Origin of the sequence: Actinacidiphila acidipaludis (assembly GCF_019890725.1) — a bacterium.
Lineage (GTDB): Bacteria > Actinomycetota > Actinomycetes > Streptomycetales > Streptomycetaceae > Actinacidiphila > Actinacidiphila acidipaludis.
Window position 1 is genome coordinate 1 of the sequence record NZ_JAINZZ010000064.1, and the last position, 46,289, is coordinate 46,289.

The window sequence follows — 46,289 nt, forward strand, 5'->3', positions numbered from 1 at the left end:
CAGGGCCGGGGACATCCAGGGCCGGGGACTGAACGCGTCTGCGCATGCTGGGCGCCTGGCGGCTCGGTGGGCCAGGGCAAGGAACGTGACCGGGCGGGCGGTCCATTCGATCGCGGTTGTGGCGTGGTGGGCCGTGTAGGTGCAGGGCTTGCCGGCCTGGAGGAGTTGGGTGGCGTCCAGTTGGCCAGTGGTGAGCCAGGCCCAGGCGTCGTGAGAGGCGGCACGGTCCAGGGCCGGCGTGATCGTGCGCAGAGCGATGCGGATCCAGCGGATCGCGTCGACGGCCGTCGCTACGTCAATGGATGCCACCAAGGCAGGAGCTTCGCCTGTCGCGGGACTCTTGGCCCAGCACTCGCACCAGTAGCCGGGGCGCATCAGGGACCTGGGGTTGTTCATCGGGAGCTCCCGCGCGGGTGGATCGTCAGCCGGTAGCGGCAGGCATCGTCGGTGAACGTGACGCTGTAGGGGCTGCCTTGCGCGAGGACGGCCATGGCGCGTTCGTGCTCGGCCATGTCCGTCTGCCAGTGGCGGCCTGGTCGGGCGTAAGGCTCGTCGAGTTGGTCGGTCACGTCCTGGGCGCGGCCGGTGAGCCAGCGCAGCGCCAGGCGTCGGTTTCGTGTGGCGGATGCTCCCAGCGAGATGATTTGCTCGCTGGCCCCGTGGGCGGTGACCTCGCACCGGTACCCGAACCCAACCGCGGCCCCCTGCGCGGGACTCAGCGCGGTAAGCATGCGATCCCATCCACACCTGTGGACGAGAACAGATACGCCGTGACCGTGCGGCCGTCCTCGCCTCCCTGCGTCTCCACGCGCTGAGCCAGCGCCGCCACCATTCCCAGCCCGCGGCCGTGGGTTTCCTCGTCGTCCGGGTGCTCGACCATCGGCACGGTCTTCGCGCCGCCGGCATCCGTCACCGACACGCACACCACGTGCTCGGACAGCGCCAGGCTGACGTGGAAGGACCCGGCCGGATCGCCGCTGACCGTGTGCAGGAGCGCGTTCGCGCCCAGTTCGGTGACGATCAAGGCTGCGTCGTCGGCGTGCGGCGAATCGCCCAGTACCTCGCGGGCCCAGCGCCGTGCGCGGCTAACTTCTTCCAGCGAACCCGGGCAAGTGAGTCCCCAGATCCGCACTCTACTCATATACTCGTCCATACAAGTTCCTTTGTGCTGGTAGGCGGCCATGGGTAGAGGGTTCGAGCTAGACGAGTTTCACGCCGTCGTGCGCACGCACGGCCGGCGGGGACGCCGCATCCAAAGCGTCCAGGACACGGATGGCATACGCCTCGTCCGCAAGGTCGGTGACTTCTTCCCGGGTGGCCCAGCGCAGCGCGCTGGTCTCACTGCCGATGGTTGGCTTCCCGTCGACCGCCTCACACCGGAACACCAGCGAGACGATCAAGCCGGTCATGTTCTTGTAGATGCCGGTGAGGGTCGCGGGCACCGCGATCTTGACGCCGGTCTCCTCCAGGACCTCGCGCTGCAAGGCGTCGGGGATGGTCTCGCCCGCCTCCAGCACTCCGCCCGGCGGTTCCCAATGCCCGTTGTCCCGGCGCCTGATGAGCAGCGCGCGACCCTCGTCGTCGACGATGACTCCGGCGACGCTCACCGAGTGCGGGCGCTCGATCGGCACGTACCTGATCCCTTCGGGTGGCTAGGCTCTCCACCGTAGCAACAAGGGTCGGCCGCTCGTCTAGATATCCAAAGGAGTACGCATGCCCGCTATCCCCTCCGGTGCGCTCGGCGCGCTGGACCCGACGAGTGATCGGGCGGTCTTCCGCCAGATCGCCGACCAACTGCGCGACGCCATCGACAAGGGACGCTTCTCCGAGGGCGACAAGCTGCCGTCCGAGACGGAGTTGGTGGAGCACTACGGCGTCTCGCGGATGACCGTCCGCAACTCCCTGTCCGTCCTCCAAGGCGAGGGCCTCGTGTTCTCCGAGCACGGTAAGGGCGTCTTCGTCCGCCCCCGCCCCCCGGTGCGCCGCCTGGCCTCCGACCGGTTCGCCCGCCGCCACCGCGAGCAGGGCAAGTCCGCGTTCACCGTCGAGGCCGACGCCGCCGGCAGTCACCCCACCGTGGACAGCCTGGAGATCAAGGAAGAACGGCCGACGCAGGACATCGCCACCCGCCTCGGCGGCCCCCGCCGCGTGCTGGCCCGGCACCGCCGCTACCTCCTCGACGGCCGTCCGGTGGAGTTCGCCACCTCCTACCTCCCGCTGGACATCGCCCGCGGCACCCAGATCGCCGAACCCAACCCGGGCCCTGGCGGCATCTACGCCCGACTGGAAGAACTCGGCCACCGCCTCGACCACTTCGAGGAAGAGATCCGCGCCCGCATGCCCGCACCCCATGAGGTCCGGTCCCTGCGCCTGGCCGCCGGCGTCCCCGTCATCCACCTCATCCGCACCGCCTACGACACTGAAGGCCGCGCCGTCGAGGTCTGTGACACCGTGATGGCCGCCGATGCGTACGTGTTGGCCTACCAGCTCCCTGCCACGTGACCAGGGCAGATGGCGTGACGGGTGTTCAACTCCCGCTACTCGTAAGCCTCCAGAGGCAAACTCGTATAGACGAGTAGGTGGGATGTGTGGCACAGTGGTTCTCGTGCCCGGGTCTTCGGGTACGACGAATGGCACTTGTCTAGACGACTAGCTGTCACACTGTGAGGAGACTCGACCTTGCGTTCCATCCGTGTGGAGACCTCGGCGGCGACCATCCTGCTGACCGAGGCTCCGGAGACGAAGATCAAGGACCGGCAGACCGGAGAGGTCGCCACCGACGCGACGACCGGCGAGGCGCTGATGACCGTCGGCGTCGTCTACATCGAGGACGGGGAGTCCTCGCTGGTCAAGGTGACCATCCCGCAGAGCGGTGTGGGTGAGGGGCTGGCGCTCGGTGCTCCGGTCGCACTGCCGGGGCTCATCGCCCGGCCGTGGGAGAGCACGTTCAACGGTCAGCAGCGGCACGGCATCGCGTTCCGCGCCGCCGCCGTCACCCCGTCCGCCTTCCCGGCTCAGGTCGGGGCCTGAGCGGCATGTCCGACCTGACGACGATGCTGGAGGTGGGTGGCTCCCTCGCCGCTGTCGGCGGTGGCGCTGCCTACCTCCGGGCCGAGCAACCGGCCGCGTACTGGTCCATGGTCGGCCTGCCGCTCTCGGCGGCTCGCCTCATGGGCTCGTACGGGTCCGTGATGGATGCCTGCGGGCTGACCGTGGCCCCGTCCCGCTTACGCACCCTGGCGGTACGGGCCACGACCCGGCGAGAGGTGCGGCCGGTCCCTCCGCGACGGGGGATCATTCGCCCGACCACGACCGGCATGCGGCTTCGGCTGCGGCTCGCCCCCGGCCAGGAGCCGGCGGACGTCGCTGCCTCGGCCGAACGGCTCCGGCACGCGTGGGGCGTGCACGCCGTGTACGTGTCCGTGGTCAAGCCCGGTGTGGTTGAACTGCGGCTCGTCGGCTTCGACGTGCTGCGCAAGGTCCGCATGCCGCGCAGGGCTGGCGGCGACTTCCTCAAGGTGCCCGTGGCGCTGCGCGAGGATGCGACGGCCTTCGTTCGGGACTACCGGGCGATACCCCACCAACTGACCCTCGGCGCAACGCTGGCGGGCAAGTCGATGTACCTCCGCCACCTCATAGCGGGGCTCGCCCCGCAGTCCGTCGCCCTGGTGGGGATCGACTGCAAGCGGGGCGTGGAACTGGCCCCGTTCGCCGCTCGGTTGTCGGCCCTGGCGACCGACCCCGAGCAGGCAGCCGACTTGTTGCCCGCGCTCGTCCGACTGATGGAAGACCGGTACGACCTGATCAAGGCCCGGCAGGGCATCGCCTCCTCGACGCCGAACGAGGAGATCACGTCCGACGTGTGGGGCCTGCCCGAATCCGAACGGCCCGTGCCCGTCGTGCTGTTCGTCGACGAGGTGGCGGAACTCTTCCTCGTCGCCTCCCGCAAGGACGAGGAACGGCGCGACGAGATGGTCACCCAGCTCATCCGGCTCGCCCAGCTCGGCCGCGCCGCCGGCATCTACCTGGAAGTGTGCGGGCAGCGCTTCGGCGCCGAACTCGGCAAGGGCGCGACCATGCTCCGCGCCCAGCTCACCGGACGCGTCTGCCACCGTGTGAACGACGAAGCCTCCGCCAAGATGGCACTCGGCGACATCGCCCCCGAAGCGGTCATGGCCGCATGCGCCATCGCCCCCGAACGGCCGGGCCTCGCCGTCGCCGGAGACACTTCCGGCGGCTGGTCCCGCATCCGCACCCCGTACCTGTCCCTCGGGGACGCCGCCGACATCTGCGACGCGTCCGCCGAACTCGTACCGGACCTGCCCGCACTGGACCCCTTCCGGCCCGCAGTCCCGCCGCGTCCGGTCGGCTCGCCCGACCCACTGGCCAAGCCCCGTCCCGTCACGGGCTGACTCAAGCCCTCTCCTCGTACAGCGCCACGTCCCTACCCCGTCATGCCATGAACCGAGAGAGGAGGTCCCGCGCGTGCGCGCTCGCCTGGCCCGTATCGACGCCGTGCTCGTCCAAGCCGTCATCGCCGCCGCGCTGTCCTTCGCCCACCTGCACGACATCGCGGGCGCCGCCGGACAGCACGGATGGAAGGCATGGGCCTACCCGATCTCCGTGGACCTGCTGCTGGTCGCGGCTTGGAAACGGCTTCGCAGCGGGACGAGCAAGGGCGCCGCCTGGTGCTGGTTCGTCATCGCACTGTCCGCGTCGCTCGGCGCCAACATCGCCACCGCCGGCCTCCTGGACGCGCACGCCGTGCCCGCCTGGCTGCGGATCCTCGTCGCCGGGTGGCCCGCGGTCGCCTTCCTCGGCGGAACACTCCTCGCGCACGGCGCTACCCGGCCGGAACCGGTGGCCTCGCCGGAACCCGTCACCGTCGAAGCCAGCTCGGCGCCGCCGCCCGCTCGTCCCGCTCCTGCGATCCCGGCTGCCCTGGTCGCCCACGCCCGCAAGGTCGCCGCCGACCACCTCACCAGAACCGGCAACGCCATCGACACACCGACCCTGCGCGCCCGTCTCGGCGTCCCGGCACCGCTCGCCGAAGCCATCGCCGCCCAGCTCTGAGAGGAGAGATCACATAAGCGGGGGTGGTGCCGAACGCCTCTTCAGCCGGCGTCGCCGCACCTCCGAATAGGACCCGACCGCGACCACCAGAAGAGGAATGAGGATCACCCGACCCCAGGATTGGTGGTCCCACACGCGGGCGACTGCCACTCCGATGCCAGCCCACGCGCACCAGAAGACGACAGTCACCAACAGGCGTACTCGCTCGCTCACTTGGCCCCCCAGCCCCCGCACCCCTGCCCGACGGGGTCGCTCCCCGGCCGGTGACAGGCGTCGCACCTGTTTACCGCCCCCCTTCCCGCCAGGCAACCAAGTCCCAGGAAGAGAGAGTGCCATGGCCGCCAAGCGCCGCTTTCGCAACGTCGTCCGCATCGGACCCGTTCAGGTCGGCACCGCCTACGACCAGCGGGGCCAGGAGAAGCACACCGCCGCCTGCACTGCCCCGCGTTGCGGCTTCTCCACCGAGTACGACAGCCGCTCCGCCGCCGAACTGGCCGCCCGCACCCACCGCTGCCCCGCCCGCTGAAAGGACCGCCCCACCCGTGACCGTCAGCCTGCCCCTGGTCGTCGTCCTCGGCATCGTCGCCTGGACCGCGATCAAGTTCCTCGGCGTACGCCTCTGGGTCGCCGTCGTGATCGCCCTGTTCGGCTTCTACCTAGCCCACACCTTCCTGGCTCCCGCCATCGACGACAGCACGCGCAACGGCGTCCGCGTCGTCAACGGCACACACACCTAGACGAGTAGTTGAGAGAGGGTTCCGCCGTGCTCCTCAGCCCCAAGTACCCGCAGACCCCCACCCCCTCGGCCCACATCACCACTGCGCCCGTGTCCGTCCAGCACCCGCACCACTCGACCGTCTGCGCCTGCCAGGCGACCGCTCTGCCCGCTGCTTCTCCTCGACGGGTCGCGCCGACTGCAGGAGTCGTCGTCGGGGCCGTGGCCGCAGTCATCACGGTCGGCGTCGTCCTCACCGCGCTCCTGGTCGCCGTCGCCGTCGCGGCCGTCTCGGTCGCCGTCGTCGCCCTGGTCCTGCGCTCGCTTCTGGCGCCCCAGCGCCAGCGCTGACCCAACGAACTGCCGGGGCGGCACTGACGCCGCACATCCGCCGCCCCGGCCCCCTCTCTACGCACCGAAGCCCGTGAAGGGAGCTCCGTCATCACCCGCGCAACACCGCCCCCGCTGCCCGAACTCGGCGCCCTGGCCGCGCTCGGCACCATGCCCGCACTCCTCCGACAACTCTCCGGACTCGGCGGCTGCACCCACCCCATCCGACTCGACGGCCACCGCACCGAACACGAACTCAACCCCGAGACAGGGGAGATCGGCCCGGCCATACACCGCCTGCTCTCCGACCAACTGGCCGCCGGCCACCTCCTCGTGCGCTGCAACAACCGCCGCACAACCCGATGCGCCGCCTGTGCCGAGACCTACCGCCGCGACACCTTCCACCTGATCACCGCCGGACTGCGGGGCGGCAAGGGCACGCCAGAAGAGGTCACGGACCACCCTCGCGTCTTCGCCACCTTCACCGCCCCCGGCTTCGGCCCCGTCCACAACCGACCCGACTCCGGCACCTGCCGCTGCGGCACCGCACACCCCGCCGACGCACCCGAACTCGGCACCCCACTCAACCCCGACACCTACGACTACGAAGCCGCAGTCCTGTGGAACGCCCACGCCGGGGCCCTGTGGCGCCGGTTCTCCATCTACCTGCGCCGCGAGATCGCCAAGCGCGCCGGACTCAGTCAACGTGCCTTCCGCGACCACGCCCGCGTCTCCTTCGCCAAGGTCGCCGAGTACCAGAAACGCGGCGCCGTCCACTTCCACGCCGTCATCCGCCTCGACGGCCCCGAAGGAGGCAGCACCCCACCGCCCGCCTGGGCCACGGCCGACCTGCTCACGGACGCCATCCGCGCAGCAGCCTCCGCCGCCCGAGTCACCGGCCCAACCATCGACGGCCGCGCGCACACCTTCGCCTTCGGCCGCCAACTCGATGTCCGCACCATCCGCGGCGCCGACTTCGCCGGCTCGACCGCACTGACCGATCGTGCCGTGGCCGCGTACATCGCCAAGTACGCGACCAAGGGCGCCGAGACAGCGACGGGCACGCTCGACCGCCCGATCCGCTTCCTCGCGGAGCTCCAGCACTTCGCCATCTCCGACCACGCGCGGCGGATGATCCGCACGGCGTGGAACCTCGGGGCCCGCAAGGAGCTGGAGGTACTGAGACTGCGGGCCTGGGCCCACATGCTCGGCTTCCGCGGTCACTTCTCGACGAAGACCCGGCGCTACTCCACGACCCTCGGAGCCCTACGCAACGCCCGCGCCGAGTACCGCCGCGCCCAAAACGGCCAGGCGCGACCCGAGGAGACCACGTACGTCCTCTCCCACTGGGTCTTCGCCGGCACCGGCCTGACCCCTGGCGAAGCCTGGCTCGCCGCGACTCTCGAACCCGCCCCCGGAACGGAAGGAGAACCTACCCATGGCTGAGCGCTATCTGTCCGTGGCCCAGGTCGCCGAACGGCTCGGGACCACCGAGCGGTTTCCCCGTCGGCTGATCGCTGAGCGACGCATCACCTTCGTCAAGGTGGGGCGTCACGTGCGCATCGCGGAAAGTGCGCTGTCGGCGTACATAGACGCCAACACCGTGCAGCCCCGGCGTCACCGGTCCGGACTCCGGAGGGCCGCCTGATGGCCGCCAAGAAGCGGGCGTTCGGCCGCATCCGCAAGTTGCCGTCCGGGCGGTTCCAGGCCCGGTACCTGGGGCCTGATGGCCTCGACCGTCCGGCGCCGCACACGTTCGCGACGAAGAAGGACGCTGACGACTGGCTGGCGGAACGGCAGAGTGAGGTTCGGGCCGGGCGTTGGCGTGACCCGGACGCCGGGGCCGTGAACTTCGGTGAGTACGCGGTTCGCTGGATCGAGGAACGGGGCTTGGCGCCCACCACGGCTGAGCTGTATCGCCGGCTCCTGCGTATCCATCTCCTGCCGACCTTCGAGGCGGTCAACCTGGACGAGATCACCCCTCCGTCCGTGCGAACCTGGCGGGCGGAGCGGCTGGCCGCCACCGGAGCGACCACAGTCGCCAAGGCGTACCGGCTGCTCAAGGCGATCTTGCAGACGGCGGCGGATGATGAGCTGATCCACCGGAACCCGTGCCGCATCCGTGGGGCGGGCAAGGAATCGGCCCCGGAACGTCCCATTGCCACCGTGGCCCAGGTCGACGCCCTGGCGGACGCCATGGGGCCGCGCTGGCGGCTGATGGTCTACCTGGCAGCGTTCGGACCGGCCCGGCCGGAAGAGCAAGCCGCCCTGCGTCGGCTGGACGTCGACACCGAGGACGTCGGCGTGTGGATCCGTTCCGCCGAACCGGAGCTGGCGACGGGACGCCGCGTCCCTGGCGACACCAAGTCCGACGCCGGTCGTCGCTTTCTGGCGCTGCCGGAATTCATGCGCAAAGACCTCGTGCGGCACCTTGCCTGGTACGCGGAGAAGAAACCGAACGGATTGCTGTTCGTGGGGGAGAAGGGTGCGCCTTTCCGCCGATCGACGTTCGGGCGGAAATGGCGGCGGGCCCGCGCGAAAGTGGGGCTGCCTGACGACTTCCGCTTCTACGACCTGCGGCACACCGGGCACACCCTGTCGACGCGGAGCGGCGCGACCCTCAAGGACACCATGGTGCGGGCGGGCCAGTCCTCGGAGCGTGCGGCACTGATCTATCAACACTCGGACCGGGAGCGGCAGAAGGAGGTGGCCGCCGGCATCGACGCCCGGGTGCAGAACGAGCGGCGGAGGGCCGCAGAGAAAGCCGCCGCCGAGGAATCGGGCACGCAACGGGCACGGCACAACTGAATTGGTCTAGGCAACACAAAAGGCCCGGGTCTTCGACCTGGGCCTTTTCGTATGGAGCGGATGACGGGAATCGAACCCGCGCTCTGAGCTTGGGAAGCTCATGTTCTACCATTAAACTACATCCGCGAGAAACGGCCCCAAGGGGGCTGCTCCAGGGACACTGTACCCCATGGCGGGGGGTGCGTGAGGGAGGGAACGGGGGGCATCGCGGGGGCGGGTGGGGGTAGGTTGAGGGGGCGGTGTGGTGGTCCCGGGCCGGAGTTGGGGCATCCCCTAATGTGTGGGTTTGTCGGCCACGCGGAGTTGGGGAAGGGACTTCATGGAGCGCACCGTTGTTCGTTGTGCGGAGGGGCACGTGTTCAGCACGGCTTCGTTTCCGATGCAGCACCTGGGGGCTGATCGCCTCGGGCCTGGACGCCTGTTGAGGTGTCCCAAGTGTGCCCGCCTGCGGCATGCCGTCCCGGTTGCCGCAGCCGAGAGCAAGTAGGCCGGGGTGCCCCGGGCTGCCGGCGCGGCCCGGGGCGTTAGTCTCGGGGGCGTGCTTCTCTCAGACAAGGACATCCGGACCGAGATCGACAACGGGCGCGTGCGCGTCGACCCGTTCGAGCCGGCCATGGTGCAGCCGTCCAGCATCGACGTGCGCCTGGACCGGTTCTTCAGGGTGTTCGAGAACCACCGCTACCCCCACATCGACCCGGCGGTCGAACAGCCGGACCTGACGCGCCTGGTGGAGCCCGAGGGCGACGACGCGTTCATCCTGCACCCGGGCGAGTTCGTGCTGGCCTCGACGTACGAGGTCATCAGCCTCCCCGACGACATCGCCTCCCGCCTGGAGGGCAAGTCCAGCCTCGGCCGGCTCGGCCTGCTCACCCACTCCACCGCGGGCTTCATCGACCCGGGCTTCTCCGGGCACGTCACGCTGGAGCTGTCCAACGTGGCCACCCTCCCGATCAAGCTGTGGCCCGGCATGAAGATCGGCCAGCTCTGCCTGTTCCGGCTCAGCTCGCCCGCCGAGTTCCCGTACGGCTCGCAGCAGTACGGCTCCCGGTACCAGGGCCAGCGCGGCCCGACGCCCTCCCGCTCCTACCTGAACTTCCACCGCACCCAGGTCTGAGCCGGCAGAGCGCCCAGCGGCCCGCACCGCCCAGGCCCCACCCCCGGGCCCGCGCACCGTTCCGCACGCGCCCCGGGCCCGCGCACCGTTCCGCACGCGCCCCGGGCCCGCGCACCGCTCACGGATGCATCCGCGCCCCCTTGAACACCTTGTCGACCGCGTTGCGCGGCCCGTAGACCGCAAGCCCGACCAGATCGAGCCCGGTCCGCGGCACCGCACGCACGGCCGCCCGGTTGTCCCGGTCGTTCCCGGTGGTGAACAGGTCCGCGGTGAACAGCGCCCGCGGCAGGGCTCGCGTCAGCGCCCGGTCCAAGGCCTTGTCCAGCAGCTCCTTGCCGCCCTCGAAGACCAGCACGGGCTGCCGGAACATCGCCAGGTACGCCGTCCCGTCGGCGTCCGCGTACGGCTCGCCGACCACCTCGGGCACCGCCGAGCCGAGGCCGCTGACCAGGAACGCCGTCGCGTTCAGCCGCTGCCACAGCGCGAGGTCGTCCCGCAGCAGGACGGCGATCTTGGTCTCGAAGCGCACCGGCGCGGGCTCCTGCCCGGGGACGGCGCCGGTGTCGGACGGGGTGTGCTGCTCGTGCGGGGCGGGTCCCCCTCGCTCCACCCGCTGAACCTGCTGGATCTGCCGCACATGCTCGCCGTTCTCGCCGTTCTCGCCGTTCCCGACGGGCTCGCCGTGCTCGCCGTGCTCAATCTGTTCGGTGCTCATGCCACGAATCTCGCTGTCCCGCCCGGACCGCGTCTTGTACGTTCCTGGCGTGACGCTCTCCCTCGCGCACCTCAGTGACCCCCACCTCACGACCGGCGTTCTCGGCGGCGCGCCCGCACTCGCCCTGCGCCGCGCCCTGGGCCGGGTGATGATGCTCGACCCGCGCCCGGACTGCGTCGTCATCACCGGCGACCTCACCGATCACGGGCGGCCGGACGAATACGAGGCCCTGCGCGAGGTGCTGGGGCACTTCCCGCTGCCGCTGCACCTGATCGCCGGCAACCACGACGACCCCGCCGCCCTGCGGGCCGCCTTCGCCGGCACCCCGTTCCTGGACGGCGACGCGTCACGACGCCGGGACCGGGACCGGGACGGCGACGCGGCCGCGCCCGACTGCCAGTACGTGGTCGAGCACCCGGCCCTCACCGTCGTCGTGCTGCAGTCCACGGTCCCCGGCGCGCCCGGCGGCCTGCTCGGCGCGGACCGGCTGGCCTGGCTGGACCAGGCGCTGGCGGCGCGGCCCGGCTTCCCGGCCGTGGTGTGCCTGCACCACCCGCCGCTCCCGATCGGCATCCCGCTGCTGGACGGGATGCGGCTCGCGGACGGGCCCGGGCTCGCCGAGGTCGTGGCCCGGCATCCGCATGTCGTGAGGGTGCTGGCCGGGCATGTGCACCGGCCGGTCGTCGCGCCGTTCGCGGGGACGGTGCTGGCGACGGCGCCGAGCACGTACCTGCAGAGCGGTCTCCGGTTCGACGAGGGCGCGCCGGGCTATCTGCCCGAGCCGACGTCGTTCCTGCTGCACCTGCTGCCGGACGGCTCAACGACGTGGGTGACGCACGCGGTCGCCGTCAGCCACGCGGCCGCGCCCGTGTTCTGAGACGGGACGCGGGATCAGATCAGCGGCAGCTTGAACAGCATCAGCAGGGCGAGGAGTTGGAGCGACGACGCGCCGAGTGCCTTGTGCCAGGGCAGGTCGTGGGACTTGGCCACCATCGACGTCATCAGTGCCCCGCAGGCGAACCAGGTGATCCAGCCCAGCAGTTGGACGAAACCGTTGCCGCCGCCGAGGAAGAGGGCGAAGAGCAGGCGCGGGGCGTCCGTCAGCGTGGTGATCAGCATCGCCAGGCCTATGGTGGGCGCCCACGCGCCGTCGCCGCCGAGCTGACGGGCCAGCGTGTTGGTCACCGCGCCGAGCGTGATGCCGCAGAGCACCACCGCTATGCCCGTGGTCAGCACCCACGGGATGCTCGTGGTCAGCGTGGTGTTCAGGATGTCGCTGCGGGCGGCGTCGAAGCCGAAGACGGCGAGCAGCCCGTAGAGGAAGGTCACGATGAGGGCGGGGGCCCACACGGTGTGGTCGCGCATCTGCCAGAAGGTGCGGCCGGGGTGCAGCACGATGCCGCGCAGCAGGTCCTTCCAGTGCAGCCGCGGGCCGGCCGGGGGAGCGGCGGACTGGCCCGCCCGGTAGGTGGCCACGTTGCCGTAGGGGTCGTACGCGTCGTACGTGCCGCCCTGGGCGTAGCCGTCCTGACCGCCCTGCGCGTGACCGTCCTGACCGGGGTATCCCGCGGCGCCGGCCAGCGGCGTCGGCTCGCCGAGGGTGAACGCCCGGGTGTGGCCGGGGGCGTCGTCATGACCGGAAGCCGGCCCGCCGGCTCCGGAGGGGCCGCCACCGGGGCCGGGACCGTAGTACTCGGGGTACCCGGAGTACCCCTGCTGCGGTCCGGACTGCGGGGCGTGTCCGGGATAACCGGCAGGTCCGGGGCGTCCGGGCTGCGGCGCCTGTGCGCCCGCCCGGGGGTGCCCGCCACGCCTGCCCTGTCGATTCGAGAATCCAGCCACCTTTCGAACGTACCCGCTGACGCGGGGTGCCGTACCGGCGGCTGTGGACCGGGGCTCCTTTGCTGCCAACCTGTGACACGCGGTCAGGGCGGGCGGCGTGGCCCGCGTCACGCGTCACGCGTCACGCGTCCCGCCCGGGTTCCCACGGCCCGGTACATAGGCGGGAAGGACCTGGCACATCCGCACGACCCAGCGACACAGCCCTGAGGCGCCGCTCAGCCCTGAGGCGCCGCACACGCGCGAGGGGCGGCACACCCCTGCGCGGGTGTGCCGCCCCTCGACCTGAGTGCGGGCGAACCGTCACGCCGTCCCGGCGTGCTCCTCCTCGCCGAGCTCCACGTCCTCCGCGGGCGTCCGCACGGAGTCCAGCAGGAGCTGGGCGACGTCCACGACCTGGAGGCTCTCCTTCGCGGTGCCGTCGTTCTTCTTGCCGTTCACGGAGTCGGAGAGCATCACCAGGCAGAACGGGCAGGCGGTGGAGACGATGTCCGGGTTGAGGGACAGGGCCTCGTCGACGCGCTCGTTGTTGATGCGCTTGCCGATCCGCTCCTCCATCCACATCCGGGCGCCGCCGGCGCCGCAGCAGAAGCCGCGCTCCTTGTGGCGGTGCATCTCCTCGTTCCGCAGGCCCGGCACCTTGGCGATGATCTCGCGCGGCGGCGTGTAGACCTTGTTGTGCCGGCCCAGGTAGCAGGGGTCGTGGTAGGTGATCAGGCCCTCGACCGGGGTGACCGGGACCAGCTTGCCCTCGTCCACCAGGTGCTGGAGGAGCTGGGTGTGGTGGATGACCTCGTACTCGCCGCCGAGCTGCGGGTACTCGTTGGAGATCGTGTTGAAGCAGTGCGGGCAGGTCGCGACGATCTTCTTCGACGCCTTGGGCTTGCGGCTCGCCGGGACGACCTTGCCGTCGTCGTCCAGTTCCTCGCCGAACGCCATGTTGAGCATCGCGACGTTCTCGGCGCCGAGCTGCTGGAAGAGGAACTCGTTGCCCAGGCGGCGGGCGGAGTCACCGGTGCAGTTCTCCTCGCCGCCCATGATCGCGAACTTCACGCCCGCGATGTGCAGCAGCTCGGCGAAGGCCTTGGTGGTCTTCTTGGCGCGGTCCTCCAGGGACCCGGCGCAACCGACCCAGTAGAGGTACTCCACCTCGGTGAGGTCCTCGATGTCCTCGCCGACGACCGGCACCTCGAAGTCGACTTCCTTGACCCAGGCGAGCCGCTGCTTCTTCGGCAGACCCCAGGGGTTGCCCTTCTTCTCCAGGTTCTTGAGCATCGTCCCGGCCTCGGACGGGAACGCGCTCTCGATCATCACCTGGTAGCGGCGCATGTCGACGATGTGGTCGACGTGCTCGATGTCGACCGGGCACTGCTCGACGCAGGCGCCGCAGGTGGTGCAGGACCACAGGACGTCCGGGTCGATGACGCCGTTCTCCTCGGCGGTGCCGATGAGCGGGCGCTCGGCCTCGGCGAGGGCGGCCGCGGGCACGGCCGCGAGCTGCTCCTCGGTGCCCTTCTCCTCGCCCTCGGCGTTCTTGCCGCCGCCGGCCAGCAGGTACGGGGCCTTGGCGTGCGCGTGGTCGCGCAGCGACATGATGAGCAGCTTGGGGGAGAGCGGCTTGCCGGTGTTCCAGGCCGGGCACTGCGACTGGCAGCGGCCGCACTCGGTGCAGGTGGAGAAGTCGAGGATGCCCTTCCAGGAGAAGTGCTCGATCTGGGAGACGCCGAAGACGGGCTCCTCGCCCCCCTCTTGATCGAACACAGTCTCGAAGTCGATCGGGACGCCCGCGCTGGTCATGGGCTGCAGGGCGCCGAGGGAGACCTCGCCGGTCGCGTTCCGCTTGAACCAGATGTTGGGGAACGCCAGGAAGCGGTGCCAGGCCACGCTCATGGTCGTGTTCAGACCCAGCACGATCGCCCAGATCATGGTCACCGAGAGTTTGATCATCGCGGTGAGGTAGACCAGGGTCTGCAAGGAGTGGGTGCTCAGCCCGCGCAGGCCGGCGACCAGCGGGTACGAGGCGAAGTAGCCGGCCTCGTAGTGGTCGACGCCGTGCAGCGCGCCCTCCAGGCCGCGGAGCATCATGATCGCCAGGCCGATGACCAGCACCACGTACTCCACGAAGTACGCCTGCCAGGCGGTGGAGCCGGCGAAGCGGGACTTGCGGCCCGGCCGGGACGGCAGGTTGAGCAGCCGGATCACGATGAGCGTGATGATGCCCAGCGTGGTGAGCGTCGCGATGAACTCGGTGTAGACCTCGTAGGGCAGCCAGTTCCCGAGCACCGGCAGGATCCAGTCGGCCTTGAAGAGCTGGCCGTAGGCGTTGACGATGGTCAGGCCCAGGGTCAGGAAGCCGACCGCCACGAACCAGTGGGCGACGCCGATGACGCCCCACTTGTTCATCCGGGTGTGGGCGACGAACTCGCGGGTCAGCGTCAGGGTGCGTCCGCGCGGGTCGTTCGTGCGGCTGCCCGCTGGCACCGGCTGGCCGACCCGGATGGTCCGGTAGATCTGCAGGACGGCGAGGCTGATGAGCGCGACGCCGACCGCGGTGAGGACCAGCGACACGATGATCGCGGCGAGTTGCATGGGGGCTCCTCGGGCCTGCGCGACTGGGGACGGACGAATCGGGGAGGGGGCGGAACGCGGAACGTACTAAGCGGTAACTTACTCCGGTCTCGGCTGAGGTTACCCGGGATTCCCGGCCCCATAAAGCCGCACTGCTGGTGATCTGTGTCGCGCGCCTCCCGAGCACGCCGGCCGTGCGTCCGAGCCGCGATTGAACCTGCTCTCATCGTGACAAACATGGAGGCAGCGGACAACGGTCCGCGACCGTCGCGGGAGGTGGCCGGAGGATGCGGGCGGTGCTGCGCTGGACGGCGATCGGCGCCGGGCTGGTGCTGGTCGTGGCGGCCGGCCTGGGATGGGCCGCGTACCGCAAGTTCAGCGGCAACATCAGGACCGACCGTGCGGCCGAACAGGTGCTCAGTCGCTATGCCGCCGAGCGGCCGCGCTCACTGGTGCCGCAGGCCAGCAACATCCTGGTGATGGGCGCGGACGGTCCGGACGCCGAAGACGCGGCCGCCGGCGCCGACGGCAGGCCGTCCGCCCATGGGTTCCGGGGCTTCGAGGGTCCGGGCAGCCCCGGCGGCGGCCCCGCGGACACCGCCGTCCTGCTGCACCTGTCGGCCGACCACCAGCGGGCGGCGGCCATCGGGGTGCCGGGCGACCTGCGGGTGACGGTCCCGGAGTGCGGTCCGCACGCCGGGCGCGGCGCGGCGGCGGAGGAGACGTTCGGCGAGACCCTGGGCGAGGCCTTCCAGGGCGGGGGCGCCGCCTGCACGATCCGCGCCTTCGAGCGGCTGAGCGGCATCCGGGTGGACCACCACCTGGTGGTGGACATGAACGGCCTCGCGCGGATCAGGGCGGCCGTCGGCGGCCCGGCCGCCGGCCGGCGGGCCGCACTGCTGCGGGCGCTGGCCGCCGAGGCGCACCGGGGGCCGCGCACCCTGGTCCACCCGGCCAGGCTCTACGGCTTCCTGGACACCGCCACCTCGTCGATCACCGCGGACCCGGGTCTCAGCTCGCTGCCCGCGCTGTACGAACTGGCCGGCCACCTGCGGGGGCTGCCGGCGGACGGCCTGGTGGTGCGCTCGGTGCCGGTCGGCGGGCACGGCGCGGTGCGCGAGCCGGAGGCGGGCCGATTGTTCGCCGCGGTGCGTGAGGACCGGCCGGTGGGAAAGACGACGCAAGTCTCCTGAAACATCCTGAACGTCCCCTTCGTTGTCCGCAGAGGGGGTTGCCCGAGGGTGCGCCTCAGCCTCAGGTGTTCCGAAGGGGTGCGCCGAGGGGGCTCAAGTCAGAGTGCGCGCAGGTCGCGCGGCAAAGTTGAGTGGGCTCGACTCATGTCTGTTGACACGTGATCTCCCATGAGGCACCCTTGAGCCAGTTCCACTCAAGTCAGCTGGAGGATTCACCATGGCACGTGCGGTCGGCATCGACCTGGGCACGACTAACTCCGTCGTCAGCGTTCTGGAAGGCGGCGAGCCCACCGTCATCACCAACGCAGAGGGCGCCAGGACCACGCCGTCCGTCGTCGCCTTCGCGAAGAACGGCGAGGTGCTCGTCGGCGAGGTCGCCAAGCGGCAGGCCGTCACCAACGTCGACAGGACCATCCGGTCGGTCAAGCGCCACATGGGCACCGACTGGAAGATCAACCTCGACGGCAAGGACTTCAACCCGCAGCAGATCTCCGCGTTCATCCTGCAGAAGCTGAAGCGGGACGCGGAGTCGTACCTGGGCGAGAAGGTCACCGACGCGGTGATCACCGTCCCCGCGTACTTCAACGACTCCGAGCGGCAGGCCACCAAGGAGGCCGGCGAGATCGCCGGTCTGAACGTGCTGCGCATCGTCAACGAGCCGACCGCGGCCGCGCTGGCGTACGGCCTGGACAAGGACGACCAGACGATCCTGGTCTTCGACCTCGGCGGCGGCACCTTCGACGTGTCGCTGCTGGAGATCGGCGACGGCGTGGTCGAGGTCAAGGCCACCAACGGCGACAACCACCTCGGTGGTGACGACTGGGACCAGCGCGTCGTGGACTACCTGGTCAAGCAGTTCCAGTCCGGTCACGGCGTGGACCTGGGCAAGGACAAGATGGCCCTGCAGCGTCTGCGCGAGGCCGCCGAGAAGGCGAAGATCGAGCTGTCCTCGTCGACCGAGACCTCGATCAACCTGCCCTACATCACCGCCTCGGCCGAGGGCCCCCTGCACCTCGACGAGAAGCTCACCCGCGCGCAGTTCCAGCAGCTCACCGCGGACCTGCTCGAGCGCTGCAAGACCCCGTTCCACAACGTCATCAAGGACGCCGGCATCCAGCTGTCCGAGATCGACCACGTGGTCCTGGTCGGCGGCTCGACCCGGATGCCCGCCGTCGCCGAGCTCGTGCGCGAGCTGACCGGCGGCAAGGAGGCCAACAAGGGCGTCAACCCGGACGAGGTCGTCGCCATCGGCGCGTCCCTGCAGGCCGGTGTGCTCAAGGGCGAGGTCAAGGACGTCCTGCTGCTCGACGTCACCCCGCTGTCCCTCGGTATCGAGACCAAGGGCGGCATCATGACCAAGCTGATCGAGCGCAACACCACGATCCCGACCAAGCGCTCGGAGATCTTCACCACGGCCGAGGACAACCAGCCGTCGGTGCAGATCCAGGTCTACCAGGGCGAGCGCGAGATCGCCGCGTACAACAAGAAGCTCGGCATGTTCGAGCTGACCGGTCTGCCGCCGGCCCCCCGCGGCATGCCCCAGATCGAGGTCGCGTTCGACATCGACGCCAACGGCATCATGCACGTGACCGCCAAGGACCTGGGCACGGGCAAGGAGCAGAAGATGACCGTCACCGGCGGTTCCTCGCTGCCCAAGGACGAGGTCGACCGCATGCGGCAGGAGGCCGAGCAGTACGCGGAGGAGGACCACCGCCGCCGCGAGGCCGCCGAGACCCGCAACCAGGGTGAGCAGCTCGTCTACCAGACCGAGAAGTTCATCGCGGACAACAAGGACAAGCTCCCCGAGGACGTGAAGGGTGAGGTCGAGACCGCGCTCGCCGACCTCAAGGAGAAGCTGAAGAACGAGTCCACGGACGACGGCAACACCGCCGCCATCCGCGAGGCCACCGAGAAGGTCGCGGCCACCAGCCAGAAGCTGGGCCAGGCGCTCTACGCCAACGCCCAGGCCGACGGCGCGGGTGCCGGTGCCTCCGCCGGTACGCCGGGTGCCGGTGAGCAGGCCGCCGCCGACGACGACGTGGTCGACGCCGAGATCGTGGACGACGAGAGCAACAAGAGGGACGGTGCCGCGTGACGGAGGAGCCGAAGGGCTTCGAGGAGCCCGACGTCCCCTCCGAGGCCAACGGGAAGCCGGAAGGCGCCAAGAGCGCGAAGGACACCGGCCCCGCCGAGGAGGCGGGGGCCGGTGCCCCGGGCGGCGAGGCGAACGGCACGGCCAAGGAGCTGACGGCCGTCAGGGCACAGCTGGACCAGGTGCGTACCGCGCTCAACGAGCGCACCGCGGACCTCCAGCGCCTCCAGGCCGAGTACCAGAACTACCGCCGTCGGGTGGAGCGCGACCGGGTCGCCGTCAAGGAGATCGCGATCGCGAACCTGCTCACCGAGCTCCTCCCGGTCCTGGACGACATCGGCCGGGCGCGGGAACACGGCGAGCTGGTCGGCGGGTTCAAGTCCGTCGCGGAGTCGCTGGAGACGGTGGCCGCCAAGCTGGGGCTGCAGCAGTTCGGCAAGGAGGGTGAGCCCTTCGACCCGCTGGTGCACGAGGCCCTGATGCACAGTTACTCGCCGGACGTCACGCAGACGACATGCGTGCAGATCCTCCAGCCCGGGTACCGCATCGGGGAGCGCAATCTGCGCCCGGCGCGGGTCGCGGTCGCCGAACCGCAGCCCGGGAGCCAGGGCAAGGACGAGGCCGAGAGTGACCGGAAGGGCGACGACGAGGAGAACGGTGGCGGTGGCCCGGACGAGGGCTGACGACCGAGCTCGTGGAGTGGGCGGCCGAGGTACGAGGCCGCCCGCGGAGCGAGTGAGGAGGAAGCCCGAGCGCAGGCAGGCGAGGGCTGACGACCGAGTTCGCGCAGTGGATGCCCGGGGCCGGGGTCGGATGTCCGGCCCCGGCCTGGGCAGAGGTGACGGAGAGGAGGGACGTCGGGGATGAGCATCAGCAGGGACCTGTTGGAGAAGGACCTGTACAAGGTCCTCGGCGTGCCGAAGGACGCCACCGAGGCGGAGATCAAGAAGGCGTACCGCAAGCTCGCCCGCGAGTTCCACCCGGACGCCAACAAGGGCGACGCCAAGGCCGAGGAGCGCTTCAAGGAGATCTCCGAGGCCAACGACGTCCTCTCGGACAGCAAGCGCCGCAAGGAGTACGACGAGGGCCGCGCCCTCTTCGGCAACGGCGGCTTCCGTCCGGGCCCGGGCGCCGGCGGCCCCGGCGGCTTCAACTTCGACCTCGGCGATCTCTTCGGCGGTGCCGGCGGCACCGCGACCGGCGGCCAGGGCGGCGGCTTCGGCGGCGGCCTGGGCGACGTGTTCGGCGGCCTGTTCAACCGTGGCGGCGGCACCCGTGTGCAGCCGCGCCGCGGCCAGGACATCGAGTCCGAGGTGACGCTCAGCTTCACGGAGGCGGTGGACGGGGCCACGGTCCCGCTGCGCATGTCCAGCTCGGCCGCCTGCAAGGCGTGTTCCGGCACCGGCGACAAGAACGGCACCCCCCGGGTGTGCCCGACCTGTGTCGGCACCGGGCAGGTCTCCCGCGGCGGCGGTGGCGGCTTCTCGCTCACCGACCCGTGCGTGGACTGCAAGGGCCGCGGCCTGATCGCGGAGAACCCCTGCGAGGTCTGCAACGGCAGCGGCCGGGCGAAGAGCTCGCGCACCATGCAGGTCCGCATCCCCGCCGGCGTCACCGACGGTCAGCGGATCCGGCTGCGCGGCAAGGGCGCCCCGGGCGAGCGCGGCGGCCCGGCGGGCGACCTGTACGTGGTCGTGCACGTCGGACCGCATCCCGTGTTCGGCCGCAAGGACGCCAACCTCACGGTCACCGTGCCGGTCAGCTTCGTGGAGGCGGCGCTCGGCGGGGAGATCAAGGTGCCCACCCTCGGCGGGCCCCCGGTCACCCTGAAGCTGCCCCCGGGCACCCCCAACGGCCGCACCCTGCGCGCCCGCGGCAAGGGCGCGGTGCGCAAGGACGGTTCGCGGGGCGACCTGCTGGTCACCATCGAGGTGGCCGTGCCGGAGGCGACCGACGGCAAGGCGCTCGACGCCCTGGAGTCGTACCGGGAGGCGACGGCGGGGTTCGACCCGCGCGCCGAACTGTTCAAGGCCGCAAAGGGAGCGTGACGCTATGAGCATCGACGGCGGCATGGGTGGTGGCATGGGCCGCGGCCCGGGGCGCGGTTCGCGTCCCGGCGCCCGCAATCCCTACCAGCTGACCGAGGAGAGCCCGGTCTACGTCATCTCGGTGGCGGCCGAACTGTCCGGGCTGCACCCGCAGACCCTGCGGCAGTACGACCGTCTGGGCCTGGTCTCCCCGGACCGCACGGCCGGCCGCGGGCGCCGCTACTCGGCCCGCGACATCGAGCAGCTCCGCGAGGTGCAGCGGCTGTCGCAGGACGAGGGCATCAACCTCGCCGGCATCAAGCGCATCATCGAGCTGGAGAACCAGGTGGCGGCCCTGCAGTCGCGGGTCGCCGAACTCACCGCCGCCGTCGAGGGCGCCGCCGCCGTCATCCAGCAGCGGGAGGCGGCGGTCCACGCCTCCTACCGCCGCGACCTGGTCCCGTACACGGACGTCCAGCACACCAGCGCGCTGGTGGTCTGGCGGCCCAAGCGGGACCTCTAGCGCCCGGCAGCATCCGACCACCCGATCCGACCGAGCCGCGGGGTTCTCGCGCGGCGGACGGCCCGTCACCCGAGTCCGGGTGGCGGGCCGTCCGGTGTTCGACGGCCGGTGTGTCGCGGCCGGTGTTCCCGCGTCCACCGTCCCGAGGAGCGCCGGGGGCCGGGTGTTTCCCGCCCGCGGCCCGCGCTTACGGCAGGACCTGGACGGTGTCGCCCACGGCCCGCTCACCCGTGGCGTCCGAGGTGCGGTTGACCAGCGCGCCGTCGACGGCCATCGCGGTGGATCCGCCGCCGTCGAGGTTGAGCGCCTGCACCGCGCCGAGCGAGCGCATGAACGCGGCGGCCTCGGCGATGGTGAAGCCCTCGCTGCCGCCGGTCTGCCGTCCGTCGACGGTCACCAGCAGCAGCCGGCCCCGGGCGTCGACGCCGGCCATCGTGCGCGGCTGGCGCACGTTCGCCCACGCGTACCCGAACGACAGGTCCTGCGGGTCGACCGTACCCTCGGTGGCCGCGTCGATCGCGACCCGGCCGTCCTTCACCAGGGTGGGCGCCGCGCTGACGATGCTGTCGCCGGGGCCGAGCGGAATCCGCCGCCCCCCGGTGTCGCGGACCGCTTCGTCGACGTCGACCCGGTGGCCGGGCACGGCGTGGGCGGTCAGCCAGGCCGCCGCGGCGCCGATGCCCTGGAGCACCGAGCCGCCGGCCGGGACGGTGCCGCCGCGGGCCCCGGTGGACACCACCCGGCCGCCCGCGTCGAGCACGGCCTGGACGCCGGCGCCGGCCGGCAGCGCGGCGCCGAACTGCGGGGTGAAGAGCACCAGGTCGTCGGTCTCGTGGCAGGTGACGTCCTGCCACGGCAGGGAACTGGGCGTGGCACCGGGCCGCCCGCAGTCCCGGACCGTGCCCGGGACCCGGTTGACGCCCTGCACCGCGTAACGGGCCGCGCCCGCGCGGGCGGTGACCGTGCTCGTCAGGTCGGCGACGCGTACGTGCCGTCCGCCGTCCTCGATGACGAGGGCCGCCCGCGCACCGGCCGCCAGGGACTCCAGCCTGCCGTCGTAGGCGCCGATCCCGGACTGGGTGCCCTGCACGCCGTCGGCGTCGGAGGTGACGAAGAAGCCCGCGTTGACGCCGACCAGCGAGCCCAGCTTCGCCGCCACCGAGGACGTGGTCTCGCGCTGCGTCACCTTGCCGTCGTGCGTGCCGGCGACGGTGCCGGTGAAGATGTGCGGGTCGATCACCGCGACGTGGATGTTCTCGACGTCGGCCGGCTGCTCGGCGTCGTAGCCGGTCCACTCGACCGCGGTGTGGAAGCCGGCGGCGGCCACCGCCGCGGCGGTGCTCTGCGCGGCGGCCTGGGTGGCGAAGGAGCCGATCCGCACCCGCAGCCCCATGACGCCGTGGGGGGTGTCCGCGTACCCGGGCCACTCGACGGTCTCGACGCGCGGCTGGTAGCCCGCGGCCGTGAGGCGCGCTGCGGTGTCCTGCGCCCAGGCGCGGCTGCCCACCTCGATGTCGACGGGGGCGCCGGTCAGCCGGCTGGTGCCGGGGACCTTGACGGTGACCGTCCAGGACGGGGACGCGTCGGGGTTCCGGACGGTGCCGGTTCGGACCTGCACGCCGGGAGCGATGTCGAGGGTCGTCCACAGGGCGGGCGCCTGGCCGCCGGCCGTCGCGGGGGTCGCGGGAGTGGCCGCCCGGGCCGTCGCACCGAGCCCGGCCGGTGTGCCCGCGGCCAGGACGACGAGCGTGGCCAGCGCGGCGCGGGTGCCCGTCCCCGGGCCGCCCTTGCTGTTCTTCATGGGTCCCCTTCCCTACGACGTCCGAGCGGTCGGCCGGATCCGACGGCATCATCGTGCCCCGGCCGGCCGGACCTGCGGAGCCGATCAGAACCTCCGGACGCGAAGAAGTGACGCTGCGGGGGCGAGAGTTCGGCGAACAGTCGGCGAACGGGGTGCGCGGCGGACCGGGCGGCCGGCGGGCGCCGGGAAGGCGGCGGGTCCTCGCGACGGTCTCCGGCGGCGGGAAAACCGGACGACATCCCGCCCGGGGCGCGATTAGCCTCGCGGGTATGGACCCCCTCACAGAAGCCGAGATCCGCGGCTCGTTCGTCAACTGTTCCAAGGGCGAGGCCAAGCGCCTCAGCCTGCCGCGGGACCTGGCGGAACTGCCCTGGGGAGACCTGGACTTCCTCGGCTGGCGCGACCAGGGCGCCCCGGACCGCGCCTACCTCGTGGCCCCCGTGGACGGCGGCGAGCCGGTCGGGCTGACCCTGCGCATCGCGCCGGGCGCGCGGCGCAACCTGCTGCGCAGCAGCCTGTGCGGGCTGTGCCTGACCTCGCACTCCGGCGGCGGCGTGGACCTGCTGGCCGCCCCGCTGGCCGGGCCCGCCGGGCGCCAGGGCAACACCGTCGCGCTCTACATGTGCGCGGACCTGGCCTGCTCCCTCTACGTCCGCGGCAGGAAGAGCTCCGCGCTGGCCAAGCGCATGGAGGAGACGCTCACGCTGGACGAGCAGATCGCCCGCACCCGCCGCAACCTGGACGCGTTCCTCGGCAAGGTCACGCAGGCCGCGGCCTGACCGGCGGATCGTGACGGGCACCGGGGTTGACGGGCCCCGGGGAACAGGGTGACCGGCCGCACGCGCCCCGCGGCCCGCGGAAGGGCGCGGCTCAGCGCGTTCCGGCGTTGCCCATCGCCCGGGTCAGGGCGATCTCGATGACGATCCGGTGCGGGTTGGGCGCGGGCGTACGCCCGTACCGCTCGGCGTACCGGCGCACCGCGTCCGCGACGCGCTCCGGGTCGTCCGACACCGTGGCGACCCCCTCCAGCGTCGCCCAGGTGGCGCGTTCCACCTGGCAGACCGCGACCCGCGCGCCGTCGGGGCCGGCGGCCCGCACATGGACGGCCTTCGCGCTGCGCCCGTCGGTGATGACCCGCGCGAGGCCGGCCTCGGGGTCGTAGGTGACGCCGACCGGCACGACGTGCGGACTGCCGTCGGGGCGGTGCGTGGTGAGCGTGCACAGGTGGTACTCGCGCCAGAAGGCGAGGTAACCGGGTTCGGGGGAGCGGGGGTCACGGCGTGCCATGGCACGACCGTAGCCGAGCGCGACGGAAGCCCGGGCCCGTGGGGAGCGCGGGCGGAACGGGGACGCGGGCCGGTGTCAGCCCAGCCGGACGGGGAGCTCGCCGACGCTGTTGCCGATGAAGCCCGGGAGCGGCGGCAGCGTCGCGTCGGGCACCGCCAGCCGCAGCCCGGGGTACGCCCGGTACAGGTTGCGCAGGGCGATCACCGCTTCGAGGCGGGCCAGCGGCGCGCCCAGGCAGTAGTGGGCGCCGTGGCCGAAGGCGAGATGCCGGGCCGCGGGACGGGTGACGTCGAACCGTCCGGCGTCCTGGCCGTACTCCCGCGGGTCCCGGCCGGCCGCCGCGTACCCGGCCAGCACGGGGGTGCCGCGCGGCACCGTCACCCCGTCCACCACCAGGTCCGCGGTCGGGTAGCGGAACGGGAAGTTGGCGACCGGGCTGTCCCAGCGCAGCGTCTCCTCCACGACCGCGTCCCAGGTGACCTCGCCGGCCAGTACCAGGGCGAGCTGCTCGGGGTGTGCGCACAGGGCCCGGACCGCGTTGGTGATGAGGTTGAGGGTGGTCTCGTGCCCGGCGACGATCATCAGCAGCAGGGTGCCGGCCAGTTCGTCGTCGCTGAGGCGTTCCGGTGCGGAGCCGCGGTCGCCGCCGGGGAGGGCGTCCTGCTCACGGCCGTGCCCGGCGTCCCGCCCGCTCTCGCCCTCGGTTTCCTCCCGGGCGTCCCCCTCAGTGTCCCCCTCGCCGTCCGGCCCGTGACCGCCCCCGCGGACGGCGATCAGCGCGCTGGTCAGGTCCTCGCCCGGTGCGGCCCGGCGGTCGGCCACCACCTGGGCCAGCACCTCGTGGATGCCGACCTGGGCCGCCATGGCCTCGGCGGCGGTGGTGGAGGTGCTCACCATGCGGTGGGTGAGCCCGTGCAGCCGGTCGCGGTAGGCGGTGTCGACGCCCAGCAGCTCGCAGATCACGCCCATCGGCAGGGGGTAGGCGAACCAGCGGCGCAGGTCGACCACCCCGTCGGCGTCCCGCCGCCCGGGCAGTTCGGCCAGCAGGTCCCCGGTGAGCTTCTCGATCCACGGGCGCATGGCCGCCACCCGGCGCGGGGTGAACGCCTTGGTGGCCAGCCCCCGCAGCCTGCGGTGATCGTCTCCGTCGGCCGTCGTCATGCCGCTGACCAGGGCGAACGCGTTGAGCTGCCACTGTGCGGGGATCTCGCCGCGCTGGAAGGCGGCGAAGTGCCGGGCGTTCTTGGCGACGGCGGGGTCGGCGAGGAAGTCGCGCAGTTCGCGGTGGCGGGTGATCACCACCCCGGGGACGTCGCCGGGCAGCAGCACGGGACAGGCGGCCGCGGACTCCCGCAGCGCGGCGGCCTCCGCCTGGACGGCGGCGCCGGACGGGTCCATCGAGTGCGCTGTGCCCATCGGACTCCTCACGCAACGGCCGCCGGCCGCTTCCGCGCAACTGAGGCCGTTCCCGGCGGGGTTGGAGCCCGCATTCTCGCACCGGTCCCCGGAGACCTCAATGACCCCAGATGTCCGCCGGCCGTTCCGCCGCGCTTCCGGCCCCGCGGCGTGCGCCGACGCGCCGTGGGCGGAATCCTCGGGGTAGGAGCCCGTGAGACGTGCGCGTCGACGGCAGCGGGCACTACCTTGAGTGGAATAGACTCAACTTGCTTCATGTTGCTGAAAGCAGGTTCAGGCAGTAGTCGACGACGAAGGAGGTCGCCACGCCCGTGGACGCCGAGCTGACCAACAAGAGCCGCGAGGCGATCAACACCGCCAGCAACCGGGCCGTCGCCGAGGGGAACCCGGACCTGACGCCCGCCCACCTGCTGCTCGCCCTGCTGAGCGGCGCCGACAACGAGAACGTCCTCGACCTGCTGGCGGCGGCCGGCGCCGACCCGGCCGTGGTGCGCACCGGGGCCGAGCGGCTGGTCGACGCCCTGCCGAAGGTCCAGGGCTCCACCGTCGCCCCGCCGCAGGCCAACCGTGACATGCTCGCCGTACTCGCCGACGCCGGACAGCGCGCGACGGACCTCGGCGACGCCTATCTGTCGACCGAGCACCTGCTGATCGGCATCGCCGTCAAGGGCGGGCCGGCCGGCGAACTGCTGAACCAGGAGGGCGCCAGCGGCAAGAAGCTGCTGTCCGCCTTCGAGACCGCCCGGGGAGGGCAGCGGGTGACCAGCCAGGACCCCGAAGGCACGTACAAGGCCTTGGAGAAGTACGGCACCGACTTCACCGCCGCGGCCCGCGACGGCAAGCTCGACCCGGTGATCGGCCGCGACCAGGAGATCCGCCGGGTCGTCCAGGTGCTCTCACGCCGCACCAAGAACAACCCGGTGCTGATCGGCGAGCCCGGCGTCGGCAAGACCGCCGTAGTCGAGGGCCTGGCCCAGCGCATCGTCAAGGGCGACGTCCCCGAGTCCCTGCGCAACAAGCGGCTGGTCGCGCTCGACCTCGGCGCGATGGTCGCCGGGGCGAAGTACCGCGGAGAGTTCGAGGAGCGGCTGAAGGCCGTGCTGTCCGAGATCAAGGACAGCGACGGCCGGATCATCACCTTCATCGACGAGCTGCACACCGTCGTCGGCGCGGGCGCCGGCGGCGACTCCGCGATGGACGCGGGCAACATGCTGAAGCCGATGCTCGCCCGCGGCGAGCTGCGGATGGTCGGCGCCACGACCCTCGACGAGTACCGCGAGCGGATCGAGAAGGACCCCGCGCTGGAGCGCCGCTTCCAGCAGGTGCTGGTCGCCGAGCCCACCGTCGAGGACACCGTGGCGATCCTGCGCGGCCTCAAGGGCCGCTACGAGGCGCACCACAAGGTGCAGATCGCCGACTCCGCTCTGGTGGCCGCGGCCACCCTCTCCGACCGCTACATCACCTCGCGCTTCCTGCCCGACAAGGCCATCGACCTCGTCGACGAGTCCGCGTCCCGGCTGCGCATGGAGATCGACTCCTCGCCCGTCGAGATCGACGAGCTGCAGCGCTCGGTCGACCGGCTGCGCATGGAGGAGATGGCCCTCAAGAACGAGACCGACCCCGGCTCGGTGCAGCGGCTGGAGAAGCTCCGCAAGGACCTCGCCGACCGCGAGGAGGAGCTGCGCGGCCTGACCGCCCGCTGGGAGAAGGAGAAGCAGGGCCTCAACCGCGTCGGTGAGCTCAAGGAACGCCTCGACGACATCGACACCCGGATCGAGCGCGCCCAGCGCGACGGCGACTTCGAGACCGCCTCCAAGCTGCTCTACGCCGAGAAGCCCAAGCTGGAGGAGGAGCTGGAGGAGGCCACCCGCGAGGAGCAGGAGGCCCAGGCCAAGGGCGCCGAGAAGGAGAAGATGGTCAAGGAGGAGGTCGGCCCGGACGACGTGGCCGACGTCGTCGCCGCCTGGACCGGCATCCCGGCCGGCCGCCTGCTGGAGGGCGAGACCCAGAAGCTGCTCCGCATGGAGGAGGAACTGGGCAAGCGGCTGATCGGCCAGACCGAGGCCGTGCGCGCGGTTGCCGACGCGGTCCGCCGCTCCCGCTCCGGCATCGCCGACCCCGACCGCCCGACCGGCTCGTTCCTGTTCCTCGGCCCGACCGGCGTCGGCAAGACCGAGCTGGCCAAGGCGCTGGCGGACTTCCTCTTCGACGACGAGCGGGCGATGGTCCGCATCGACATGAGCGAGTACGGCGAGAAGCACTCGGTGGCCCGGCTGGTCGGCGCCCCGCCCGGATACGTCGGCTACGAGGAGGGCGGCCAGCTCACCGAGGCCGTCCGGCGCCGCCCCTACAGCGTCGTGCTGCTGGACGAGGTGGAGAAGGCGCACCCCGAGGTCTTCGACGTCCTCCTGCAGGTGCTGGACGACGGCCGGCTCACCGACGGGCAGGGCCGCACGGTCGACTTCCGCAACGCCATCCTGATCCTCACGTCCAACCTCGGCAGCCAGTACCTGGTCGACCCGGCGCTGGACCCGGAGCAGAAGAAGAACAACGTGCTGGCGACAGTGCGGGCGTCCTTCAAGCCGGAGTTCCTGAACCGGCTGGACGACATCGTGGTCTTCACCGCCCTCGACAAGGGCGAGCTGCGCCGGATCGCCCGGCTGCAGACCGACCGGCTGGCCCAGCGGCTGCGCGAGCGCCGGCTGACCCTGCAGATCAGCGACTCCGCGCTGGACTGGCTCGCCGAGGAGGGCAACGACCCGGCGTACGGCGCCCGGCCGCTGCGCCGGCTGGTGCAGACCGCCATCGGCGACCCGCTGGCCCGGGAGATCCTGTCCGGCGAGGTGCTGGACGGCCAGACCGTCCTGGTCGACGCGGCCGAGGACGGCCTGATCGTCGGACCGGTCACGGCGCCCGATCTCACCAAGTGACCGGCTGACCGCGGGGACGGCGGTGCCCTGGCAGGGGCATGGTGAACGCCCCGGCCGGTACGCGCAACGCGAACCGGCCGGGGTTGCCACCTGTCCCCCTCGATGGGGGAGGATGGCGGGGAGACGTCACGAAGGGACCTTCACGGTGAGCATCGACCCGTCCTCGATTCCCAATTTCGGGGGCCAGCCGGACCCCGAGCCGACCGGACCCGCCGGCAGCGTGGTCATCCCCGACCAGGAGCTGGTCAAGCAGCTGCTCGACCAGATGGAACTGAAATACCTGGTCGACGAGGAGGGCGACCTGGCGGCTCCATGGGAGGAGTTCCGCACCTACTTCATGTTCCGCGGCGAGGGGGACCAGCAGGTCTTCGCCGTCCGCACCTTCTACGAGCGCGCGTACAGCGTCGACGACAAGCCTCAGCTGCACGAGGTCATCGACGACTGGAACCGCCGCACCCTGTGGCCCAAGGTCTACACCCACACCCACGACGACGGCTCGGTCCGCCTCATCGGCGAGGCCCAGACGCTGATCGGCCTGGGCGTCAGCCTGGAGCACTTCGTGTCCAGCACGGTGAGCTGGGTGCGCGCGTCCATCGAGTTCGACAAGTGGGTCGGCGAGACCCTCGGGCTCGAGAAGGACGCCGAGGGCGGCGACGAGGGCGACGCGGGCGAGACCGAAGCCTGAGTCCGGCCCTCATCCTGGCCCCCGGGGCCGACGGGCCCGGGCCTGCTCCTGGCCCTTTCCGGGCTGTGGGGCGGCCTGTCCGGGCCGTGCCTCGGCCTGCCCGGGACCTGCCCTGCCCGGGACCTGCCGTGCCCTGTCCGGTCACGGCCCTCGCTGACGGGGCCCGGCCCTGGCGCCGCGCCCGCCGTCACAGGGGCACGGTGACCACGGTCAGCAGATAAGCCCCGTAGCCGAGGGAGACCCCGGCCAGCGCGACTACCGTCACGGCGGCGGCGCGCGGCCGGGCCCCGGCGAGCGCGGTCGCGCACGGCACCAGCAGCGGGAAGGCCGGCAGCAGGAAGCGCGGCTTGCAGGAGAAGAAGTTCGCCCCGCCCAGCGCGATCACCACCAGCACCGCCGAGTACACCAGCAGCGGCAGCGGCATGCGGTCCAGCACCGCCAGCGTGAGCAGCAGCACCGCGCCCACGCACAGCGTCGTGGCCATGTAGGCGGACAGCGTGTCGGGGAACAGCACCTGGTGCTTGACGTACTTCAGCGCGTAGCGGCCGAAGTCGAAGTCCGAACCCCAGCGGCTCTGCACGTCGAAGTACCCGTGCACCGCCGCGTGCAGCCCGTGGCCCGTGTGCAGGCCGACCCAGGCCAGGTAGCCGCACCAGCCCGCCGGCGCGACCAGCGCCGCCAGCCAGGCCCGGCCGTCCTGGCGCCGCCCGGTGCGCCACCGGTGCCAGGCGTCCGCGACCACCGCGGCCATCAGCGCGGCCGGCACCGCGACGGCGTTCGGCCGCGACAGCCCGGCCAGCACGCTCAGCGCCCCCGCGACCCCCCACCGCCGGGTCACCGTCGCGTACAGCGTCCACGCGGCCAGCGCGCTCATCACCGGCTCGGTGTAGGCCATCGACAGCACGATCGAGTACGGCAGCAGACCCCACACCACGACCAGGGCGGTCGCGATCCGGCGCCCGTAGCAGTGGTCGATCACCGCGAAGATCCCCCAGGCGGCGAGCGCAGCGCAGACCCAGGCCACGAACAGCGCGGACGCCACCGAGCCGCCGGGCAGCACCACGTCGGCCGCCCGCACGACCGTCGGGTACAGCGGGAAGAAGGCCAGGTCGCTGTAGCGCAGGCCGGGCGCCTCCCACGAGGGGATGAACGTGCCGTAGCCCCAGTCCGCGATGCGGTGGTACCAGAGCGCGTCCCACTCCAGGCCGAGCAGGTTGCGCGGGTGGTCGTGGCGGCGGTGCGCCCACACCGTCAGGGCCGCGACGCCCGCCAGCCGTGCCACCACGAACACCGTCACCGCGGGCAGCGCCCGCCTCCCCGCGGCGGCCGCGGCCCGCACCCGGGCGGGGACCGGCACCCGCCGCCGGGGCCGGTACGGCGTCTCCGGGACGGGTCCTGCGACCTGCTCCGGCACGGGCGCGGAGACGGACTCCGGGACGGGCTCGGAGACCGGTCCGGGGGTGATCACGAACGGACGCTCCTCGGGAGGCGAAGGGGCGGCGGGTACGGCCGGAGCGCGGGGGCGGCGTCCTCCGGGGGCGGACGCAGTCCGGAGGAATAGTGCGATGGTCGGACAAAGCGACTATCCGGGATCGTCGGCGCGGGGCCGGCGGCGACACGCACGCTCCTCCGGGTGAATCGGCCACCGTTCGGGCGATGGCGGCGTGCGAAGCTAAGGCCATGGCTTCCGTGTCCCGCACCCCGCGCTTCGGCGTCGCGTTCGACATCCCGCCCACCACCCTGACGGCCGACGACCTGCTGCTGCGGCCGTTCACCGAGGCCGACGAGGTCGGAGTCGCCGCCGCGATGGGCGACGGCGCGATCCTGTCCTGGGCCGCCGGGCTCGCCGTCAACGCCGCCGAGCCCGCGGACCGTGCCCGGCTCTGGCTGGTGCCGCGGCTGGCCGGCTGGTCCTCCGGGGTGGCGCCGTTCGCGGTCGCCGACGCGGGGGACGGGACGCTGCTGGGCTACGTCGGGCTGCGGGACATCCACCGCGCGCCGGACCAGGCGGTGGCCGCCTACTGGACGACGCCCGCGGCCCGCGGCCGGCGCGTCGCCGCGCGGGCCCTGGACGCGGCGGCGACGTGGGCGTTCTCACCGGCCGCGGACGGCGGCCTCGGACTGCACCGGATCAGCCTGGACCACGCCATGGCCAACCCCGCGTCCTGCCGGGTGGCGACGCGGGCCGGGTTCCGCGAGGAGGGCGTGATGCGCGAGTCCTTCGTGGCCCCTGACGGCACCCGCCACGACTCCCACCTCCACGCCCGCCTCGCCCCCGACCCCAGGCCGGATCTCTGAGGGGGCCGCTCGCACGGCGGGTCGCGGTCAGACGGCCGCGATCGCCGCGTGCGTCCACAGGTCGGCCGGCATCGGGTGGCGCAGCTCCCAGACGATGCCCATGGGGCGGCTGCCGCGGTACTCGACGAACTCCGCGGGGCCGAGCAGCATCCACGGCTGCGGGCCGCCGATCTCCGTGTTCTTGAAGCGGCGGACGAACAGCAGGACGTGGGAGCCTTCCGCACGGTGGTGCCGGTAGCGGAGACCGGTCCGCGACGTGTCGGACGTCGAGCTCTGGCTCTCCCAGTGGAAGCGGGTCTCGCTCATCGCGAAGTCGCGGTAGCGGGTGGTGGGGGAGAAGTCCTTCTCGTCCTTCTCCAGCGTGACGAAGAGGGCGTCGGTCCGCAGGTTCTCGCACCACCGCACACCTTCACGGAAGTTGCCGGGCATGAGACCGCCGCCGTCGAGGTGCGCCTGCCCGAGGGCCGCCAGGATCTCCTCGCGGTTGTAGGAGGCGTGCACGGCCAGCGGCAGCCCGCGGTGGGCGCCGAGCAGCGGCCGGGTCACGTGCTCGGTGTGTTGCAGGCCGTGGTCGAGTATCTGCCGGAACTCGTCCCGTACAGCGCCGTGTTCGGCGAGGGCGCGGAATCCCTCTGCGTAGCTGCCGCACTCGCCCTTCGTCCACAGGGTGAAGACGAGCATGCGCGCGAAGGCCTGCTCCTGTGCGCTGAGTGCGTCGTACTCCGGCGGAGCGTCGGCGAGCAGCCGGCGGTACGTCTGGATACGCAGGGGGTCGTCCACGTGGAGGAAGGCCGGGGCACGCCTGAGCAGTGTGCTCTCGCCGTCCGGCGCGGCGGCCGGCAGCAGCTTGGCGCGGCGCAGCAGGCTCGTCCAGGAGTTGCCGGCCCGGTAGACGTCGCGGATCTCGCGGCCGTGGTCGGCGAGGTAGTCGGCCAGGCGCGGGGCCCCGGCGTACTGCCTCACCTCGTCCGCGAGTTGGGTGACGCGGACGCCGATGTGGTCCTTGATGTTGGCCAGGATCCGTTCCTTGGCCTTGCGTTCGAGGATGATCTGGCAGCCGGACGGCAGTTGCGGGAAGTCGTGCTCCATCGCGTGCACGAGGCGCTGCCGGCGCAGGTCGGTCAGCGCGCGGAACTGCTCCTCGAAACGGAACTCGGCCCGGTGCTGGCCGATGAAGTCCAGCACGGTCAGCACGGCCTTGTGCTCACTGCGGCGCAGCCCGCGTCCGAGTTGCTGGAGGAACACGGTGGCGCTGGACGTGGGACGCATGAGGAGCAGCGTGTCGACGTCCGGAATGTCGAGGCCCTCGTTGAACAGGTCGACGGAGAAGATGATCTGCAGGTCGCCGGACCGCAGATCGTCGAGCGCGGCCTTGCGGTCCTGCGGGGGTGTCGTGGCCGACAGCGCGACGGCCTTCAGGCCGAGACCGCGGAAGAACGTGGCCATGTAGCGGGCGTGGTCCACGGACACGCAGAAGCCGAGTGCCCGCATCGTGCCGGGGTCGGCCACTGTCGTCTGCACGGCTCGCGCGATGAGCGTGGCGCGCGCGTCGTTCCCGGTGAAGAGGTTGCTCAACTGGTCCGCGTCGTACGCGCCGCGCTGCCAGCGCACCGCCGACAGATCGGTGGTGTCGGTGATGCCGAAGTAGTGGAAGGGCGTGAGCAGGTCGTTCTCGAGGGCTTCCCACAGTCGCATCTCCGCGGCGATGCGGCCGTCGAAGAACGCGTCGTGGACGTGTTGCCCGTCCATCCGCTCGGGGGTCGCGGTGAGACCCAGCAGTTCCGCCGGGCGGAAGTGGTCGATGATCCGACGGTAGGTGGCGGCGGTGGCGTGGTGGAACTCGTCGATGACGACGACGTCGAAGTGGTCCGGCGGCAGCGCCCGCAGTCGCTCGGGCCGCAGGGACTGGACACTGGCGAAGACATGCGACCAGGCCGACGGGATGTCACCGGAGTGCAGGTGCTCGCCGAAGTTGGCGTCGCCCAGCACCTCCTGGTAGGTCCGCATCGACTGCTCCAGGATCTCCCTGCGGTGGGCGACGAACAGCAGTCGCAGATCCCGGCCCGGCGTGCGTTCGGCCGCCCTTCTCAGCAAGGCGCGGTAGTCCAGTGCCGCCATCACGGTCTTGCCTGTGCCGGTCGCCGCGACCAGCAGATTGCGGTGCCGGTCATGCACCTCGCGTTCGACCTGGAGGCGCTCCAGCATGTCCCGTTGGTACGGGTAGGGGCGCACCTCCAGTCCCGAGAGGCTGAGGCTGGGCCGGCTCCCGGTCGTCATTCCGTGTCCGGCGACGGCCAGTGCCTCCTCGAGTCGGTCCGCGTCCCCCGTGCGGTCCGGGTCGTACGACTCGAAAGCGGCCTCGCTCCAGTACGCATCGAAGGTCGCCTCGAACTTCCGCATCACCGCGGGGGTGGCTACGGACGACAGCCGGACGTTCCACTCCAGCCCGTCCAGCAGTGCGGACTTGGACAGGTTCGAACTGCCGACGTACCCGGTGTCGAATCCGGTGTTGCGGCGGAACAGCCACGCCTTCGCGTGCAGGCGGGTGGAGCGCGTCTCGTAGTTGACCTTCACGCGGGCGCCGAACTCGCGGACCAGCCGGTCGAGGGCGCGACGCTCGGTGGCACCCATGTAGGTGGTCGTGATGACGCGAATGGGCACCCCTCGCTCGTGGGCCTCCCTGAGCGGCTGCTCCAGCACGCGCAGGCCGTGCCACTTCACAAAGGCGCACAGCAGGTCAATGTGATCGGCGGTGGCCAGTTCCGCGCGCAGCTCGAAACCGAGACTCGGGTCCTCCGGTGCGTTGGTGAGCAGCGCCGTTTCCGACAGGGGCGTGGCCGGCCGCCTGGGGTACTCGAGCGCGTACACGCCCGGCGCCTTGTGCTCGGCGATGGCGACGAGTTGACGGGGCCCGTCGACCACCGCGCTGACCCACTCCTTCGCGCCGTCCAGGGTGCCCACGGACTCCAGGATCCGGTTGGCGGCGCCGACCCGATCCTGGGCGGGCAGGTCCTGCAGCACCCGCCGCACGATCGCGCCGACGTGCTGCGCCAGGACATGCGGCGTGGACTCCTCCCCCACAGGCTCGTCGAGGGCTCGCAGCAGCCCTGACTCCCGGAGCGCGCCCAGCTGGTCATCGAGCCGCTGCGTGATCAGCTCCTCGTACACCCCCGTGACGGGCGTGCCCGCCCCCGTACCCCGCCCCACGTCGACCACCGCTCGTCCCCCCGCGCCCACGTTCTCGTCCCACCCATATCTAGCACTCACCCCCGACAGCGTCCGTCGGCCCGGCCCCCATGGCGGAGCGGCGCCGTCCTCGACGGGTTCCCCCGGCGGTAACCGACCCGTCCATATGGGCCGGTTCGGCCTGCGATCCCACAGGCCCCACCCCCACCAACCCCCAGCTCAACCCCTATCCGCCCGCCCGGCCCAGGGCTTATGCGGAGTCGTCACTTCCGGCACTGCCGCACCATCTCCGCTCCCCCCTATTGACAACGTTGTCGGCGCGAGCAACGCTAGCGGCGATTTCCATCCCGGGTGCGCCGCCGCGCGAGCCCTCCATCGCGCGGGAGTTGCCGCTTGGCCAGAGTGCTCTGTCCCTGCTTATGACGGCGGCCGGCCCACGACGCCGGCCAGGTCCTCCCCGCCCCCTGCCGTCCGACGGCCGCCCCGGCACGCGAACTCCGCCCCGGTGGACGGACGACGGCAACCGTGAACCCCAGCGGCACGCAACGGCCGCGACAACCTCCCCACCGAAAGGCACGGTTGTGTCCCATCATCCTCATGCTCACCTCATGTCCCTGAGACGGTGGGTGAGCGCGGCGGCGGCGATGTCGCTGCCGGTGCTGGCGCTGGCCGTCGCGCCGGCGGCGCACGCCGTGTCGGCGGAAGACGCCGCCGCGGCGGCGGGCAACTTCAGCTCGTCGTTCGAGACGGCCGACCCGCAGCCGGCCGCCAGCACGGTCGAGGTCGACGCGCACGGCGACCCGCTGCAGAAGAACCTGAGCGGCACGAGCCCCTCGGGCCTGCAGGGCAGCCTGCTCGGCCAGGTCACCGCGGTGACCGCGAGCGCCGAGAACCCCCCGGGCGAGGTCGCGGCCAACCTCAAGGACGGCAATCCGTCCACCAAGTGGCTGGCGTTCAACCCGACCGGCTGGGTCGCCTACCAGCTCGCCAAGCCCGCCGCGGTGGTCAAGTACTCGCTGACCTCCGCGAACGACTCGCCGACCCGCGACCCCAAGGACTTCACCCTCCAGGGCTCCGCCGACGGCACCGACTGGGTGGACCTGGACAAGCACACCGGAGTGACCTTCAGCGGCCGCTTCGCCACCAACACCTACGACTTCACCAACACGACGGCCTACGCGTACTACCGGCTGAACGTGACGGCGAACTCGGGTGACTCGCTGGTCCAGCTCGCCGACTGGGACATCAGCGACGGCTCCACCGTCGTGCCCCCGGCCACCCCGATGATCACCAAGTCCGGTTCCGGCCCGGTCAGCGGCTACAACATGAAGCCGAACGCCGGCTTCACCGGAGTCGCCTCGCTCCGCTACTCCGGCGGCGCGCAGACCGACGGCGAGTCGTCCGCGACCAACAAGCTCTTCGACGTCGACATCCCGGTCGGCCCGAAGACGCAGCTCGCGTACAAGATCTTCCCCGAGTTCACCGGCCGCGACACCCAGTACCCGTCGCAGTTCGCCGCGGTGAACCTGCACTTCACCGACGGGACGTACCTGAGCGGCCTGAAGGCGGTCGACCAGCACGGCTACGCGCTGACCCCGGCCGGCCAGGGCTCCTCCAAGGTGCTCTATGCCGACCAGTGGAACGCCGTCCAGTCCGAGATCGGCAAGGTCGCCGCGGGCAAGACGATCGACCGCATCCTGCTGTCGTACGACGACCCGCAGGCCAAGGCCGCGACCCGCTTCCAGGGCTGGATCGACGACCTGACCGTCACCGGGTCGCCGACGCCGATCGACGCGTCGAGCCTGACCAACTACGTGGACACGCGCCGCGGCACCAACGCCTCCGGCTCGTTCTCGCGCGGCAACAACCTGCCGATCTCGGCGGTGCCGAACGGCTTCAACTTCTTCACCCCGGTCACGGACGCCACGTCCAACTCGTGGGAGTACGCGTACCAGCAGAGCAACAACGCGGCGAACCTGCCGATGCTGCAGGGCCTGGCGATCTCGCACGAGCCGAGCCCGTGGATGGGCGACCGTGACCAGATGTCGGTCATGCCCGTGCCCGCCGGCGGTTCGCTGACCGGCGCGCCGAGCACCCGCGCGCTGGCGTTCAGCCACAGCGACGAGACCGCGCGTCCCGACCTGTACAAGGTGAAGCTGCAGAACGGCCTGGTCGCGCAGATGTCGCCGACCGACCACGGCGGCATCATGCAGTTCACCTTCCCCGCGGGGCAGGCCACCGGCAGCCTGGTCTTCTCCAACGGCACCTTCACCATCGGCACGGACGGCACGTTCACCGGGTGGGTCGACAACGGCAGCGGCCTGTCCGCCGGCCGCAGCCGGATGTTCGTGTCCGGCACCTTCGACCGCTCGCCGACGGCCTCCACCGGTACCTCCGCGACGTTCGACACCTCGTCGAACCCGTCGGTGACGCTGCGCATCGCCACATCGTTCATCTCGACCGACCAGGCCCGCAAGAACCTCGACCTGGAGGTCACCGGGCGCAGCTTCGACCAGATCCACGCCGCGGCCACCGCGGCCTGGAACGACCGCCTCGGCCGGATCTCGGTGGCCGGCGCCACCCAGACCCAGATGGTGACGCTGTACTCCAACCTGTACCGGCTGAACCTGTACCCGAACTCGCAGTCGGAGAACACCGGCACCGCCGCCGCCCCGCACTGGCAGTACGCCAGCCCGGTGTCGAAGGCGACCGGCACGTCCACCGCGACGACCACCGGTGCGAAGGTCGTCGACGGCCAGATCTACGTCAACAACGGTTTCTGGGACACCTACCGCACGGTGTGGCCCGCGTACTCGCTGCTGTACCCGGACATCGCCGCCAAGATCGCCGACGGCTTCGTCCAGCAGTACCGTGACGGCGGCTGGATCGCCCGCTGGTCCTCCCCGGGCTACGCGGACCTGATGACCGGCACCAGCGCGGACAACGCGCTGGCCGAGGCCTACCTCAACGGCGTGAAGCTGCCCGACCCGCTGTCCGCGTACGACGCCATCGTGAAGGACGCGACGGTCGCCTCCGGGCGCAGCGAGGTCGGCCGCAAGGGGATCGAGTCCTCGATCTTCCTCGGCTACACCCCCACCACCACCGGGGAGTCGGTGTCCTGGGCGCTGGAGGGCTTCATCAGCGACTACGGCATCGGCAACATGGGCGCCGCGCTGGCGAAGGACCCGAAGACGCCGAAGTCCGAGGTGAAGCGCCTGAAGGAGGAGTCCGCCTACTTCCTGCAGCGCGCCCGTGACTACGTCAACCTCTTCGACACCAAGACGAAGTTCTTCGAGGGCCGCACCGCCAAGGGCGACTTCCTCGCGGGCAACCCGCTCGACTGGGGCGGCGTCTACACCGAGACCGACGGCTGGAACTACGCCTTCACCGCGCAGCAGGACGGCCAGGGCCTGGCCAACCTGTACGGCGGCAAGAAGGGCCTGGAGGACAAGCTCGACCAGTTCTTCGCCACGCCGGAGAACGCCGACCACCCCGGCGGCTACGGCGGCACCATCCACGAGATGGTCGAGGCGCAGGCGGTCCGCATGGGCCAGCTCGGCATGAGCAACCAGCCCTCGCACCACATCCCGTACATGTACGACGACGCGGGCGCGCCGGCCAAAACCCAGGCGCTGGTCCGCGAGATCATGCAGCGGCTCTACGTCGGTGACGAGATCGGCCAGGGCTACCCGGGCGACGAGGACAACGGCGAGTCGTCGGCGTGGTACGTCCTCAGCTCGCTGGGCATCTACCCGCTGCAGGTCGGCTCGCCCAACTGGGCTGTCGGCTCCCCGCAGTTCACCAGGATGACCGTGCACCGGACCACCGGCGACATCGTCGTCGACGCGCAGGACAACAGCACCAAGAACGTCTACGTGCAGAGCCTGACGGTCAACGGCAAGGCCCAGCGCACCACGTCCATCGACTCCTCCGTACTCGCGCACGGCGGCACGATCGACTTCCGCATGGGCGACAAGCCGTCCACGTGGGGCACCGGCAGCAACGACGCCCCGCCGTCCCTCACCAAGGGTGCGGCGACGCCCAAGCCGCTGCAGGACACCACCGGCCCGGGCCTGGGCACCGCGACCACCGACGGTGGTCAGGACGCCGCCAAGCTCTTCGACGACTCGTCGACGACGCAGGTCACCTTCGCCACCGGCACCCCGACGGTCACCTGGGCGTACCGCGGCGGCAAGCAGACGCCGACCACCTACACCCTCACCTCGGGTGCGGCCGCCGGCGACCCGGAGGACTGGAAGCTCCAGGGCTCCGACGACGGCATCACCTGGACCGCGGTGGACTCCCGCAGCGGCGAGACGTTCCCGTGGCGTGACCAGACCCGGCCCTTCACCATCGACAAGCCGGGCCGCTTCGCGCAGTTCCGTCTGGTCGTGACGAAGACCAGTGGGGCGGCGCAGGCGAACCTCGCCGAGATCGAGCTGCTGGCCGGTGGCGACGTCCAGCTCGGCGGTGGCGCGGTCAGCGTCAGCGCGGCCCAGCAGCCGGTGCCCGCGACCGCGGGTGTCGCGGTGTCGGCGCCGCTGGCGACGATCACCGGCGGCACGGCGAGCGGCTACCAGGCCACGATCAACTGGGGTGACGGGTCTCCGGCCACCGCGGGGACCGTGTCCGCGAGTTCGCGCGGCGTGTCCGGCGTGACCGGCTCGCACACGTACGCCAAGCCCGGTTACTACCAGGCGAGCGTGCAGGCGACCGACGGCGCCAGCCAGAGCTCCACGACGGTCGGTGTCGACGTGTCCTACACCCCGGCCTCCGGTCTCACCGCGGCCTTCGACACCACGTGCCTCGGCGACGACGGTGTGCTGGCGGCGGACTGCGACTCGGTCGGCTACGGGTTCTCCCGCACCGCGCTGGCCGCGGCCGGCGTGACCCAGGGCACGGCGGCCCAGGTGCCGGGCACGCCCCTGCACTTCACCCTGCCCGTGACCGCCGCCGGCGCCCCGGACGACGCGACCGGCAACGGTGACACGATCGCGCTCGACCTGCCGGCCGACGCGACGAGCATCTCCTTCATCGGCACCGGGACGGAGGGCAACCAGAACACCACCGGCACCGCGACCTTCAGCGACGGCAGCACGGCGAGCGTGCCGATCCAGTTCAGCGACTGGACGCTGGGCGGCAACGCCAACGGCACGCCGGCCTACGGCAACATCGTCGTCGCCAAGTCCGCGTACCGGCTGGCCGGGGCGTCCAAGGACAGCGCGCAGCCGTTCCTGTTCGCCACAGCCCCGTACCAGATCCCGGCGGGCAAGAAGCTCGTCTCGGTCACCCTGCCGAAGCAGACCGGCGACCCCTCGTCGGTGGGCCGGATCCACGTGTTCGCCATCGCCGCCGACGGCACGCCCGTCGCGCCGCTGGCGGTCACCGCGCCCAAGGACCAGACGGCCGGAACCGGCAAGGCCCTGTCGGCCGACCTCGGTTCGGTGACCGGTGGCGACACCGGTACGAGCGGCTACCAGGCGCGGGTGCAGTGGGGTGACGGCGGCGCTCCCGAGGACGCCACCGTCGGTGCCTCCGGTGCGATCGCCGGGCAGCACACGTACCAGCAGGCGGGCACCTACACGGTGCACGTGACCGTCTGGGACACCCAGTCCAGCACCACCGTCGCCTTCACGGTGACCGTGGCGAAGGACGCGACCGCTCCGTCGGTCACCGCGTCGGTGACCTCCGGCGGTTCGGGCGCGCACACCGTCGTCCTCGACGGCCGCGGCTTCACGGCGGGCGAGCGGGTGACCGTCCGGCTCGCCGGCTCCTCGGCCGCCGTGACGGTGACGGCGACGGACGCGGGAGAGATCCACGCGACCGTCGACGTGCCCGGCGGCACCAAGGCGGGACGGTACGCCGTCGTCGCCACCGGCGCCTCGTCGCGGACCCCCGCGACGGCCACCGTGCAGCTGAGCGACCACGCGGCGACCCCCGCGTACCGCATCCCGGTGATCCCGAGCAGCACCCCCAAGCCGGGGGGTGCGGCCGCCTGATGACCTGACGGAGTGCCCGGCCCGCGCCCTGCGGGCCGGGCACTCCTGTTTTCCCGCGGATCCCTGACCGACCCCCGTCGGTCAGGGACGCTCGGCCTCCGGGTGATGGACGTGCAGGTCGCCGTGCATCACGGTGTAGACGGTGGCGTGGCCACCGGCCGTGTTGTTCTGCGTGGAACCCGGGTCCGGGGCGCGATCCGGCGGCGGCGCGGCTTCGCCGGGAGGCGGAACCGCGGGCGCGCTCCCGTCCGCGGCCTCGCCCGCCACCGAGGTGCCCGCCACCGGGCAGCGGCACCAGCATGCTCGTCCGGTACGCGGCGCACGAGCTGCCCGAGGCGCCGGACGGCCGGATCTACCTCAACGCGGCCGACCGCGAGGTGGCCGACCTCGCCCAGGAGATCTTCGAGGCCTGTTACGACGCCGCGGGCTACGCGCCCTCGGAGACCGAACTGCGGCGCCTGATGGTGGGCGTGCCACGGCCGGTCGCCGGAGGGCGGCGGCCGGTCCGCCGGCCGGGCTCGCCGCTGACGCGTGACGGTCCTCAGGAGGCGGAATGGAACGGGAGCCGGTCTACCGCTCGGTGCTCGCGGTGGACATCGAACGCTCGGCGGGCCGCGGCGATCCCGCGCTGCTGGCGATCCGCGAGGTGCTGCGGACGACGCTGCGTGAGTCCTTCGCCCGGTGCCGGATCGACTGGGACGCCTGCCGGGTGGACGACCTCGGCGACGGCCTGCGCGTCACGGCTCCGCCCGGCGTGCGGAAGGCGGTGCTGGTCCACCCACTACTCGACGAGGTCGCGGCCCGGCTGCGGGCGCACAACCGGCTGGCCGGACCCGCCACCGCCATGCGCGTCCGGATGGCCCTGCACGCCGGTGACCTGTGGTTCGGCCCGTCCGGTGAGGTCGCGGGCCGTCCGCTGGAGGTGCTGGCCCGGTTGCTGGACGCGCCCGCGGTCCGCACCGCGCTGGCGGGATCCGCGCCGGGCACCGTCGCGGCGCTGGTCCTGTCACAGCACTTCCACGAGGAGACGGTCGCGCACGGATATCCCGGGACGGATCCTGAGGCGTTCCGCGAAGTGGAGGTACGCAACAAGGAGTTCACCGCCCGGGCCTGGCTCCGCCTGGCCGCACCGCCGGACGCACCGTCGGACGCCGTGCCGGACGCGGCGGGCGACCCGGCGCGGAACCCGGCCTCGACGGAGTCCGAGGACCCGGCCTCCGCGTCGGCGCAGGACCCGGAGACCGGGCGCGACGCCGAGTCCGCGCGGGACGCGGCCGCGCCGTACGAGCCGCGGCCCGCCGTGCCGTCGCGGATGACCAACACCGCCTCGGGGCACGGCGTCATCTACGCCACGCAGAACGGCGACCAGCACATCACCGTCACCCGGACACCGTGAAGGGGCGTCATGGACCGGGAGTTGACCGCGCTCGCGGAGGTGGGCGCCGCGGTGGTCGTCAGCGCGATGGCCACTGATCTGTGGCACGCGGTGAAGGAGGGCACGCTCACGGTGTTCCGACGTATGGGCGGCGACCGCCGCCGCGCGGTCGCCGACCAGCTCGACAGCAACGCGGCCATGGTGCGGGAGGCCGATCGCCCGGACGAGGTCCGCCGGGCGCTCTTCGGCTTCTGGGCCCTGGAGCTGGCGGCGGTCCTGCGTCAGGATCCCGAGGCACGCGCCGACCTGACCCGTCTGGTCACCGGACTCGAGGGCGGGCGCACCGGACCCGCCCTCGTGCAGACCAACACCGCCCGCGACGGCGGCACCGTCTACGCCGTCCAGTACGGCGACCAGCGGGTGGCCCGCGACCCCGAGTGAGCTCGGCCTCGCGGAGGCGGAAGCACGTGGCGCCGTACGGCGCCGCCACCGGCTTGCAGGAGAGCTGAGGTCAGGCGTTGAACGCCTTGCGGAGGCGGGCGGCGGCGTCCGCGAGGACGTCGTGCCGCTTGCAGAAGGCGAACCGGACCTGGGTGCGGCCGGCGGTGGGGTGGTCGTAGAAGACGGAGCTGGGGACGGCGACCACGCCGCAGCGCTCGGGGAGGGCGCGGCAGAAGGCGAGGGCGTCCTTCTCGCCGAAGGCGGCGATGTCGGTGGTGATGAAGTAGGTGCCCTGCGGCCGGTAGACCTCGAAGCCGGCGGCCGTCAGTCCGCTGGCGAGCAGGTCGCGCTTGTCCTGGAGGTCGTCGCGCACCGAGGTGTAGTAGGCGTCGGGCAGCGCGAGCGCCTCGGCGACGGCGTACTGGAACGGGCCGGAGGCCACGTAGGTGAGGAACTGCTTGGCCGTGCGGACCGCGGCCACCAGCTCCGCGCTGCCGGTGACCCAGCCGACCTTCCATCCCGTGAAGGAGAACGTCTTGCCGGCCGAGGAGATGCTGACCGTGCGCTCGCGCATGCCGGGCAGCGAGGCCGGCGGGATGTGCGGGACGCCGTCGAAGGTCAGGTGCTCGTACACCTCGTCGGTGACCACCAGCAGGTCCTGCTCCACGGCGAGTTCGGCGATGGCCGTCAACTCGTCGCGGGTCAGCACCATCCCCGTCGGGTTGTGCGGTGAGTTGAGGAGCAGCAGGCGGGTGCGCGGCGTGACCGCGTCCCGCAGCGCGTCGAGGTCGGGCCGGAAACCGGGCGCCGGCAGGGTCAGCGGGACCCGGACGGCGCCGGCCATGGCGATGCAGGCGGCGTAGGAGTCGTAGAACGGCTCGAACGCGATGACCTCGTCGCCGGGTTCGAGCAGCGCCAGCATCGCCGCGGCGATCGCCTCGGTCGCGCCCGCCGTGACCAGCACCTCGGTGTCGGGGTCGAACGCCATGCCGTAGAACCGCTGTTGATGCTCGCTGACGGCCCTCCGCAGCTCGGGGACGCCGGGGCCGGGCGGGTACTGGTTGCCGCGGCCGTCGCGCAGCGCCCGTACCGCCGCCTCGCGCACCTGCTCGGGGCCGTCGGTGTCGGGGAAGCCCTGGCCGAGGTTGATCGCGCCGGTCGCGACCGCCAGCGCCGACATCTCGGCGAAGATCGTCGTCCCGAGCCCGTCCAGCCTCCGGTTGAGCAACGCCCTGTCCCTGACCCGCATGCGCCCGCACCCGCTTCCGGCGTTCGTCCCGCAGCCGCGCCCGGCTGCCCGCTTCCGACCGGTCGAGCGTACTTCGCCGGCGGCCGGGCGCCACTCCATCTGAACACCTGAGCCCACAAGCGCTCCAAGGGATGGAAAGTATGCGCAGAAGGGTAAAAACGTTGAGGACGGGACGAGTTTCGTGATTGCGTGGGATCCGACACCCGTTGGATCCCCGCGACGGATCCGTGGACCCCACGGACCCCGCGCGGGCACGAACCGGCGCACTCCCGGTCTCCCGGCGGCCCCGCCGGACAGGCGGCCCCGGAAGGTTCACCGAGAGCTGCGGGACGGCCGACCTCCTCCACCGTGCGCGATCCAGCGCGTGCCCGTTCCCAGCGTGCTTGCGGAGCCGACCCGATGCTCACCACCCTTCAGACCACGTACACCGACACCCGCGCGGGTGACCTCGCCTGGTGTCTCGGCAAGGACCGGCTGCCGGCCCTCGCCGTCCTCGGCGTCGAGATCGGCGACGGCCACGACCTGCGGGCCAAGGTCGAGTTACGGCTGCTCGGCGCCTCCCACCAGGTGCTCGTCGACGCCGGCCGCGGCGGCTGCTCGGAGACGGTCGCCTGCCTGCCGGGCAGCCAGGCGCCGTTGCCGTTCGGGGTGGCGCGGCGCGTCGGCGGCTGGGACTACGAGTTCGCCGCGCGCATCGAGACCCTGGCCGAGGGGCCGTTCGCGCTCCGGGCCCAGGAGTTGCTGGCCCTGGTCGCCGACCACCCCCAGGGCCTGGCCGGCACCTTCCCCGGCGATCCGCACGCCTTCACCGCGCTGCTCGTGCAGTGCGTGGACGGCGGCGTGCGCTGGCGGACCTGGCACGCGTACCCCCAGGAGGGGCGCATGGTGACGACCCGCACCCGGGTGAGCGTGCTGCCGTGACCCGTGGCGTCGTCAACAGGCCTGGTATTGCACCCCTGTGGGTGACCGGTGCCGACGCGACCCTGACATAGCGTGCAAGCATGATCGACCAGCACAGCCGAACCCGGATCCCGTCGCGGCGCGCGGAACACCTGCCCGTGCCCGTGGGGGCGGCCCGCGCGCTGGTGCTGGCCGCGGTGTTCGTCTGCGCCGCCTGCGGTCTGGTCTACGAGCTCGAACTCGTCGCCCTGGCCTCTTCCTTGGTCGGCGACTCGGTCACCCAGGCGTCGGTCGTCCTGTCCGTCATGGTCTTCGCGATGGGCTGCGGCTCGCTGCTGGCCAAACGGTTACGGGCGCGGGCCGCGGCGGCGTTCGCGGCCGTGGAGTCGGCGCTCGCGCTGGTCGGCGGGCTCTCCGTGATGGCCCTGTACGGCTTCTTCGCCTGGGACGGGCAGGCCCGGCCCGCGATGGTCGGCTGCGCCTTCGCGATCGGCGTGCTCATCGGGGCCGAGGTGCCGCTGCTGATGACGCTCGTGCAGCGGATCAGACGGCAGGACGCGGGCGGTGCGGTCGCCGACCTGTTCGCCGCGGACTACGTGGGCGCGCTGGTCGGCGGCCTCGCCTTCCCCTTCCTGCTGCTGCCGCGCTTCGGGCAGCTCACCGGGGCGCTGGCGACGGGCGTGGTGAACGCGGTCGCCGGCGGCGCGGTCGTGCTGTGGCTCTTCCGCTCCGACCTGACCCGCCGCGAGCGCGCGCGGCTGCTCCTGCTCAACGTGCTGGTGCTCGCGGTCCTCGGCGGCGCCGCGTGGGCCGCCGCGCCCTTCGAGCGGGCCGCCCGGCGGGCGGTGTACGGCGCGGACGTCCGGGTCGCCGAGCAGACCCCGATCCAGGAGGTCGTCCTGGCCGGCGGCCCCCGCGCCCGCCCCTTGCGGCTCTACCTCGACGGCCGGCTGACGCTGTGCGGCTCGGACGCGGCGGCCTACGGGCAGGCGCTGGCGGGCCCCGCGCTCGGCTCGGCGGCGCGGCGGGTGCTGGTGCTGGGCGGCGGGGACGGCGTGGTGGCGGGACAGGTGCTGCGGCACCCAGGCCTGCGGGAGGTGACGGTCGTCGACGCGGACGCCGAGCTGCTGCGGCTGGGCCGGACCGACCCGGGCCTCGGCGCGCTGAACGGTCACGCCTTCGACGACCCGCGCGTCCGGGCGGTGGCGGCCGACCCCTTCGACTGGCTGCGGGGGGCGCCGCGCGCCGCGTACGACGTGATCCTGGCGGACCTGCCGGCCCCCGCGGAGTCCCGGGCGGCGAAATTCTACTCCGAGGAGTTCTACGGGCTGGCCCGGCGCGTGCTGGGCCCTGGCGGGCGGCTGGCGGTCCATGTGGAGGGGCCCCGGACCTCCCTCTGGACGGTTCGCTCCACCCTGCGGGCGGTCGGCCTCTCCTCCGCGGCGTACGTCGCCCCCGGGCACACGGTCTCGTGCGGGGCCCCCTGGACCTTCCTCCTCGCCGGAAGCGCCGACGTCCGCCCCTTCCCGGTCCTACCCCCACCTCCCTCCGCACCCCCGCCACCCCCTTCAACCCTCCTCCACCCCAGAGCCTGAAACGTGGCTTCCAGCCCGGTAGAGGGGTACGGCCTCCGGCCCGGTAGAGCGGTACGGATTCCGGGTGCCCCGCTGGGGTGAGTTCCCGGCTTTCCGCCGGTGGTGGGCTTGTCGCGTTGGGGGCACCTCC

40 protein-coding genes and 1 tRNA gene are annotated in these 46,289 nt (G+C 71.9%); 26 read left to right on the forward strand and 15 right to left on the reverse strand.

Annotated elements, in window-relative coordinates; all coding sequences use genetic code 11:
- From K7862_RS31580 to K7862_RS31595, 4 genes are all read right to left on the reverse strand, one after another.
- Positions 1-309 (reverse strand): hypothetical protein (locus K7862_RS31580; protein WP_372461707.1); only part of this gene is annotated, 309 nt, incomplete at its 3' end.
- An 83-nt stretch (positions 310-392) separates the two neighbouring features.
- On the reverse strand, positions 393-731 hold the full coding sequence (locus K7862_RS31585; RefSeq protein ID WP_222968321.1) for a hypothetical protein: 339 nt from the start codon (positions 729-731) through the stop codon (positions 393-395).
- Positions 716-1,153 carry an ATP-binding protein gene (locus K7862_RS31590; RefSeq protein ID WP_222968322.1) on the reverse strand — a complete coding sequence of 146 codons (438 nt, stop codon included), beginning with the start codon at positions 1,151-1,153 and terminating at the stop codon, positions 716-718. The genes K7862_RS31585 and K7862_RS31590 overlap by 16 nt, the downstream gene beginning before the upstream one ends.
- A 46-nt stretch (positions 1,154-1,199) precedes the next feature.
- Positions 1,200-1,607 (reverse strand): NUDIX hydrolase, encoded by a 408-nt coding sequence (locus K7862_RS31595; RefSeq protein ID WP_222968370.1) that lies wholly within the window; start codon positions 1,605-1,607, stop codon positions 1,200-1,202.
- A 106-nt stretch (positions 1,608-1,713) separates the two neighbouring features.
- Here K7862_RS31595 and K7862_RS31600 point away from each other — a divergent pair, with 106 nt between their 5' ends.
- The 10 genes from K7862_RS31600 to K7862_RS31645 all read left to right on the forward strand — a co-directional run bounded on the left by K7862_RS31600 (position 1,714) and on the right by K7862_RS31645 (position 8,926).
- Positions 1,714-2,502, forward strand: coding sequence for a GntR family transcriptional regulator (locus tag K7862_RS31600; protein ID WP_222968323.1), 789 nt, complete (start codon positions 1,714-1,716; stop codon positions 2,500-2,502).
- 177 nt (positions 2,503-2,679) lie between these two features.
- The gene (locus K7862_RS31605; protein WP_222968324.1) at positions 2,680-3,030 is read left to right on the forward strand and encodes an SCO3933 family regulatory protein; all 351 of its coding nucleotides are present in this window, start codon (positions 2,680-2,682) and stop codon (positions 3,028-3,030) included.
- Between the two features lie 5 nt (positions 3,031-3,035).
- The gene (locus K7862_RS31610; protein ID WP_222968325.1) at positions 3,036-4,412 is read left to right on the forward strand and encodes an FtsK/SpoIIIE domain-containing protein; all 1,377 of its coding nucleotides are present in this window, start codon (positions 3,036-3,038) and stop codon (positions 4,410-4,412) included.
- A gap of 73 nt (positions 4,413-4,485) precedes the next feature.
- Positions 4,486-5,073: a DUF2637 domain-containing protein gene (locus K7862_RS31615; protein ID WP_222968327.1), complete on the forward strand. Its 588-nt coding sequence runs from the start codon at positions 4,486-4,488 to the stop codon at positions 5,071-5,073.
- A gap of 334 nt (positions 5,074-5,407) precedes the next feature.
- Complete coding sequence (locus K7862_RS31620) at positions 5,408-5,599, forward strand: mobile element transfer protein (RefSeq protein ID WP_222968329.1); 192 nt, start codon at positions 5,408-5,410, stop codon at positions 5,597-5,599.
- A gap of 16 nt (positions 5,600-5,615) precedes the next feature.
- Entirely contained in the window at positions 5,616-5,810 is a 195-nt protein-coding gene (locus K7862_RS31625; RefSeq protein WP_222968330.1) for a hypothetical protein, read from the forward strand.
- Between the two features lie 26 nt (positions 5,811-5,836).
- Complete coding sequence (locus K7862_RS31630; protein WP_222968331.1) at positions 5,837-6,139, forward strand: hypothetical protein; 303 nt, start codon at positions 5,837-5,839, stop codon at positions 6,137-6,139.
- 150 nt (positions 6,140-6,289) lie between these two features.
- Complete coding sequence (locus K7862_RS31635; RefSeq protein WP_222968332.1) at positions 6,290-7,564, forward strand: replication initiator; 1,275 nt, start codon at positions 6,290-6,292, stop codon at positions 7,562-7,564.
- The gene (locus K7862_RS31640; protein ID WP_222968333.1) at positions 7,557-7,766 is read left to right on the forward strand and encodes an excisionase family DNA-binding protein; all 210 of its coding nucleotides are present in this window, start codon (positions 7,557-7,559) and stop codon (positions 7,764-7,766) included. Before K7862_RS31635 ends, K7862_RS31640 begins: the two co-directional genes overlap by 8 nt.
- Positions 7,766-8,926 (forward strand): tyrosine-type recombinase/integrase, encoded by a 1,161-nt coding sequence (locus K7862_RS31645; RefSeq protein WP_222968334.1) that lies wholly within the window; start codon positions 7,766-7,768, stop codon positions 8,924-8,926. Before K7862_RS31640 ends, K7862_RS31645 begins: the two co-directional genes overlap by 1 nt.
- 52 nt (positions 8,927-8,978) lie before the next feature.
- Here the strand turns inward: K7862_RS31645 and K7862_RS31650 are convergent.
- A tRNA-Gly gene (locus K7862_RS31650) sits at positions 8,979-9,052 on the reverse strand.
- 412 nt (positions 9,053-9,464) lie between these two features.
- Here K7862_RS31650 and dcd point away from each other — a divergent pair.
- A complete protein-coding gene (gene dcd / locus K7862_RS31655) occupies positions 9,465-10,040 on the forward strand; it encodes a dCTP deaminase (protein ID WP_222968335.1) in 576 nt (191 codons plus the stop codon).
- Positions 10,041-10,158: 118 nt separating this feature from the next.
- Here the strand turns inward: dcd and K7862_RS31660 are convergent, their stop codons facing one another.
- Positions 10,159-10,569 (reverse strand): DUF2000 family protein, encoded by a 411-nt coding sequence (locus tag K7862_RS31660; protein ID WP_308012299.1) that lies wholly within the window; start codon positions 10,567-10,569, stop codon positions 10,159-10,161.
- 235 nt (positions 10,570-10,804) lie between these two features.
- Here K7862_RS31660 and K7862_RS31665 point away from each other — a divergent pair, with 235 nt between their 5' ends.
- Positions 10,805-11,632: a phosphodiesterase gene (locus tag K7862_RS31665; protein ID WP_222968339.1), complete on the forward strand. Its 828-nt coding sequence runs from the start codon at positions 10,805-10,807 to the stop codon at positions 11,630-11,632.
- Between the two features lie 14 nt (positions 11,633-11,646).
- On the opposite strand, the gene K7862_RS31670 is transcribed toward K7862_RS31665, so the two are convergent.
- The gene (locus K7862_RS31670) at positions 11,647-12,597 is read right to left on the reverse strand and encodes a Yip1 family protein (protein WP_222968341.1); all 951 of its coding nucleotides are present in this window, start codon (positions 12,595-12,597) and stop codon (positions 11,647-11,649) included.
- 300 nt (positions 12,598-12,897) lie between these two features.
- Positions 12,898-15,183, reverse strand: a complete 2,286-nt coding sequence (locus K7862_RS31675) for a (Fe-S)-binding protein (protein ID WP_222968342.1) — start codon at positions 15,181-15,183, stop codon at positions 12,898-12,900.
- A gap of 266 nt (positions 15,184-15,449) precedes the next feature.
- Here K7862_RS31675 and K7862_RS31680 point away from each other — a divergent pair, with 266 nt between their 5' ends.
- The 5 genes from K7862_RS31680 (at position 15,450) to K7862_RS31700 (ending at position 20,997) form a co-directional block, all read left to right on the forward strand.
- Positions 15,450-16,355 carry an LCP family protein gene (locus K7862_RS31680; RefSeq protein ID WP_222968343.1) on the forward strand — a complete coding sequence of 302 codons (906 nt, stop codon included), beginning with the start codon at positions 15,450-15,452 and terminating at the stop codon, positions 16,353-16,355.
- 217 nt (positions 16,356-16,572) lie between these two features.
- Positions 16,573-18,450 carry a molecular chaperone DnaK gene (gene dnaK, locus K7862_RS31685; RefSeq protein WP_222968344.1) on the forward strand — a complete coding sequence of 626 codons (1,878 nt, stop codon included), beginning with the start codon at positions 16,573-16,575 and terminating at the stop codon, positions 18,448-18,450.
- Positions 18,447-19,130 carry a nucleotide exchange factor GrpE gene (gene grpE, locus K7862_RS31690; RefSeq protein ID WP_222968345.1) on the forward strand — a complete coding sequence of 228 codons (684 nt, stop codon included), beginning with the start codon at positions 18,447-18,449 and terminating at the stop codon, positions 19,128-19,130. Before dnaK ends, grpE begins: the two co-directional genes overlap by 4 nt.
- Positions 19,131-19,310: 180 nt before the next feature.
- Positions 19,311-20,495 carry a molecular chaperone DnaJ gene (dnaJ, locus tag K7862_RS31695; protein ID WP_222968346.1) on the forward strand — a complete coding sequence of 395 codons (1,185 nt, stop codon included), beginning with the start codon at positions 19,311-19,313 and terminating at the stop codon, positions 20,493-20,495.
- A 34-nt stretch (positions 20,496-20,529) separates the two neighbouring features.
- A complete protein-coding gene (locus tag K7862_RS31700; RefSeq protein ID WP_222968371.1) occupies positions 20,530-20,997 on the forward strand; it encodes a heat shock protein transcriptional repressor HspR in 468 nt (155 codons plus the stop codon).
- A 187-nt stretch (positions 20,998-21,184) separates the two neighbouring features.
- Here K7862_RS31700 and K7862_RS31705 read toward each other — a convergent pair whose 3' ends face one another.
- The gene (locus K7862_RS31705; protein ID WP_222968347.1) at positions 21,185-22,798 is read right to left on the reverse strand and encodes a phosphodiester glycosidase family protein; all 1,614 of its coding nucleotides are present in this window, start codon (positions 22,796-22,798) and stop codon (positions 21,185-21,187) included.
- Between the two features lie 269 nt (positions 22,799-23,067).
- On the opposite strand from K7862_RS31705, the gene K7862_RS31710 reads away from it, so the two are divergent.
- Positions 23,068-23,577 (forward strand): FBP domain-containing protein, encoded by a 510-nt coding sequence (locus K7862_RS31710; RefSeq protein WP_222968348.1) that lies wholly within the window; start codon positions 23,068-23,070, stop codon positions 23,575-23,577.
- 91 nt (positions 23,578-23,668) lie between these two features.
- Here the strand turns inward: K7862_RS31710 and K7862_RS31715 are convergent, their stop codons facing one another.
- Together K7862_RS31715 and K7862_RS31720 are read right to left on the reverse strand one after the other, a co-directional pair.
- The gene (locus K7862_RS31715; protein ID WP_222968349.1) at positions 23,669-24,085 is read right to left on the reverse strand and encodes a pyridoxamine 5'-phosphate oxidase family protein; all 417 of its coding nucleotides are present in this window, start codon (positions 24,083-24,085) and stop codon (positions 23,669-23,671) included.
- Between the two features lie 75 nt (positions 24,086-24,160).
- On the reverse strand, positions 24,161-25,501 hold the full coding sequence (locus tag K7862_RS31720) for a cytochrome P450 family protein (RefSeq protein ID WP_262414129.1): 1,341 nt from the start codon (positions 25,499-25,501) through the stop codon (positions 24,161-24,163).
- A 311-nt stretch (positions 25,502-25,812) separates the two neighbouring features.
- Here K7862_RS31720 and clpB point away from each other — a divergent pair, with 311 nt between their 5' ends.
- Positions 25,813-28,431: an ATP-dependent chaperone ClpB gene (clpB, locus tag K7862_RS31725; RefSeq protein ID WP_222968351.1), complete on the forward strand. Its 2,619-nt coding sequence runs from the start codon at positions 25,813-25,815 to the stop codon at positions 28,429-28,431.
- 145 nt (positions 28,432-28,576) lie between these two features.
- Positions 28,577-29,116 carry a type III secretion system chaperone family protein gene (locus K7862_RS31730; RefSeq protein ID WP_222968353.1) on the forward strand — a complete coding sequence of 180 codons (540 nt, stop codon included), beginning with the start codon at positions 28,577-28,579 and terminating at the stop codon, positions 29,114-29,116.
- Between the two features lie 187 nt (positions 29,117-29,303).
- Here the strand turns inward: K7862_RS31730 and K7862_RS31735 are convergent, their stop codons facing one another.
- The gene (locus K7862_RS31735; RefSeq protein WP_308012298.1) at positions 29,304-30,584 is read right to left on the reverse strand and encodes a putative hexosyltransferase; all 1,281 of its coding nucleotides are present in this window, start codon (positions 30,582-30,584) and stop codon (positions 29,304-29,306) included.
- Between the two features lie 212 nt (positions 30,585-30,796).
- Between K7862_RS31735 and K7862_RS31740 the strand changes: the two genes are divergently transcribed.
- Positions 30,797-31,414, forward strand: a complete 618-nt coding sequence (locus tag K7862_RS31740; RefSeq protein WP_222968355.1) for a GNAT family N-acetyltransferase — start codon at positions 30,797-30,799, stop codon at positions 31,412-31,414.
- Between the two features lie 27 nt (positions 31,415-31,441).
- On the opposite strand, the gene K7862_RS31745 is transcribed toward K7862_RS31740, so the two are convergent.
- Positions 31,442-34,621, reverse strand: a complete 3,180-nt coding sequence (locus tag K7862_RS31745) for a DEAD/DEAH box helicase (protein ID WP_222968374.1) — start codon at positions 34,619-34,621, stop codon at positions 31,442-31,444.
- Positions 34,622-35,208: 587 nt separating this feature from the next.
- Here K7862_RS31745 and K7862_RS31750 point away from each other — a divergent pair.
- Positions 35,209-40,599, forward strand: coding sequence for a GH92 family glycosyl hydrolase (locus K7862_RS31750; protein WP_222968357.1), 5,391 nt, complete (start codon positions 35,209-35,211; stop codon positions 40,597-40,599).
- A gap of 81 nt (positions 40,600-40,680) precedes the next feature.
- On the opposite strand, the gene K7862_RS31755 is transcribed toward K7862_RS31750, so the two are convergent.
- Entirely contained in the window at positions 40,681-40,881 is a 201-nt protein-coding gene (locus K7862_RS31755) for a hypothetical protein (protein ID WP_222968359.1), read from the reverse strand.
- A 271-nt stretch (positions 40,882-41,152) separates the two neighbouring features.
- Here K7862_RS31755 and K7862_RS31760 point away from each other — a divergent pair, with 271 nt between their 5' ends.
- Both K7862_RS31760 and K7862_RS31765 read left to right on the forward strand, forming a co-directional pair.
- Positions 41,153-41,995 (forward strand): hypothetical protein, encoded by an 843-nt coding sequence (locus tag K7862_RS31760; RefSeq protein WP_222968361.1) that lies wholly within the window; start codon positions 41,153-41,155, stop codon positions 41,993-41,995.
- 9 nt (positions 41,996-42,004) lie between these two features.
- Positions 42,005-42,415: a hypothetical protein gene (locus tag K7862_RS31765; RefSeq protein WP_222968363.1), complete on the forward strand. Its 411-nt coding sequence runs from the start codon at positions 42,005-42,007 to the stop codon at positions 42,413-42,415.
- 70 nt (positions 42,416-42,485) lie between these two features.
- On the opposite strand, the gene K7862_RS31770 is transcribed toward K7862_RS31765, so the two are convergent.
- Entirely contained in the window at positions 42,486-43,664 is a 1,179-nt protein-coding gene (locus K7862_RS31770) for a pyridoxal phosphate-dependent aminotransferase (protein ID WP_222968365.1), read from the reverse strand.
- A gap of 399 nt (positions 43,665-44,063) precedes the next feature.
- Here K7862_RS31770 and K7862_RS31775 point away from each other — a divergent pair, with 399 nt between their 5' ends.
- Positions 44,064-44,585, forward strand: a complete 522-nt coding sequence (locus K7862_RS31775) for a DUF2617 family protein (protein WP_222968367.1) — start codon at positions 44,064-44,066, stop codon at positions 44,583-44,585.
- Positions 44,586-44,665: 80 nt separating this feature from the next.
- Positions 44,666-46,159: a polyamine aminopropyltransferase gene (locus tag K7862_RS31780; protein ID WP_222968369.1), complete on the forward strand. Its 1,494-nt coding sequence runs from the start codon at positions 44,666-44,668 to the stop codon at positions 46,157-46,159.
- The last annotated feature ends 130 nt before the right edge of the window (positions 46,160-46,289 follow it).

What these genes read in the sequence shown, in the direction of transcription:
- K7862_RS31705 (WP_222968347.1), bottom strand. Translation starts at nt 22,798, where the DNA reads ATGAAGAACAGCAAGGGCGGCCCGGGGACGGGCACCCGCGCCGCGCTG.
- K7862_RS31610 (WP_222968325.1), top strand. Translation starts at nt 3,036, where the DNA reads ATGTCCGACCTGACGACGATGCTGGAGGTGGGTGGCTCCCTCGCCGCT.
- K7862_RS31680 (WP_222968343.1), top strand. Translation starts at nt 15,450, where the DNA reads ATGCGGGCGGTGCTGCGCTGGACGGCGATCGGCGCCGGGCTGGTGCTG.
- K7862_RS31640 (WP_222968333.1), top strand. Translation starts at nt 7,557, where the DNA reads ATGGCTGAGCGCTATCTGTCCGTGGCCCAGGTCGCCGAACGGCTCGGG.
- K7862_RS31750 (WP_222968357.1), top strand. Translation starts at nt 35,209, where the DNA reads ATGTCCCTGAGACGGTGGGTGAGCGCGGCGGCGGCGATGTCGCTGCCG.
- dnaK (WP_222968344.1), top strand. Translation starts at nt 16,573, where the DNA reads ATGGCACGTGCGGTCGGCATCGACCTGGGCACGACTAACTCCGTCGTC.
- K7862_RS31770 (WP_222968365.1), bottom strand. Translation starts at nt 43,664, where the DNA reads ATGCGGGTCAGGGACAGGGCGTTGCTCAACCGGAGGCTGGACGGGCTC.
- K7862_RS31775 (WP_222968367.1), top strand. Translation starts at nt 44,064, where the DNA reads ATGCTCACCACCCTTCAGACCACGTACACCGACACCCGCGCGGGTGAC.
- K7862_RS31645 (WP_222968334.1), top strand. Translation starts at nt 7,766, where the DNA reads ATGGCCGCCAAGAAGCGGGCGTTCGGCCGCATCCGCAAGTTGCCGTCC.
- K7862_RS31585 (WP_222968321.1), bottom strand. Translation starts at nt 731, where the DNA reads ATGCTTACCGCGCTGAGTCCCGCGCAGGGGGCCGCGGTTGGGTTCGGG.
- K7862_RS31675 (WP_222968342.1), bottom strand. Translation starts at nt 15,183, where the DNA reads ATGCAACTCGCCGCGATCATCGTGTCGCTGGTCCTCACCGCGGTCGGC.
- K7862_RS31760 (WP_222968361.1), top strand. Translation starts at nt 41,153, where the DNA reads ATGGAACGGGAGCCGGTCTACCGCTCGGTGCTCGCGGTGGACATCGAA.
- K7862_RS31715 (WP_222968349.1), bottom strand. Translation starts at nt 24,085, where the DNA reads ATGGCACGCCGTGACCCCCGCTCCCCCGAACCCGGTTACCTCGCCTTC.
- K7862_RS31600 (WP_222968323.1), top strand. Translation starts at nt 1,714, where the DNA reads ATGCCCGCTATCCCCTCCGGTGCGCTCGGCGCGCTGGACCCGACGAGT.
- K7862_RS31590 (WP_222968322.1), bottom strand. Translation starts at nt 1,153, where the DNA reads ATGGACGAGTATATGAGTAGAGTGCGGATCTGGGGACTCACTTGCCCG.
- dnaJ (WP_222968346.1), top strand. Translation starts at nt 19,311, where the DNA reads ATGAGCATCAGCAGGGACCTGTTGGAGAAGGACCTGTACAAGGTCCTC.
- K7862_RS31720 (WP_262414129.1), bottom strand. Translation starts at nt 25,501, where the DNA reads ATGGGCACAGCGCACTCGATGGACCCGTCCGGCGCCGCCGTCCAGGCG.
- K7862_RS31710 (WP_222968348.1), top strand. Translation starts at nt 23,068, where the DNA reads ATGGACCCCCTCACAGAAGCCGAGATCCGCGGCTCGTTCGTCAACTGT.
- K7862_RS31740 (WP_222968355.1), top strand. Translation starts at nt 30,797, where the DNA reads ATGGCTTCCGTGTCCCGCACCCCGCGCTTCGGCGTCGCGTTCGACATC.
- K7862_RS31780 (WP_222968369.1), top strand. Translation starts at nt 44,666, where the DNA reads ATGATCGACCAGCACAGCCGAACCCGGATCCCGTCGCGGCGCGCGGAA.
- K7862_RS31765 (WP_222968363.1), top strand. Translation starts at nt 42,005, where the DNA reads ATGGACCGGGAGTTGACCGCGCTCGCGGAGGTGGGCGCCGCGGTGGTC.
- K7862_RS31620 (WP_222968329.1), top strand. Translation starts at nt 5,408, where the DNA reads ATGGCCGCCAAGCGCCGCTTTCGCAACGTCGTCCGCATCGGACCCGTT.
- K7862_RS31700 (WP_222968371.1), top strand. Translation starts at nt 20,530, where the DNA reads ATGGGCCGCGGCCCGGGGCGCGGTTCGCGTCCCGGCGCCCGCAATCCC.
- K7862_RS31635 (WP_222968332.1), top strand. Translation starts at nt 6,290, where the DNA reads ATGCCCGCACTCCTCCGACAACTCTCCGGACTCGGCGGCTGCACCCAC.